The organism is Paenibacillus sp. J22FR5, from assembly GCF_059691975.1.
The window spans coordinates 1-56,117 of the sequence record NZ_JCAUAN010000040.1; the positions used below are offsets into that span (position 1 = coordinate 1).

At 43.7% G+C, this 56,117-nt stretch carries 72 protein-coding genes, 1 pseudogene and 1 other annotated feature (1 of these 74 running past the window's edge); of the genes and pseudogenes, 3 read left to right on the forward strand and 70 right to left on the reverse strand.

Annotated features, from left to right (window positions below; genetic code table 11):
* Positions 1-295 precede the first annotated feature (295 nt).
* Both AC58P7_RS29965 and AC58P7_RS29970 read right to left on the reverse strand, forming a co-directional pair.
* Entirely contained in the window at positions 296-526 is a 231-nt protein-coding gene (locus AC58P7_RS29965) for a hypothetical protein (RefSeq protein WP_056618222.1), read from the reverse strand.
* A gap of 150 nt (positions 527-676) precedes the next feature.
* On the reverse strand, positions 677-1,288 hold the full coding sequence (locus tag AC58P7_RS29970; protein ID WP_497349574.1) for a stage II sporulation protein M: 612 nt from the start codon (positions 1,286-1,288) through the stop codon (positions 677-679).
* A 112-nt stretch (positions 1,289-1,400) separates the two neighbouring features.
* Between AC58P7_RS29970 and pdaB the strand changes: the two genes are divergently transcribed.
* Entirely contained in the window at positions 1,401-2,183 is a 783-nt protein-coding gene (gene pdaB, locus AC58P7_RS29975) for a polysaccharide deacetylase family sporulation protein PdaB (protein WP_497349576.1), read from the forward strand.
* Positions 2,184-2,209: 26 nt separating this feature from the next.
* Here the strand turns inward: pdaB and AC58P7_RS29980 are convergent, their stop codons facing one another.
* Complete coding sequence (locus AC58P7_RS29980) at positions 2,210-2,806, reverse strand: KinB-signaling pathway activation protein (protein ID WP_497349578.1); 597 nt, start codon at positions 2,804-2,806, stop codon at positions 2,210-2,212.
* 139 nt (positions 2,807-2,945) lie between these two features.
* On the opposite strand from AC58P7_RS29980, the gene gerD reads away from it, so the two are divergent.
* Positions 2,946-3,731, forward strand: a complete 786-nt coding sequence (gerD, locus tag AC58P7_RS29985) for a spore germination lipoprotein GerD (RefSeq protein ID WP_497349580.1) — start codon at positions 2,946-2,948, stop codon at positions 3,729-3,731.
* A 48-nt stretch (positions 3,732-3,779) separates the two neighbouring features.
* Here gerD and salA read toward each other — a convergent pair whose 3' ends face one another.
* The 63 genes and pseudogenes from salA to AC58P7_RS30300 all read right to left on the reverse strand — a co-directional run bounded on the left by salA (position 3,780) and on the right by AC58P7_RS30300 (position 50,828).
* Positions 3,780-4,871: an iron-sulfur carrier protein/transcriptional regulator SalA gene (salA, locus tag AC58P7_RS29990; protein WP_497349582.1), complete on the reverse strand. Its 1,092-nt coding sequence runs from the start codon at positions 4,869-4,871 to the stop codon at positions 3,780-3,782.
* 54 nt (positions 4,872-4,925) lie between these two features.
* Positions 4,926-5,687, reverse strand: coding sequence for an N-acetylmuramoyl-L-alanine amidase CwlD (gene cwlD / locus AC58P7_RS29995; protein ID WP_497349584.1), 762 nt, complete (start codon positions 5,685-5,687; stop codon positions 4,926-4,928).
* Positions 5,688-5,759: 72 nt separating this feature from the next.
* Positions 5,760-6,598 (reverse strand): annotated as a pseudogene (gene sat, locus AC58P7_RS30000) (sulfate adenylyltransferase); the annotation flags it as partial.
* A gap of 23 nt (positions 6,599-6,621) precedes the next feature.
* Positions 6,622-7,314, reverse strand: coding sequence for a phosphoadenylyl-sulfate reductase (locus AC58P7_RS30005; RefSeq protein WP_497349586.1), 693 nt, complete (start codon positions 7,312-7,314; stop codon positions 6,622-6,624).
* 225 nt (positions 7,315-7,539) lie between these two features.
* A complete protein-coding gene (gene rpsI, locus AC58P7_RS30010) occupies positions 7,540-7,932 on the reverse strand; it encodes a 30S ribosomal protein S9 (RefSeq protein WP_028557465.1) in 393 nt (130 codons plus the stop codon).
* Positions 7,933-7,950: 18 nt separating this feature from the next.
* Complete coding sequence (gene rplM / locus AC58P7_RS30015) at positions 7,951-8,388, reverse strand: 50S ribosomal protein L13 (RefSeq protein WP_497349588.1); 438 nt, start codon at positions 8,386-8,388, stop codon at positions 7,951-7,953.
* A gap of 174 nt (positions 8,389-8,562) precedes the next feature.
* Positions 8,563-9,324, reverse strand: coding sequence for a tRNA pseudouridine(38-40) synthase TruA (gene truA, locus AC58P7_RS30020; RefSeq protein ID WP_497349590.1), 762 nt, complete (start codon positions 9,322-9,324; stop codon positions 8,563-8,565).
* A gap of 141 nt (positions 9,325-9,465) precedes the next feature.
* Positions 9,466-9,831 (reverse strand): 50S ribosomal protein L17, encoded by a 366-nt coding sequence (gene rplQ, locus AC58P7_RS30025; protein ID WP_028557468.1) that lies wholly within the window; start codon positions 9,829-9,831, stop codon positions 9,466-9,468.
* Between the two features lie 24 nt (positions 9,832-9,855).
* Entirely contained in the window at positions 9,856-10,800 is a 945-nt protein-coding gene (locus AC58P7_RS30030) for a DNA-directed RNA polymerase subunit alpha (RefSeq protein WP_056618255.1), read from the reverse strand.
* A 125-nt stretch (positions 10,801-10,925) separates the two neighbouring features.
* Positions 10,926-11,321 (reverse strand): 30S ribosomal protein S11, encoded by a 396-nt coding sequence (gene rpsK / locus AC58P7_RS30035; RefSeq protein ID WP_028557470.1) that lies wholly within the window; start codon positions 11,319-11,321, stop codon positions 10,926-10,928.
* An 18-nt stretch (positions 11,322-11,339) separates the two neighbouring features.
* Entirely contained in the window at positions 11,340-11,708 is a 369-nt protein-coding gene (rpsM, locus tag AC58P7_RS30040) for a 30S ribosomal protein S13 (protein ID WP_028557471.1), read from the reverse strand.
* Between the two features lie 19 nt (positions 11,709-11,727).
* On the reverse strand, positions 11,728-11,841 hold the full coding sequence (rpmJ, locus tag AC58P7_RS30045; protein WP_003333770.1) for a 50S ribosomal protein L36: 114 nt from the start codon (positions 11,839-11,841) through the stop codon (positions 11,728-11,730).
* 105 nt (positions 11,842-11,946) lie between these two features.
* Entirely contained in the window at positions 11,947-12,165 is a 219-nt protein-coding gene (gene infA, locus AC58P7_RS30050; protein WP_009676800.1) for a translation initiation factor IF-1, read from the reverse strand.
* A 2-nt stretch (positions 12,166-12,167) separates the two neighbouring features.
* On the reverse strand, positions 12,168-12,473 hold the full coding sequence (locus AC58P7_RS30055) for a hypothetical protein (protein WP_497349592.1): 306 nt from the start codon (positions 12,471-12,473) through the stop codon (positions 12,168-12,170).
* Between the two features lie 9 nt (positions 12,474-12,482).
* Complete coding sequence (gene map / locus AC58P7_RS30060; protein ID WP_497349594.1) at positions 12,483-13,235, reverse strand: type I methionyl aminopeptidase; 753 nt, start codon at positions 13,233-13,235, stop codon at positions 12,483-12,485.
* Complete coding sequence (locus tag AC58P7_RS30065; protein WP_497349596.1) at positions 13,235-13,885, reverse strand: adenylate kinase; 651 nt, start codon at positions 13,883-13,885, stop codon at positions 13,235-13,237. Before AC58P7_RS30065 ends, map begins: the two co-directional genes overlap by 1 nt.
* A gap of 86 nt (positions 13,886-13,971) precedes the next feature.
* Entirely contained in the window at positions 13,972-15,276 is a 1,305-nt protein-coding gene (gene secY / locus AC58P7_RS30070; protein ID WP_497349598.1) for a preprotein translocase subunit SecY, read from the reverse strand.
* The gene (rplO, locus tag AC58P7_RS30075; protein WP_047683177.1) at positions 15,276-15,716 is read right to left on the reverse strand and encodes a 50S ribosomal protein L15; all 441 of its coding nucleotides are present in this window, start codon (positions 15,714-15,716) and stop codon (positions 15,276-15,278) included. Before rplO ends, secY begins: the two co-directional genes overlap by 1 nt.
* A gap of 36 nt (positions 15,717-15,752) precedes the next feature.
* The gene (gene rpmD, locus AC58P7_RS30080) at positions 15,753-15,941 is read right to left on the reverse strand and encodes a 50S ribosomal protein L30 (protein ID WP_056618272.1); all 189 of its coding nucleotides are present in this window, start codon (positions 15,939-15,941) and stop codon (positions 15,753-15,755) included.
* Positions 15,942-15,952: 11 nt separating this feature from the next.
* Entirely contained in the window at positions 15,953-16,450 is a 498-nt protein-coding gene (gene rpsE / locus AC58P7_RS30085; protein WP_056618277.1) for a 30S ribosomal protein S5, read from the reverse strand.
* Between the two features lie 27 nt (positions 16,451-16,477).
* The gene (rplR, locus tag AC58P7_RS30090) at positions 16,478-16,846 is read right to left on the reverse strand and encodes a 50S ribosomal protein L18 (protein WP_056618280.1); all 369 of its coding nucleotides are present in this window, start codon (positions 16,844-16,846) and stop codon (positions 16,478-16,480) included.
* Positions 16,847-16,947: 101 nt separating this feature from the next.
* Positions 16,948-17,490, reverse strand: a complete 543-nt coding sequence (gene rplF / locus AC58P7_RS30095) for a 50S ribosomal protein L6 (RefSeq protein ID WP_436239091.1) — start codon at positions 17,488-17,490, stop codon at positions 16,948-16,950.
* Between the two features lie 29 nt (positions 17,491-17,519).
* A complete protein-coding gene (gene rpsH, locus AC58P7_RS30100; RefSeq protein WP_028557481.1) occupies positions 17,520-17,918 on the reverse strand; it encodes a 30S ribosomal protein S8 in 399 nt (132 codons plus the stop codon).
* Between the two features lie 33 nt (positions 17,919-17,951).
* Positions 17,952-18,137 (reverse strand): type Z 30S ribosomal protein S14, encoded by a 186-nt coding sequence (locus tag AC58P7_RS30105; protein ID WP_029196455.1) that lies wholly within the window; start codon positions 18,135-18,137, stop codon positions 17,952-17,954.
* Between the two features lie 36 nt (positions 18,138-18,173).
* On the reverse strand, positions 18,174-18,716 hold the full coding sequence (rplE, locus tag AC58P7_RS30110; RefSeq protein WP_065858860.1) for a 50S ribosomal protein L5: 543 nt from the start codon (positions 18,714-18,716) through the stop codon (positions 18,174-18,176).
* A 33-nt stretch (positions 18,717-18,749) separates the two neighbouring features.
* Positions 18,750-19,103 carry a 50S ribosomal protein L24 gene (gene rplX / locus AC58P7_RS30115; RefSeq protein ID WP_081787661.1) on the reverse strand — a complete coding sequence of 118 codons (354 nt, stop codon included), beginning with the start codon at positions 19,101-19,103 and terminating at the stop codon, positions 18,750-18,752.
* Between the two features lie 55 nt (positions 19,104-19,158).
* The gene (rplN, locus tag AC58P7_RS30120) at positions 19,159-19,527 is read right to left on the reverse strand and encodes a 50S ribosomal protein L14 (RefSeq protein WP_028557485.1); all 369 of its coding nucleotides are present in this window, start codon (positions 19,525-19,527) and stop codon (positions 19,159-19,161) included.
* A 35-nt stretch (positions 19,528-19,562) separates the two neighbouring features.
* On the reverse strand, positions 19,563-19,826 hold the full coding sequence (gene rpsQ / locus AC58P7_RS30125) for a 30S ribosomal protein S17 (RefSeq protein WP_028557486.1): 264 nt from the start codon (positions 19,824-19,826) through the stop codon (positions 19,563-19,565).
* 27 nt (positions 19,827-19,853) lie between these two features.
* Entirely contained in the window at positions 19,854-20,051 is a 198-nt protein-coding gene (rpmC, locus tag AC58P7_RS30130; protein ID WP_028557487.1) for a 50S ribosomal protein L29, read from the reverse strand.
* Positions 20,041-20,475, reverse strand: a complete 435-nt coding sequence (gene rplP, locus AC58P7_RS30135) for a 50S ribosomal protein L16 (RefSeq protein ID WP_028557488.1) — start codon at positions 20,473-20,475, stop codon at positions 20,041-20,043. The genes rpmC and rplP overlap by 11 nt, the downstream gene beginning before the upstream one ends.
* 3 nt (positions 20,476-20,478) lie before the next feature.
* The gene (gene rpsC / locus AC58P7_RS30140) at positions 20,479-21,141 is read right to left on the reverse strand and encodes a 30S ribosomal protein S3 (RefSeq protein ID WP_028557489.1); all 663 of its coding nucleotides are present in this window, start codon (positions 21,139-21,141) and stop codon (positions 20,479-20,481) included.
* Positions 21,142-21,154: 13 nt separating this feature from the next.
* Positions 21,155-21,487 (reverse strand): 50S ribosomal protein L22, encoded by a 333-nt coding sequence (gene rplV / locus AC58P7_RS30145; RefSeq protein WP_028557490.1) that lies wholly within the window; start codon positions 21,485-21,487, stop codon positions 21,155-21,157.
* A 29-nt stretch (positions 21,488-21,516) separates the two neighbouring features.
* Entirely contained in the window at positions 21,517-21,795 is a 279-nt protein-coding gene (gene rpsS, locus AC58P7_RS30150) for a 30S ribosomal protein S19 (protein ID WP_028557491.1), read from the reverse strand.
* 84 nt (positions 21,796-21,879) lie between these two features.
* Positions 21,880-22,710 (reverse strand): 50S ribosomal protein L2, encoded by an 831-nt coding sequence (gene rplB, locus AC58P7_RS30155; protein ID WP_497349601.1) that lies wholly within the window; start codon positions 22,708-22,710, stop codon positions 21,880-21,882.
* A gap of 29 nt (positions 22,711-22,739) precedes the next feature.
* Positions 22,740-23,030 (reverse strand): 50S ribosomal protein L23, encoded by a 291-nt coding sequence (gene rplW / locus AC58P7_RS30160; protein WP_056618288.1) that lies wholly within the window; start codon positions 23,028-23,030, stop codon positions 22,740-22,742.
* Positions 23,027-23,653, reverse strand: coding sequence for a 50S ribosomal protein L4 (rplD, locus tag AC58P7_RS30165; RefSeq protein WP_497260047.1), 627 nt, complete (start codon positions 23,651-23,653; stop codon positions 23,027-23,029). The genes rplW and rplD overlap by 4 nt, the downstream gene beginning before the upstream one ends.
* Before the next feature lie 16 nt (positions 23,654-23,669).
* Positions 23,670-24,293 carry a 50S ribosomal protein L3 gene (gene rplC, locus AC58P7_RS30170; protein WP_056618299.1) on the reverse strand — a complete coding sequence of 208 codons (624 nt, stop codon included), beginning with the start codon at positions 24,291-24,293 and terminating at the stop codon, positions 23,670-23,672.
* A gap of 43 nt (positions 24,294-24,336) precedes the next feature.
* Positions 24,337-24,645 carry a 30S ribosomal protein S10 gene (rpsJ, locus tag AC58P7_RS30175; protein ID WP_028557496.1) on the reverse strand — a complete coding sequence of 103 codons (309 nt, stop codon included), beginning with the start codon at positions 24,643-24,645 and terminating at the stop codon, positions 24,337-24,339.
* Positions 24,646-25,052: 407 nt separating this feature from the next.
* Entirely contained in the window at positions 25,053-26,243 is a 1,191-nt protein-coding gene (tuf, locus tag AC58P7_RS30180) for an elongation factor Tu (RefSeq protein ID WP_028557497.1), read from the reverse strand.
* Positions 26,244-26,282: 39 nt separating this feature from the next.
* Positions 26,283-28,358, reverse strand: a complete 2,076-nt coding sequence (fusA, locus tag AC58P7_RS30185) for an elongation factor G (protein WP_497349603.1) — start codon at positions 28,356-28,358, stop codon at positions 26,283-26,285.
* Between the two features lie 39 nt (positions 28,359-28,397).
* A complete protein-coding gene (gene rpsG / locus AC58P7_RS30190) occupies positions 28,398-28,868 on the reverse strand; it encodes a 30S ribosomal protein S7 (protein WP_028557499.1) in 471 nt (156 codons plus the stop codon).
* A gap of 44 nt (positions 28,869-28,912) precedes the next feature.
* On the reverse strand, positions 28,913-29,332 hold the full coding sequence (rpsL, locus tag AC58P7_RS30195) for a 30S ribosomal protein S12 (protein ID WP_028557500.1): 420 nt from the start codon (positions 29,330-29,332) through the stop codon (positions 28,913-28,915).
* 162 nt (positions 29,333-29,494) lie between these two features.
* Positions 29,495-29,746 carry a ribosomal L7Ae/L30e/S12e/Gadd45 family protein gene (locus AC58P7_RS30200; RefSeq protein WP_497349605.1) on the reverse strand — a complete coding sequence of 84 codons (252 nt, stop codon included), beginning with the start codon at positions 29,744-29,746 and terminating at the stop codon, positions 29,495-29,497.
* Positions 29,747-29,928: 182 nt separating this feature from the next.
* Positions 29,929-33,549, reverse strand: coding sequence for a DNA-directed RNA polymerase subunit beta' (rpoC, locus tag AC58P7_RS30205; protein WP_497349607.1), 3,621 nt, complete (start codon positions 33,547-33,549; stop codon positions 29,929-29,931).
* A gap of 68 nt (positions 33,550-33,617) precedes the next feature.
* Positions 33,618-37,157 (reverse strand): DNA-directed RNA polymerase subunit beta, encoded by a 3,540-nt coding sequence (rpoB, locus tag AC58P7_RS30210; RefSeq protein WP_497349609.1) that lies wholly within the window; start codon positions 37,155-37,157, stop codon positions 33,618-33,620.
* 351 nt (positions 37,158-37,508) lie between these two features.
* The gene (locus AC58P7_RS30215) at positions 37,509-38,105 is read right to left on the reverse strand and encodes a class I SAM-dependent methyltransferase (protein WP_497349611.1); all 597 of its coding nucleotides are present in this window, start codon (positions 38,103-38,105) and stop codon (positions 37,509-37,511) included.
* A gap of 189 nt (positions 38,106-38,294) precedes the next feature.
* Complete coding sequence (gene rplL / locus AC58P7_RS30220; RefSeq protein WP_079418035.1) at positions 38,295-38,660, reverse strand: 50S ribosomal protein L7/L12; 366 nt, start codon at positions 38,658-38,660, stop codon at positions 38,295-38,297.
* Between the two features lie 65 nt (positions 38,661-38,725).
* Positions 38,726-39,235 (reverse strand): 50S ribosomal protein L10, encoded by a 510-nt coding sequence (rplJ, locus tag AC58P7_RS30225; protein WP_436239096.1) that lies wholly within the window; start codon positions 39,233-39,235, stop codon positions 38,726-38,728.
* A gap of 68 nt (positions 39,236-39,303) precedes the next feature.
* Positions 39,304-39,455: a sequence feature (ribosomal protein L10 leader region), on the reverse strand.
* A 54-nt stretch (positions 39,456-39,509) separates the two neighbouring features.
* Positions 39,510-40,202 carry a 50S ribosomal protein L1 gene (rplA, locus tag AC58P7_RS30230; RefSeq protein WP_028557507.1) on the reverse strand — a complete coding sequence of 231 codons (693 nt, stop codon included), beginning with the start codon at positions 40,200-40,202 and terminating at the stop codon, positions 39,510-39,512.
* A gap of 116 nt (positions 40,203-40,318) precedes the next feature.
* A complete protein-coding gene (gene rplK, locus AC58P7_RS30235) occupies positions 40,319-40,744 on the reverse strand; it encodes a 50S ribosomal protein L11 (RefSeq protein WP_028557508.1) in 426 nt (141 codons plus the stop codon).
* Positions 40,745-40,877: 133 nt separating this feature from the next.
* The gene (gene nusG / locus AC58P7_RS30240) at positions 40,878-41,411 is read right to left on the reverse strand and encodes a transcription termination/antitermination protein NusG (protein WP_028557509.1); all 534 of its coding nucleotides are present in this window, start codon (positions 41,409-41,411) and stop codon (positions 40,878-40,880) included.
* 24 nt (positions 41,412-41,435) lie between these two features.
* On the reverse strand, positions 41,436-41,648 hold the full coding sequence (gene secE / locus AC58P7_RS30245; protein WP_028557510.1) for a preprotein translocase subunit SecE: 213 nt from the start codon (positions 41,646-41,648) through the stop codon (positions 41,436-41,438).
* Positions 41,649-41,667: 19 nt separating this feature from the next.
* Positions 41,668-41,817 (reverse strand): 50S ribosomal protein L33, encoded by a 150-nt coding sequence (rpmG, locus tag AC58P7_RS30250; RefSeq protein WP_079418041.1) that lies wholly within the window; start codon positions 41,815-41,817, stop codon positions 41,668-41,670.
* Positions 41,818-42,040: 223 nt separating this feature from the next.
* Positions 42,041-42,685, reverse strand: coding sequence for an RNA polymerase sporulation sigma factor SigH (gene sigH / locus AC58P7_RS30255; protein WP_028557511.1), 645 nt, complete (start codon positions 42,683-42,685; stop codon positions 42,041-42,043).
* A gap of 119 nt (positions 42,686-42,804) precedes the next feature.
* Positions 42,805-43,317, reverse strand: coding sequence for an NYN domain-containing protein (locus AC58P7_RS30260; RefSeq protein ID WP_497246587.1), 513 nt, complete (start codon positions 43,315-43,317; stop codon positions 42,805-42,807).
* Positions 43,318-43,322: 5 nt separating this feature from the next.
* Positions 43,323-44,063: a 23S rRNA (guanosine(2251)-2'-O)-methyltransferase RlmB gene (gene rlmB / locus AC58P7_RS30265; RefSeq protein WP_497349614.1), complete on the reverse strand. Its 741-nt coding sequence runs from the start codon at positions 44,061-44,063 to the stop codon at positions 43,323-43,325.
* Positions 44,064-44,105: 42 nt separating this feature from the next.
* Positions 44,106-44,534 (reverse strand): Mini-ribonuclease 3, encoded by a 429-nt coding sequence (locus tag AC58P7_RS30270; RefSeq protein ID WP_497349616.1) that lies wholly within the window; start codon positions 44,532-44,534, stop codon positions 44,106-44,108.
* On the reverse strand, positions 44,531-45,931 hold the full coding sequence (cysS, locus tag AC58P7_RS30275; protein WP_497349618.1) for a cysteine--tRNA ligase: 1,401 nt from the start codon (positions 45,929-45,931) through the stop codon (positions 44,531-44,533). The genes AC58P7_RS30270 and cysS overlap by 4 nt, the downstream gene beginning before the upstream one ends.
* The gene (gene cysE / locus AC58P7_RS30280) at positions 45,928-46,584 is read right to left on the reverse strand and encodes a serine O-acetyltransferase (protein ID WP_497349620.1); all 657 of its coding nucleotides are present in this window, start codon (positions 46,582-46,584) and stop codon (positions 45,928-45,930) included. Before cysE ends, cysS begins: the two co-directional genes overlap by 4 nt.
* Before the next feature lie 402 nt (positions 46,585-46,986).
* A complete protein-coding gene (gltX, locus tag AC58P7_RS30285; protein WP_497349622.1) occupies positions 46,987-48,441 on the reverse strand; it encodes a glutamate--tRNA ligase in 1,455 nt (484 codons plus the stop codon).
* Positions 48,442-48,478: 37 nt separating this feature from the next.
* A complete protein-coding gene (gene ispF, locus AC58P7_RS30290; protein WP_436239102.1) occupies positions 48,479-48,964 on the reverse strand; it encodes a 2-C-methyl-D-erythritol 2,4-cyclodiphosphate synthase in 486 nt (161 codons plus the stop codon).
* The gene (gene ispD, locus AC58P7_RS30295) at positions 48,961-49,668 is read right to left on the reverse strand and encodes a 2-C-methyl-D-erythritol 4-phosphate cytidylyltransferase (RefSeq protein ID WP_497349624.1); all 708 of its coding nucleotides are present in this window, start codon (positions 49,666-49,668) and stop codon (positions 48,961-48,963) included. Before ispD ends, ispF begins: the two co-directional genes overlap by 4 nt.
* 92 nt (positions 49,669-49,760) lie before the next feature.
* Positions 49,761-50,828, reverse strand: coding sequence for a PIN/TRAM domain-containing protein (locus tag AC58P7_RS30300; protein WP_497349626.1), 1,068 nt, complete (start codon positions 50,826-50,828; stop codon positions 49,761-49,763).
* 152 nt (positions 50,829-50,980) lie between these two features.
* Here AC58P7_RS30300 and AC58P7_RS30305 point away from each other — a divergent pair, with 152 nt between their 5' ends.
* Positions 50,981-51,376 carry a nucleoside triphosphate pyrophosphohydrolase family protein gene (locus AC58P7_RS30305; RefSeq protein WP_477593118.1) on the forward strand — a complete coding sequence of 132 codons (396 nt, stop codon included), beginning with the start codon at positions 50,981-50,983 and terminating at the stop codon, positions 51,374-51,376.
* An 80-nt stretch (positions 51,377-51,456) separates the two neighbouring features.
* Here the strand turns inward: AC58P7_RS30305 and pssA are convergent, their stop codons facing one another.
* From pssA to clpC, 4 genes are all read right to left on the reverse strand, one after another.
* Entirely contained in the window at positions 51,457-52,215 is a 759-nt protein-coding gene (pssA, locus tag AC58P7_RS30310; RefSeq protein ID WP_497349628.1) for a CDP-diacylglycerol--serine O-phosphatidyltransferase, read from the reverse strand.
* Between the two features lie 85 nt (positions 52,216-52,300).
* Positions 52,301-53,380 carry a DNA integrity scanning diadenylate cyclase DisA gene (gene disA, locus AC58P7_RS30315; protein ID WP_310502686.1) on the reverse strand — a complete coding sequence of 360 codons (1,080 nt, stop codon included), beginning with the start codon at positions 53,378-53,380 and terminating at the stop codon, positions 52,301-52,303.
* A 39-nt stretch (positions 53,381-53,419) separates the two neighbouring features.
* Positions 53,420-54,787, reverse strand: coding sequence for a DNA repair protein RadA (radA, locus tag AC58P7_RS30320; RefSeq protein ID WP_497349630.1), 1,368 nt, complete (start codon positions 54,785-54,787; stop codon positions 53,420-53,422).
* Between the two features lie 154 nt (positions 54,788-54,941).
* On the reverse strand, positions 54,942-56,117 hold the end of the coding sequence (clpC, locus tag AC58P7_RS30325; RefSeq protein WP_497349632.1) for an ATP-dependent protease ATP-binding subunit ClpC. Its footprint extends 1,269 nt past the window's final position; 1,176 of the gene's 2,445 nt are visible here — the last part of the coding sequence; the start codon falls outside the window, past its right edge — the gene reads right to left on this strand; it ends in the stop codon at positions 54,942-54,944.

The following is a 56,117-nucleotide window of genomic DNA, read 5'->3' on the forward strand; positions in this document are numbered from 1 at the left end:
AGCTTAATTGCTCATTTGCGTTGCTAGCGAGATTTTGCAATCTCTTTTTTGAACGATTTCTCGTTCGTGCTTACTCACTCGTTGTTCAGTTTTCAAAGATCAATTTCTTTCATTTTGTTCGTCGTCCGTTTAGCGGCGACTTTTTCAATATATCACAGTCTCAGCGAAGATTGCAAGTCTTTTTTTTCGAAAAGATTTTTGTGAACATCGCTTTCGAGATGACTCGCTCGCATTGTTTCGAAGTGACGAGTTATAAAATAACACAGGTAGAGAGGGTAAGTCAAGCACTTACCCCCTATTTTTTTTGAGCTTGGTAATTACGGTTTCTCGCGTACTTCGATATTTCCTTCGGTGTCGCCAGGCGAGCATACATCCTAAATATGACCTTGTACCTGGATTCTATAGCTCCCTTTATCTCTTGATCAATTCTCTTATCATTGAGATCGAATAACATTTCATCTAATTCTTTGCGCAGTACATAATCTAATTCTCTACATTCTCTCTCATTGAACAAAAATCCGAGCATACATCCATCCAAACCCCTCTCGACTGTAGAGATTCATGGCACTAACAGTTTGTTAGGCAGATAAGTAGGCCAATCATGTACCTTCTTCATTTCCGCCTTATTGTTATGCTCAGATTTTGCCAGTTTTATGACAGAGAGATTGAAAATATTTTACAAATGCACCAACCAGTAGGTAAGTGTACTTTCAATTATGGCTGCAATTAATAGAAGAACGACGATTCCAACGCTAAGCGGCTTGGTTAATTGGAGTATTCTCATGAATTCAATCCGAGCACTTCTTTTCTCGGCCGGTACTAGAAGCTGTACAGCCATTTTCCAAACTAGCATTCCTAACTTCAGTCCATATGCACAGGCAAGTAATATGACAGGGATCTCGATGATACCATGTGGTAATATCCCCTTCAGTACAATAGACCAGGTACTGCCATTCGTCTGCAGGGAGAGTACGTAACCAAGAATCATCCCATTGGCAATTAGCATAAAAAGAGGCAGTACACCTAAGAAAAGTCCAAAGAATACAATAATAACGGACTTAATTGCATTGTTCAAAAAGATAAAAATGAATAACCATACCTGCGGGTTCTCTTTGGTGCTTATCGATTTAATCATAGGCTGGAGTCCCGCTAACTGCTTTTCCAAAAAATGCGAAAACTGCTCAGAGTTTGCCCATCCCATATAAAAGCTGAAGCCAAATACAAGTACACCCACAATAAAGTAATGTTTCATTTCTTTAAAATGTCTAATTAATCCCTTAAAATTCATTTTAATTCCTCCAATTTCGGAAGCATAAGTACTATGTGTACGAGCATACATTATTTACTAAAGGGTAAACAAGCTTATCAACTGCCTGACATAAAGGAGGTACAAGCTATTCATGAACTACTTCTTCGTCATTAACGCACGAAAATTCAAACAATACTTATTCATTGCTCTCGCCATTATCTTCTCAGCAGCCATTGTATATTCCGAACAGAGTAACGTATCTGTCTTTATGAACTCTGAACCATCCGCTATTTACAGCGTACAAACCGAAAAAAAGGTTATAGCTCTAACTTTTGATATCTCCTGGGGAGATACTCGTGCAGAACCCATCCTGAAAATCCTAAAGGACAATGGCGTTAAGGATGCAACGTTCTTCTTATCTTCACCTTGGAGCAAGAGTCATCCTGACATTGTTGCGCACATCAAAAGCTATGGTTTCGAGATTGGCAGTCACGGCAATAAATTCGATAACTACAGCACACTTAGTGATGAGGAAATCCGAAGCCAAATTTCAACTGCTCATGGGATTTTGACAGAATTGATTGGAAAAGAGCCTAATCTCATCCGTCTACCTAATGGTGATTTCGACAAACGTGTGTTACGTATTGCAGATGATCTCGGATATTCAGTCATTCAATGGGATACAGACTCTCAGGATTGGTTGAATAAAGGTGTCGACACCCTTGTTAACCGCGTAGTAAGTAAGGCACATCCCGGGGACATCGTTCTACTTCATGCGAGCGATTCCTCTCAACAAACACATGAGGCTTTACCTGCTATCATTCAACAATTACGTGCAAAAGGTTATCAATTCGTGAGCGTAAGTGAGCTTATTAAACAAACCCAGGTTGAAACTACGCCTGTCGAGGATCAAGCAATGAAACAAATACAATGAATAGATTGAAAAAAGAGCTAATTGAATTAGCTCTTTTTGTTATCCAATATTTTATGTAGGGTCAGAATTTGCCATGAATTACATACGAATAACGGTGCCAACATAAATAGACTTGACGCTGAGTTATCCAACTTCAATGCAGGTACGGCCTCAAGTACAGTTACTGCAGACATAAAAAACAAGGTAGGAATGAACGCATTACGATTCGTCATTTTTACCTTCCAATAGCTTACGGCCAAGGAAATCACCAGAACAATTGCTGGTAAGACGAAGTAACCGATTAAAGATTCTGAACTTTCAAAATTAGTCTTCCTCAAGTAGACAAGGTCGAATAGGACAACAATGACAACGGCTAGCTGCAGTAAATCCCAAACTGTTTTGGAACGTATAATGCCAACAGCAATAAATCTAACGATTAAATAAGCAAAAAAGCCCATTTGACTCAAAACGCTTATGGTAGCTCCACCGAGAATCATATTTATCAGGTTAAATCCTACGGCCGATAAACCCATTACGGAAAATTCTTTGTCGGAAAATTGAAGGATAAGTCCAATCCCAGTGGATACAACCACTCCTAATAACATTGTTGTCCAAAATAAGTGAAACCATTTACGCAAAGTCACGTCCAATTACCTCCACACATCAACTCTAATTGTTAATTGTACCAACCTTTGCGATAAAAAGCCAATTATGACCCCTTATATTCTGTCCCTAACCACACATACTAAGACCATTAAAGTTAAGGGAAGGGAGCATGTAGTTATGCTAAAAACAAGACTTAGAAAGCTTCACGTCCTACCGGTTATTTCAATGGCTTTACTTCTCGCTGCTTGCGGAACCGATAACTCCTCTCAAGGTCAATCACAAGCGAATACGTATAAAGAACAAAAAACAATGATCCTTGATATCCTTAAATCCGATGATGGTAAAAAAGCGATCAGCGCGGCAAATCGAAGTATTATGAATGGCGACGTTGGCACAAATAGTATTGCTGGACAGTCTCAAATTAAGCTGCTGTCCGCAAATGAATCCCTTCAACTTCAGATGGCTGTTAAGGATGTTCTGACTGCTAAAGAAAATAATATGTTCTTGACCGATATGATGAAGGACCCTAAGTTCGCAGGGGACTTTGCTCTTGCCATTCAAAAAGAAACTAAACAAATGTTCAAAGAATTATTGAAAGATCCTACGTACCAAAAATCACTTATTGATGTGATGAAAAACCCGGACTACGAGAAAATGGTACTTGATGTCATGAAAACAGCACCCTACCGCCAGCAAATGATGACAGTCATGGAAGAATCGATACAAAGTCCACTTTTTCGTGCTCAAATGGTTGAATTACTTAAGTCCGCTATCGCGCAACAAAGTAAGCCTGATCAAATGCCTTCTGCGAAAAGCGCAGAGAAAGGCGGCGATTCAGGAAAAGAAGGCGATAAGAAAGGCGACAGCGGAGGTGGAGATGAGAAGAAGAAGGATGATTCTTCCGGTGACTCCGAAAAACAAGGAGAAGAGAAAAAGGATAGCGGTTCGGATTCTGGTTCTTAAGCAAAAAAGGAAGAGGTTGCAGACTTTCTCTGCTCCCTCTTCCTTTTGTTATGCGTCAAGCTTCGTAATAATTCTATCTGCTATTTCCAAATAAATTCGCCCAGCTTTGGATTCTGCCTTATACACGGATGGCGAGTAATCCTTTTCGGATATATGGTTGTCAGGAGCGCCCAATGGAATCTGCGCTAAAAGCTCGCTATGCAAGTCTTCCGCAAGCTTAGCCCCGCCACCTCTACCAAAAATGTAGTCTATACTGCCATCCTTACTTTCATAATAGGACATATTCTCAACGATACCCAGTATTTCGTGATTCGTCTGAATGGCCATTGCACCTGCTCTTGCTGCTACAAAAGCAGCGGTTGCATGCGGAGTGGTGACAATGACTTCTTTACTTTGAGGAATGAGCTGATGCACATCAAGTGCAACATCCCCTGTACCTGGAGGAAGATCTAACAAGATATACTCCACATCCCCCCAATCGACTTCATTGAAGAAGTTACGAAGCATTTTGCCGAGCATCGGTCCACGCCAAACAACAGGTGCATTGTCTTGGACAAAGAAGCCCATCGAAATTACTTTCACTCCGAATTTCTCAACAGGAATAATCACATTCTCAACGAGTTGCGGCTGTTCTTCAATCCCCATCATATCCGGGATACTGAAGCCATATATATCCGCATCGATGATCCCAACCTTTTTCCCCTTACGAGCTAAGGCGACTGCTAGATTAACCGTAACAGTTGATTTACCCACTCCACCCTTACCACTCGCGACAGCAATGAACTCAACCGTAGAGGATTGTCCAAGAATCGGTTGCTGAATGGGAGGTTGCACCGGTTTTGGCGGATTTGTTTGATCCGACTGCTGCGCAGGACCTTCCAAACGACTCCGTTCATGATCTGTCATCAATCTAAAACGGATATGAACCTGAGGTACTCCTATATTGGCTAAAGATTGTTGAATGAATGCTTTGGCTTGCTCTTTGTATCCCTCATCCTCTGTTACGACGATTAAACTTAAGGATACGGCATCTTCCTTCACCATTACATCACGAATCAAATTTAATTCTACTACGCTTTTATTGAACTGAGGTTCTATTAGCGTGTTCAACGCTTCTAGTATTTGATCTTTATGTACCATAGCCACATCACACCTTTATTGGGACATTGTCTTCGCGGCTTTAATTATAACACATTATGAAGCAGATCCCACTTTTTCCCCAGCAAAATATCTCAAAATCCCTTGATAGACGGATGCAGCCAGCATCTTCTGATAGTTCTCATCTGCAAGTAATTTAGCTTCTTCCGGATTTGAGAGAAAGCCTACCTCGACAAGTGCGCTCGGGATTTTCAACGTTTTTAACAAATACACCGACTTATCCGCTACTTTCGCAACACGATCAGTATTCTCTAGGTTTCGCCTTAATTCAGCCTGTATGAGTGCAGCTAGGTTTGGATTGGCTGGATTATTCAAATAATAGAACGTTTGTGCGCCTCTCCATTTTACCGAAGGTATGCTGTTCAAATGGATACTCAAAAACATATCGGCATTATTGTTTTGGATCAAGTCGGCGCGGTTATGTAGATCTTGTGTCTTCCGTTTGCTATAGCCCTTGGTGCCAGACTCCGCCAAATCAGTATCGGTTTCTCTTGTTAACACAACGACCGCCCCGGCTTGTTGTAAATAATCACGCAACCGCAGGGTGATCGCCAAATTGATATCCTTTTCAATGACACCATCCTTACTCTCTGCCCCACCGTCTGGGCCACCATGGCCTGCATCTAGCGCAATTGTCTTACCCGATAGAGGCAGCGTCCAATCTGACCATGTCTTCGTTGTAGGGAGCTCGTACGCATAAATAAAGACAACCAACGCAATCAAAAGGGCAGAAAGCATTAGTTTCAGACTACTGTGAAAGGTTAGCCATACCACTAACCTTTTCTTCCTTTTACGCATAAAAAATCCACCTCTGTTCCCCTATAGACTCTGTAACATCTATATGGGACAGGGTGGACAAATATACCAGACTTACACTTGATATTCAGGGACTCTTAAACCTTCAATAAGTACTTCTGCTACTTCAGGACGTGTGAACTCAGGAGGTGGAAATTGGTCGTCTCTTAATAAGCCACGAACTTTCGTTCCTGAAAGCGTCATATGGTGAGACTTGTCATGTGGACATGTTTTGCTTGAAGCCATGTTACCACACTTCGTGCAGAAGAAGCTGTGCTCAAAGAATAATGGTGTTATCCCCATTTCTTCAGCCGTGAAATTACTGGAATTCTTTTGCGTTTCATATGTGCCGTAATAGTCACCCACACCCGCGTGGTCGCGTCCTACGATGAAATGAGTGCAACCGTAGTTTCTACGTACAATCGCATGCAGAATCGCCTCACGAGGGACTGCATAGCGCATAGCAGCCGGATAACGATTTCCATCGCTGATTTTTGAATATATTCATGTGCGCGGTGCACAGGATTACGTGTTTGGAAGCCTACTACAGTTTTCCAACCTTTTTCAGCGAAAATGCGGCGAGTCTCCGCTGAATCATGATAGAATTCTTCGAATTTCTTGGGCTTAGGACGATTCAGCAGCTGAATTGGTCCACCTACATTAGTTGAAGAGCGTGAGAAAAGCTTATCCACACCGGGGTGAGCCATGTCGTCTGTCTTGAAAACCTTAACAGCTTCATTTTGTTGGTTCACTTTATAGATACTTGTTAGATCCATAATCGCATACACAACATCATCTTCTACACCAACTGAAAGTGTAGCCGCGAGTTCAGGCAATACCGAAAGTGTTAAGGGGATGCTCCACACCGTTCCATCTGTCAAACGCATTGTTTCTATAACAGATGTGTAGTTCTGACAGTACCTGAATCTTTCCTAACTTACTTATGAAGTCCGCACTCTGTTTTCTCAATACTTGCCCAGCGGCCAGCACGCGGATCTTCACCTTCAGCTACAGGACGTGTGCAATGTGTGCAACCGATGCTAGGGTAGTTACGATCATGAAGTGGGTTGTAAATCACATCGTTATCACGGATATATTTCCATACATCTTCTGATGTCCAGCCAGCAAGCGGATTGAATTTGATCAAACCAAATTTCACATCATACTCAACTTTTTTGGCATTTGCACGAGTAGGCGCTTGATCACGGCGAATGCCTGTAATCCAAGCATCATAGTTTTTAAGAATGTCAGTCAATGGATCAACTTTACGAATGTTACAGCATTGGTTCGCGTCGCTTTTCCAAAGTTCATCGCCAAATTTCTCCGCTTGCTCTTCGAGCGTTAATTTAGGCAACACTTGAACGAATTTCGTTCCGTAATGTTTCTCAAGACGTTCTTTCGTTTCATACGTTTCGTCAAAATGTACATTTGTATCCAGGTAGAAAATATCTACATTCGGGTTAATCTTTTGAAGCATGTCAACCAAGACCACATCTTCTGCCCCAAAGCTACAAGCAAGTGTCAAGCTTTGGAAAGTATCTACAGCTAATTTTAATATGGCTTCAGGCGATTGATTTTCGAATTCTTCCGCAGCTTTCGTTACAAATGCTTCTTTTTCAAATAGATTCATCGTACGATTCCTCCATTAGTCGATAATCCCGACTGTTATTGTATGATTTATAATTTTATTATATCCGACTTCTACAAGGTGTCAATGACTTTTTATCATTTTGGTATTAACTTCTCTTATATGCTTCAAATTGGGATCTTTGCGAAGATAACTCAAATAAAAAAGGAAAACCTTCGCAGCCATGTAGCCGAAAAGGTTTTCCTTGCGTGCCTGAGGCACAAAATCTTAACGTTTGGAGAATTGAGGAGCACGACGTGCTGCTTTCAATCCGTATTTTTTACGCTCTTTCATCCGGGAATCACGTGTTAGGAATCCAGCTTTTTTCAAGGATCCACGGTATTCCGGATCAGCTTTCAACAACGCACGGGAGATACCGTGACGAATTGCTCCAGCTTGTCCGCTGATTCCGCCGCCATTTGCAAGTACTAGAACATCGTATTGACCGATAGTTTCAGTTAGAGCAAGTGGTTGTTTAACGATTAGCTTCAATGTTTCTAGACCGAAATACTCATCTAGATCACGTTTATTGATGATGATGCGTCCTTCACCCGGTATTAAGCGAACACGCGCTACCGAATGTTTACGACGACCCGTTCCATAATATTGAACTTGTGCCACGAAACGTTCCTCCTTATATTAACCGCGAAGATTCCAGACTTCTGGTAGTTGTGCTTGGTGCGGATGCTCTGCTCCACCGTAGACTTTAAGCTTAGTTTTCAAGCTGTCGCCTAAACGGTTCTTAGGAAGCATACCATGAACTGCGAATTCGATCATACGATCAGGCTTAGTGTTAAGTAGGTCCTGAGCGGAAGTCACTTTCAAACCACCTTGGTACAAAGAGTGACGGTAGTACATTTTGTTATGCATTTTCTTACCAGTAAGCTTAATTTGGGAAGCATTGATAACAACAACGAAATCACCAGTATCTACGTGTGGAGTGAACTCCGGTTTGTGCTTACCGCGGATAATGCTAGCAACTTCACTTGCAAGACGGCCAAGTGTTTGGCCTGCAGCGTCAACAATGTACCATTTACGCTCTACTTCATTTGGCTTAGCCATATATGTGGTGCGCATGCTTAATCCTCCTAAAAATATATCTGAAATACATAAGTTATAGTTGTTAATTTAACATAAGCGATGGATAGTTATGGTCATTTGTGATCAGGGGCTGTGGGGTAGCCGATCACGAAACGCCAAGTTATATTTTACACGATAATGTCTAAAGAATCAAGTAGCGAGATGAACTTTTTAATAGTCAACTTTCCACAAGGTTAATCCCATGGCTTCAGCTGTAGGACCCGCTTGAGACCGATCTCTGGCATCGAGAACACGCTGCATATCGCTGGATGGTCTCTTACCTTCACCTATCTGAATCAACGTCCCTACGATGATCCTCACCATGTTATAAAGAAAACCATTTCCCGTAATAATCAACCGGATCCGATCTACTTTACCCGTCGCCATTATCGCGTCAGTTTCTGTTTCCATACGTACCTCATACAAGGTTCTCACTTTGATTTCCTTATCCGTTCTCACCGTGCAAAACGAAGTAAAATCATGCTCACCTAGCAAACAAGGGAGCGCCTCTCTCATGGCTTCCACATTCAGAAGCGTGGGGTGATGATACTCGTAGTTGCGGTGAAAGACATCAGGGAAGCGCGCCGAACGAATCGTATAACAGTAAGTCTTACGTTTCGCGGCTTTGCGAGAGTGAAAAGTAGGAAGGACTTCTTCCGCGGTATGTGCGACGATATCCTTGGGTAGTCTAGCATTTAGAGCTAAACACCAACGTTCCACGGGAATCTTAGAACTCGTTGTAAAATTAATAACCTGCGCTTTCGCATGAACACCGGCATCAGTACGCCCTGATGAAATGACTTTCACTTTCTCACCTGTCAACAAAAACACAGCCTGCTCTAACCGATATTGCACTGTGTCTGATTTAGGCTGTACCTGGAAGCCAGAGTAAGATGTGCCATCATAACTTATGGTAAAACGTAGATTTCTCAAGGCTTGTTCCTCCATGAGTCATCCTTCCTACCTAGTCTGAGTAGCTATAAACAGCTCTCGTCAGTAGAATGCGATCCAAGACTGCAAAAAAAGGGCTTCACCAGAATCTAGTGATTCCGTCCACCCTTTCCCATCCGTCTTCTATGCGCGATCTACTAGCTCTAGGTAAACCATTGGTGCTGCGTCACCGCGGCGTGGTCCCAGTTTAAGAATACGTGTGTATCCACCTGGACGCTCGGAATAACGTGGTGCCAATTCAGAGAATAGTTTTTGAATCGCATCTTGATTTTCGTTAGCAACTTCTCTACGAACAAAAGCAGCAACCTGACGGCGTGCATGAAGATCTCCGCGTTTCGCAAGAGTAATTAACTTCTCAGCGATTGAACGAATTTCTTTTGCTTTTGCTTCTGTAGTTTGAATGCGCTCATGTATGAACAGATCCGTTACCAGATCACGAAATAATGCTTTACGATTACTGGAATCGCGGTTCAATTTTCTGTAGTTCATTGAGTTAACCTCCTTCTGACAAGATTATTCCTCGGTACGTAGACCCAGACCCAGCTCTTCGAGCTTCTCTTGAACTTCTTCAAGGGATTTGCGACCTAAGTTCCGAACTTTCATCATGTCTTCTTCTGTTTTGGTAATCAGCTCTTGTACGGTATTAATCCCTGCACGTTTGAGACAGTTGTAAGAACGAACGGAAAGGTCTAGTTCTTCGATCGTCATCTCAAGAACTTTCTCTTTCTTATCTTCTTCTTTTTCAACCATAATCTCAGCGTCTTTCGCTTCATCCGTCAAACCGACGAACAAGAGCAAATGTTCAGTTAAGATTTTCGCGCCCAAGCTAACTGCTTCTTCTGGTCGAATACTTCCATCAGTCCACACTTCGAGGGTCAACTTATCATAGTTAGTCACTTGGCCGACGCGAGTATTCTCAATAGCGTAGTTTACCCGAGTAATAGGCGTGTAGATCGAATCAATTGGAATTACACCAATTGGTTGCTCTTCATGCTTATTTTTGTCTGATTGGACGTAACCGCGCCCTCTGCCCGCATGAATCCTCATATGAAGACGTGCATCTGGAGACAAGGTAGCGATGTGCAAATCCGGGTTAAGGATCTCAACATCACTATCACCACGGATATCAGCCGCAGTAATGTTACCTTCTCCTTCTGCATCAATTTCTAGCACTTTCTCCTCATCGGAGTGAATCTTCAACGATAGACCTTTAAGATTGAGGATAATTTCCGTTACATCCTCAAGCACGCCAGGAATCGTTGAAAATTCGTGCAAAACGCCATCGATTTGGACAGAGGTTACAGCTGCCCCCGGTAAGGAGGACAGTAAGATACGACGTAGTGAGTTTCCTAAGGTTGTACCGTAGCCACGCTCCAACGGCTCGATGATAAATCTACCATAAGCGCCATCTTCACTTAATGCTACAGTTTCTATTTTTGGCTTTTCGATTTCGATCATGAAATGTACCCTCCATTCAATACGTCGGTTCCCTCTGGATACTTCGTTGAAAATTTCATAGTATACCTATCCTTCAAACCATTATTCACGATTTTGGAATAATTATACTACAAAGTGATCCTGAATTATACGCGACGACGTTTTGGAGGACGGCAGCCATTATGAGGAACCGGCGTCACGTCTTTAATCAGGTTTACTTCAAGACCTGCTGCTTGCAAAGAGCGGATTGCTGCTTCACGGCCAGCGCCTGGACCTTTAACCATAACTTCAACTGTTTTCAAGCCATGCTCCATTGCTGCTTTAGCTGCTTTTTCAGCTGCCATTTGTGCTGCGAAAGGAGTACTTTTACGGGAACCTTTGAATCCAAGGTTTCCTGAACTTGCCCAAGAAATTGCGTTACCATGCGGATCCGTGATCGTTACGATCGTGTTGTTAAATGTTGAACGGATGTGTGCTACACCGCTCTCAATATTTTTCCGGTCACGACGTTTCGTACGGACGACTTTTTTAGGTTTTGCCATTAGCTCTAACCCCCTTTATTATTTCTTCTTATTAGCTACTGTACGACGAGGACCTTTACGTGTACGAGCATTCGTTTTAGTACGTTGACCACGAACAGGAAGACCACGGCGGTGACGAAGACCACGGTAGGATCCGATTTCGATCAGACGTTTGATGTTTAGGGAAATTTCACGGCGAAGATCGCCTTCTACTTTTAGGGTTTTGTCAATTACATCACGGATTTTGCTCACTTCATCTTCAGTCAAGTCACGAACGCGAGTACTCGCATCGATACCTGTGGAAGCAATGATTTTCTGAGCAGTTGTAGTGCCGATACCGAAAATGTAAGTCAACGCGATTACAACTCGTTTGTCACGAGGTAAGTCAACTCCAGCTAAACGTGCCATCTACAGAATGCACCTCCTTTTAACCTTGTTTTTGTTTGTGCTTAGGGTTTTCACAGATAACCATAACATTGCCTTTACGACGAATGACTTTACATTTCTCACAAATCGGTTTTACTGACGGTCTTACTTTCATTTTAAGCCCTCCTTTTCATCGTAAGCAACCATGTTGCGTTTTCGTTAGAAAACTTGCTTCGTAAGCATACGCCTTGAGAGAGTAACTTACTTCCAAGCCGAACATTTATTTAAAACGGTAGGTTATACGGCCTCTCGTCAAATCATAAGGCGATAATTCTACGGTAACCTTATCTCCAGGCAAAATGCGGATAAAATGCATTCTGATTTTTCCTGAAACATGGGCTAGGATTTTATGACCATTTTCCAATTCAACTTTAAACATTGCATTAGGAAGAGGTTCAATCACTGTACCTTCTACTTCAATTACATCTTCTTTGGCCACAGTCATTCTCCTTTCTCTTGTGCTTCAACTTGCATAAGTTCAACGAATTTGGCGATTGCAAAGCGCAATTTCCCATTAGTTACACGACCTGTTTCCCTAATGCTTGACGCTACTTCACTGCTAATCGTTTCTTGTAACTGAAGATGATTCAGGTTCTTCTTCTTCGGTTGATCGAATTTGCGATGATCGCCGTCGGCAAGCCAGACAAAACGATGATCCACAATGCCAATCACGACCGCATATTCTCCGGGATCTCTACCGCGAAGCACCTTTACGATTTGACCCACTTGCGGAATCTTACTATCCACTCAATTCACCTACGATCTAGGCAAAGTTAATATTTCATAACCAATTGCCGTTATAGCAACCGTATGTTCGAAATGAGCACATAGGGTACGATCCGTAGTGACTACAGTCCAATCGTCTTCGAGTGTTTGGACAAATCTTTCGCCAACAACCACCATGGGTTCAATGGCTAGGACCATGCCTGGTTTGAGTCGAGGACCTTTGTCAGGAATACCATAGTTCGGAATTTGAGGTTCTTCGTGAAGATCCGTTCCAATACCATGACCGACATACTCTATAACCACGGAGAAGCCTGCGTCTTCAATACAAGTTTGGATTGCATGCGACAACGTGTAGAGTCTAGCATCCGGTTTAGCTTCTGCAATGCCTCGATAGAGTGAATCTTCTGTAACTTTCAACAATCGTTGAGCAGTTTCAGAAATTTCACCGACAGGATATGTCCAAGCAGAATCTCCATGATAACCTTTATACTGAGCACCAATATCAATACTGATGATATCGCCCTCAATCAGCTTTCTTGGACCAGGAATACCATGAACTAATTCTTCGTTGACTGAAGCACAAATGCTCCCAGGAAAACCATTGTAACCTTTGAAAGATGGAATCGCTCCCTGACTGCGAATGAATTCCTCTGCGATCTGATCAAGTTCTTTCGTTGTAATGTTCGGACGAATCGCCCTTGCCAATAAGCGGTGCGTTTCGGCTACGATACGACCAGCTTCTCGCATTAGGTCTAGTTCAACCTCGGACTTACAAATGATCATTACGCTAGACCTCGTAGCAGTGAGCTAATTTGTTCGGTTACCGCATGAATGTCTTGTTCCCCGTTAACCTCACGCAATAATTCCCTCTTTTGGTAGTAATCCAGAAGCGGAGCCGTTTTGTTGATGTATTCATCCAAACGTGTTCCGACTTTCTCTTCCGTATCATCAGATCGTTGGTACAACTCACCGGAACATTTATCGCATACGCCTTCTTGCTGAGGTGGGTTGAAGATGACATGATACGTAGAACCACAGGATTTACAAATTCTTCGGCCAGTTAGTCGTGCCAACAGATAACTGCGATCAACAGCTAGATTGATTACGATCTCAATCTTCTTACCAAGTGAATCAACGATGTCAGACAATGCATCTGCTTGAGCTACCGTACGTGGAAACCCATCAAGCAAAAATCCTTTATCGCAATCCGGTTGGGCAAGACGCTCTCTCACAATACCGTTCGTTATTTCATCAGGAACTAGAAGTCCTTTATCTACATATCCTTTAGCTTCGATACCCATTGGAGTACCTTGACTCATGGCTGCGCGAAAAGCGTCGCCCGTAGAGATATGAGGAATTTGAAATTCAGAAACGATTTTCTCTGCTTGCGTACCTTTGCCTGCACCAGGAGGCCCCATAAATATTACGTTCACAATTAAAACCTCCCCATCGCACTCGGCATTACGAACAGCACAATAGGTGCCGATGTCGCAGAACTTGCCCCATCAGAACCTATTAGCTATTTATTGATAAATCCTTTGTAATGACGCTTAATCAATTGGCTCTCGATTTGCTTCATAGTCTCAAGACCAACGCCTACTACGATAAGTAAAGATGTACCACCTATCTTAACCGAACTAGGCAACCCGGCAAGTCCTCCAAACAACATTGGAAGAATAGAGATTGCTGAGAGAAACAAAGCTCCAGAAAGAGTAATACGAGTCATTACGCGAGTCAGATAAGTCGATGTGGTTTTACCCGGTCTAATCCCAGGTATGTATCCACCATTTTTCTTCATCTGGTCGGCCATTTGAACTGGATTAATTTGTACGAACGTATAAAAGTATGTGAACCCAATAATCAGCAGTACATAAAGTACAATCGCTAATGGTGCAGTTTGGTTAATACTCAAGTTATTGATGATCCATTCTGCAACTACATTCCCTCTCCAGTAACTTGCAATGGTTGGAGGAAACATCAAAAGTGATAATGCGAAGATTACAGGGATAACACCAGCAGCATTCACTTTAAGTGGAATGTGTGTTGTTTGCCCACCATACATTTTACGTCCAACTACACGCTTAGCATATTGTACAGGTATTTTACGAACACCTTGTTGTACGAATATAACACCGGCAATAATCAGAACAATAACCACAGCAATAATGATCAACTTCACGATATTCAGGAACAACGCTCCATCCGCCGCAAAGATTGATTTGTATATTTGCTGAATACTTGTTGGAATCGCTGAAACGATCCCAGCAAAGATGATAATAGAAATACCGTTACCAATCCCGTACTCCGTGATTTGCTCACCTAGCCACATCAAGAAAGCTGTACCAGCGGTCAATACGATAGCGATTAAGGCGAAGGTTGTAAAGCCGGCATCAATTACCAAACCGCTGTAAAGGCGGTTAAAGCCGATGGATAAACCGAAAGCTTGAATCAACCCTAGAACAATCGTACCGTATCGAGTCACCTGCGTCATTTTCTTTCTTCCGACATCTCCTTCTTTCGCCCATTGCGCGAAGCGCGGGATAACATCCATGGACAAAAGCTGAACAATGATCGAAGCCGTGATATAAGGCATAATTCCCATCGCGAAGATGGAGAATTGGAAGAGCGCACCGCCGGAGAACGTGTTAAGCAAACCAAAGACATCGCTCTGATTCGCTTGATCTTGAAGTTTCAGAACATCTGTATTAATGTTGGGCACTGGAATGAAAGCACCCACACGGTAGACGATTAGCAAGATAAGCGTGAAGAGAATCCTTCTGCGTAAATCTTCTACTTTGAAGATGTTGGCTATGGTATTGAACATTAAATCACCTCGGTTTGACCGCCGGCAGCTTGGATTTTCTCAATCGCTGATTGAGAGAACTTATTCGCTTTAACGGTTAATTTTACTGTGATTTCACCGTTTCCTAAAATCTTAATGCCATCTTTAGGAGCTTTAACAATACCTGTCTCCATTAATACTTCTGGAGTAACTTCAGTACCAGCTGCGAAATTGTTCAAATCTTCAAGATTCACGATCGCGTACTCCGTACGGAAACGGTTCGTGAAACCACGTTTAGGTAAACGACGGTACAATGGGTTTTGTCCTCCTTCAAATCCAGGACGAACGCCTCCACCGGAACGTGCGTTTTGACCTTTATGTCCGCGAGTTGATGTTTTACCCATGCCGCTACTTGTACCACGGCCAACACGTTTACGAGTGTGACGAGAACCAGTAGCAGAACTTAGCTCATGTAACTTCATCGTTGCACACCTCCTCTAGATCTTAAATTCGTATTTCTATGCTTCGATTTCTTTAACTTCTACCAAATGGCTCACTTGATTAACCATGCCTCTGATTGCTGCATTGTCTTGGTGAAGAACAGTTTGGTTGATCTTGCGAAGACCAAGCGTTTTCACAGTAATGCGTTGCGTTTCAGGACGGCCAATCAGGCTGCGTTTTAGGGTAACCTGTAATTGTTTAGCCATGTTTACCCCTCCTAACCTAATAGCTCTTGAACAGTTTTACCGCGAAGCTTTGCAACTTCTTCCGCTTTTTTCAAGCGGCTCAAGCCTTCAAGCGTTGCGTTAACCATGTTCATGGAGTTCGATGAACCCAGGGATTTTGTCAAGATATCGCCTACTCCAGCAAGTTCAAGAACTGCACGAACTGGACCGCCTGCGATAACTCCAGTACCTTGGGATGCTGGTTTCAATAGAACGCGTCCTGCGCCAAATTTACCAGTAACAAGGTGAGGAATCGAAGTGCCTACGATAGGAACATGAATCAAGTTCTTTTTCGCATCTTCAATGCCTTTACGGATTGCATCTGGAACTTCGGAAGCTTTACCGATTCCTGCACCAACCCAGCCATTGCCATCGCCAACGACAACAAGTGCGCTGAAGCTGAAACGACGTCCGCCTTTTACTACTTTAGCTACGCGATTAATATTTACGACTTTTTCTGTTAGCTCTAAAGTATTAGGATCTACACGCAAGTCTTTTACCTCCTTATTAATGTATTTCTAGAATTCAAGACCAGCTTCACGAGCTGCGTCAGCCAATGCTTGAACACGTCCATGATAAAGGTATCCACCGCGGTCAAAAACCACTTTGTCTAAACCTTTTTCTTTCGCACGAGCCGCGATTAATGCGCCAACTTTACGAGCAGCTTCAACGTTACCACCGTTACCAATTTCACTTTTCAGCTCTTTATCTTGAGTCGAAGCTGCAACGATTGTTACACCAGTTGTATCATCGATTAGTTGAGCATACATATGTTTGGATGAACGGAAGATGTTCAAACGTGGGCGAAGAGTTGTACCTTCAATTTTCTTACGAACACGAAGGTGTCTTTTCAGACGAGCTTTATTTTTATCGCTTTTAGTAATCATCTATACTTACACTCCTTTCATCATCTTATGATGCGAGGCTTATGCTTACGTAGCAAGTTTTCATTCGAAAACTCTTAGCTATTACCCGCGATCTTTCGATCTTATTTCTTCTTACCAGCTTTACCTTCTTTACGAAGAATGCGTTCGCCTTCATACTTGATACCTTTACCTTTATACGGCTCTGGTTCACGTACGGAACGAACTTTCGCTGCCATTGCGCCAACTAGTTCTTTATCAATACCTTTAACGATGATTTTCGTGTTCGTTGGAACATCGAACTCAATTCCGTTTTCAGGGTTGATTTCAACTGGATGGGAGTACCCAACGTTGAGAACCAATTTGTCACCGCTTTTGTTTGCACGGTAACCTACGCCTACTAGATCCAACGATTTCGTGAACCCTTCCGTAACACCACTTACCATGTTGGCAACAACACTACGTGTTGTACCATGCAGGGAACGGTGGAGCTTGTTATCGGAAGGACGCTCAACAGAAATCTCGTTTTCTAGAACACTGATTTTCATATCTTTATGAAGTTCACGGGACAAGGATCCTTTAGGACCATTAACCGTGATTTGAGTATTGTCTAGTGTTACATTTACACCACTTGGAATGGTGATTGGCTTACGACCAATACGAGACATGTTTGCACCTCCATTCAATTACAATTGTATTACCAAACGTAGCAGATAACCTCTCCGCCAGCTTTGGATTGACGAGCATCTTTATCCGTCATAACTCCTTGAGACGTGGAGATGATGGCAATCCCTAATCCGCCCAGAACACGAGGGACTTCTTGTGATTTAGTGTATACGCGTAGACCTGGTTTCGAAATTCTTTTCAAACCAGAGATAACACGCTCATTGTTTGAACCGTATTTCAGGAACAAACGAATGATACCTTGTTTGCTATCTTGAACGTACTCAGCATCACGGATAAACCCTTCTTTTTTAAGGATTTCAGCGATTTCCCTCTTCACTTTTGACGCAGGGATTTCAACTGTCTCATGACGTACGATGTTCGCATTACGAATGCGTGTTAGCATATCTGCAATTGGATCTGACATGACCATTTTGTGTAAACCTCCTTCCCGAAAATAGGGTGATTACCAGCTTGCTTTTTTCACGCCTGGAATCTGACCTTTGTGTGCTAATTCGCGGAAACAAATCCGACAAATTTTGAACTTGCGAAGCACTGAATGCGGACGTCCGCAGCGCTCACAACGTGTGTATGCTTGCACTTTAAACTTCGGGGTACGTTGCTGTTTGACTTTCATCGAAGTTTTTGCCACTTAATATAACACCTCCTGATAGGTACAACTGGTAACCTATTTTACGAAAGGCGCTCCGAGTTGTGTTAAAAGCTCGCGAGCTTCCTCGTCGGACTTAGCCGTCGTTACGATAACAATATCCATACCACGAACTTTATCGATTTTATCATACTCAATTTCAGGGAAAATGAGTTGTTCTTTCAAACCAAGTGTGTAGTTACCGCGACCATCAAATGCTTTGTTTGAAATACCGCGGAAGTCACGTACACGTGGAAGTGATACGTTAAACAATTTATCCAAGAAGTGGTACATGCGCTCACCACGAAGAGTTACTTTCGCGCCGATCGGCATGTTTTCACGAAGTTTGAAACCCGCGATCGCTTTTTTGGATTTTGTTACAACTGGCTTTTGACCAGAGATCTTTTGAAGATCTTCTACTGCAGTGTCAAGTACTTTGGAGTTCGATACAGCCTCACCAACACCCATGTTGATAACGATTTTCTCGATTTTCGGCACTTGCATAACTGTTGTGTAGTTGAACTTTTGAATTAATGCAGGCGTAATTTCGTTCAAATAACGATCTTTCAATCTTACTGCCATGACTCAATTGCCTCCTTTCCATACATGTGTGTATTAGTCGATAACTTCGCCGGATTTTTTCGCAATGCGAACTTTCGTTCCGTTATCCAATACTTTGTATCCTACGCGAGTAGGTTTGCCGCTCTTAGGATCAATCAGCATCACGTTTGAAACGTGGATAGCAGCTTCTTGATTCAAGATACCGCCTTGTGGGTTAAGTTGGGATGGTTTCGCATGTTTCTTAACCATGTTTACACCTTCAACAAGAACACGATTTTGACGAGGGTAAGCAGCGATAACGCGGCCTTTCTTACCTTTGTCTTTGCCCGTGATTACAAAAACAGTATCGTCTTTTTTCACGTGCAATTTATTGTTATGAGATTCTAGTCTCTTTTTAAGTCTTGGCATTAGCTTCTACACCTCCTGGGGTTCTCCGCTTTGGAAAACAACATCGTAACACGTCTTAGATAACTTCTGGAGCCAAGGATACGATCTTCATGAAGTCTCTATCGCGAAGTTCGCGAGCAACTGGTCCGAAGATACGAGTACCACGTGGGCTCTTATCTTCTTTCACGATAACAGCTGCATTCTCATCAAATGAGATATATGAACCGTCTTTACGGCGAGCACCGCTCTTCGTACGAACGATAACTGCTTTAACAACGTCACCTTTTTTGACAACGCCACCTGGTGTTGCTTCTTTTACTGAACATACGATCAAATCACCAATGTGACCAACGCGACGACCAGTACCACCCAAAACGCGGATACACATCAATTGTTTCGCACCTGAGTTGTCAGCGACAGCCAAACGAGTAAATGGTTGAATCATCGTATTCCCTCCTTTCGGGGTTCATATCTAGAATATTAGATAACAACTGCCACTTCAAGAATTTCAACCAGTCTCCAACTTTTATCTTTGGACAACGGTCTTGTTTCACTGATTTTCACAGTGTCACCAATCTTAGCTTGGTTGTTTTCATCATGTGCTTTAAATTTTTTCGTAGATTTAATTCTTTTATGATAGAGTTCATGTTTTTTGTAAGTTTCAACAGCAACAACAATGGTTTTATCCATTTTATCGCTGACAACCTTACCGATCAGAACTTTACGATCGTTACGTTCAGTCATCTAAGGAACACTCCCTTCTAGATTTGGTTACCCAATACCCAGTTCTCTTTCACGCAAAATAGTCTTGGCACGAGCGATCTCTTTACGCAAATCACGAATCTGAGTCGGGTTGTCCAATTGACCAGTAGCTAGTTGAAAACGGAGGTTAAAGAGTTCTTCTTTAAAACCATTAACTTTTTGCTCGATTTCAGCAGTGGTTAAGTTCCGGAATTCACTACCCTTCATTTGCTTCACCGCCTACTTCTTCTCTTTTCACGAACTTCGTTTTGATTGGAAGCTTGTGAGCTGCAAGACGCATTGCTTCGCGAGCAACCTCTTCGCTTACACCAGCTAGTTCAAACAAAATTTTGCCCGGTTTTACTACGGCAACCCATTTTTCCACGCTACCTTTACCACTACCCATACGAACTTCAAGCGGCTTTTGTGTAACTGGTTTAGCTGGGAAAATTTTAATCCATACTTTACCGCCACGTTTGATGTAACGTGTCATGGCAATACGAGCTGCTTCGATTTGACGGTTGGAAACCCAAGCCGGTTCAACTGCTTGCAGACCATATTCGCCAAAAGCAACTTCCGTTCCGCCTTTAGCGCGACCTTTCATGTTACCGCGGTGTTCTTTACGGTGTTTTACACGTTTAGGTACTAACATGATTTAATTTCCTCCTTCCGGCTGAGCCTTTTTCTTAGCTGTCGGAAGCACTTCTCCACGGTAGATCCATACTTTAACACCAATACGTCCATAAGTAGTGGCTGCTTCAGCCGTACCATAGTCGATATCCGCACGAAGTGTATGAAGTGGAACAGTTCCTTCGCTATATCCTTCCGTACGAGCAATCTCAGCACCGCCAAGACGTCCGCTAGTTGCAACTTTGATACCTTTTGCACCGGATCTCATTGTTCTTTGCATAGCTTGTTTCATAGCACGACGGAATGAAACACGACGTTCCAATTGAAGTGCAACAGCTTCAGCTACTAGGATAGCATCGAGATCTGGGTGTTTGATTTCAGAAATGTTGATATGAACTTTTTTGTTCGACATAGCTGCGATGTAGTTACGAATAACTTCAACTTCAGCTCCGCCTTTACCAATAACCATTCCTGGTTTAGCAGTATGAATCGTTACGTTAACACGGTTAGCCGCGCGCTCGATATCGATATGGGAAACTGCAGAATCTTTAAGTTTATTCTTTAAGTATTCGCGGATTTTGACGTCTTCAAGCAGCAGAGTTCCGAAATCTTTTTCTGCGAACCATTTGGACTCCCAATCACGAATGACACCAATTCTAAAACCTATCGGGTGTACTTTCTGACCCACACGTTACCCCTCCTTATTTTTCAGATACCACGATTGTGATGTGGCTGGTACGTTTTTTGATCGCGCTAGCGCGGCCCATTGCACGTTGTTGGAATCTTTTCATTGTTGGCCCTTGATTTACGAAAGTCTCGGAAACAACAAGTTTGTTTGGATCAAGTGAATAGTTATGCTCTGCATTGGCAATTGCGGAATTCAATAGTTTCTCCAGAATTGGAGAAGCCGCTTTTGGTGTATGACGCAAAATTGCGATCGCTTCACCTACCGCTTTTCCCCGAATCAAGTCAACAACTAGCTTTGCTTTACGAGGAGCAATCCGAGCGTGGTTCAATATTGCTTTAGCTTGCATGGTAGTACCTCCTCTCGGTTAAAAATGAATTAACGTTTTCCAGTTTTCTTATCGTCATCGTGACCTTTATACGTACGTGTTGGAGCAAATTCACCAAGCTTATGCCCAACCATATCTTCCGTTACATATACTGGCACGTGTTTTCTTCCGTCATATACTCCGAAAGTGTGACCAACGAATTGCGGGTAAATTGTAGAACGACGGGACCACGTTTTGACAACTAGTTTCTTGCCAGAAGTATTCAAGTCTTCTACTTTTTTCAGTAAGTGTCCATCGATAAATGGACCCTTCTTTAAGCTGCGACCCATGGGTGTTCCTCCCTTCCTTGAACCTCAAGAAAATTCATATATCCGTGATAAATTGAAACATTTATTCGGTTCATTTTATCGTGATTACTTCGTACGGCGACGTACAATGTATTTATCGGATGCTTTACCTTTTTTACGAGTTTTGAAACCAAGCGTCGGTTTACCCCATGGAGACATAGGTGATTTACGTCCGATTGGTGCGCGTCCTTCACCACCACCGTGTGGGTGATCATTCGGGTTCATAACAACCCCACGAACTTGAGGACGATTGCCTTTCCAACGATTACGTCCTGCTTTACCGATTTTCACTAGTTCGTGATCTTCGTTACCAACAGAACCGACTGTTGCGCGGCAAACTTTTAGAACTTTACGAACTTCACCGGATGAAAGGCGAATTGTTACGTATGATTCTTCTTTACCAAGCAATTGAGCTTCAGTACCAGCTGCGCGCACTAGTTGTGCACCTTTACCAGGTTTCAACTCAATGTTGTGGATAACTGTACCAACTGGAATGTTTTCCAATGGAAGAGCGTTACCTACTTTGATATCTGCTTGTGGTCCAGATACGATACGATCGTCCACTTTAAGACCTTTAGGAGCGATGATGTATTTTTTCTCGCCATCAGCATAATGAATCAATGCGATGTTCGCGGAACGGTTAGGATCGTACTCAACTGTAGCAACGCGTCCTGGTATTCCATCTTTAGTACGTTTGAAATCGATAATACGGTATTTACGCTTGTGTCCACCACCATGGTGACGAACCGTAATTTTACCTTGGTTGTTACGACCAGCATGCTTGAACAAAGGAGCAAGCAATGATTTCTCGGGTGTTGACGTTGTGATTTCTTCAAAAGTAGAAACCGACATCGCACGACGAGCTGGTGAGGTTGGTTTGTATTTTTTAATTGGCACTCTGTTTCCTCCTTACTTCAAGAAATGGGTTATACCGTTTCGAAGAATTCCAATTCTTTGCTCTCAGCGCTTAGGGACACGATAGCTTTCTTCCAGATGGAAGTGTAACCAGAGTGTTTGCCATAACGTTTAGGCTTAGCTGGCATTCTGAGTGTGTTTACATTTGTAACTTTTACTTTGAAGATTGCTTCGATAGCTTGTTTAATTTCTGTTTTGTTAGCGCGAAGATCCACTTCGAAAACATACTTTTTGTTAGCCATTAGGTCGCTTGTACGCTCAGTGATGATCGGGCGCTTGATAATGTCGCGTGGATTTTTCATTGTGCAAGCACCTCCTCAACTTTCTGTACAGCCTCTTGTGTTAAGATCAATTTGTCATATAGCATGACATCAAGAACGTTAACTCCATCAGCAGCAACAAATTTCACACCTGGGATGTTACGAGCAGACAAAGCAACATTGGAGTCGTTAGCAACGCCCACAACTAGTACTTTGCGATCTACTTTCAGGTTGTTCAAAATAGCAACGAAATCTTTCGTTTTCGGAGCATTCAATTGAAGTTGATCCAGAACGATCAAGTTGTTATCGATAAGTTTCGAGGACAAAGCGGATTTGATCGCTAAGCGACGAACTTTTCTTGGCAATTTGAAACCATAGCTACGAGGAGTTGGTCCGAATACGGTACCGCCGCCTTTCCACTGTGGAGCACGAATACTACCTTGACGCGCACGACCTGTACCTTTTTGTTTCCAAGGTTTACGACCACCGCCGCGAACTTCTGAACGACCTTTTGTTTTGTGAGTTCCTTGACGCACAGCTGCTTGTTGTAAAAGAACAGCTTCGTGAATCGCATGAACGTGAGGCTCAATTCCGAAAACAACGTCAGACAGTTCAATTTCTCCTACCTGAGCACCTGTTACATTATATAAAGCTACTTTTGGCATCTGTCTTCCTCCTTTCTTACTTTTTCACAGCAGACTTCACGCTAACGTAGCTGTTTTTAGGGCCCGGAATGGAACCTTTAACTAGCAATACATTACGCTCAGCATCTACTTTGATGATTTGAAGATTTTGCAATGTTACCGTTTCGTTACCCATATGTCCTGGCAATTTCTTGCCTTTAGGAACACGGTTTGCTTGAATGGAACCCATCGAACCTGGTCCGCGGTGATAACGTGATCCGTGTGCCATTGGCCCAGTGGATTGGTTATGTCTTTTGATATTACCTTGGAAACCTTTACCTTTGGAAGTACCCGTTACATCAACGAATTCGCCCTCTGCGAACAGATCTGCTTTCAGTTCTTGACCTACTTCATAGTCACCCAACTGAATGCCACGAATTTCTTTAACGTAGCGCTTAGGCGTTGCCCCTGCTTTTTTCGCATGGCCAAGCTCTGGTTTAATGATTCGGCTAGCTTTAACATCATCAAAACCGATTTGGATCGACTCATAACCATCGTTATCCACATCTTTCTTTTGCAGTACCACACATGGTCCCGCTTGAATGACAGTTACCGGAACTACGTTACCCTCCGGAGTAAACAATTGTGTCATCCCAAGTTTTTTTCCTAAGATACCTTTCATCGTTGACACCTCTTTTCCTTCCAGTATTAACTCTATAGTTGTTTTACAGTTTGATCTCGATGTCAACGCCAGACGGTAAGTCCAGACGCATCAAAGCATCAACTGTTTGTGGTGTTGGATTCACAATATCGATTAGACGCTTATGCGTACGCATCTCGAATTGCTCACGCGAATCCTTGTACTTGTGCACCGCACGAAGAATCGTGATGATTTGCTTCTCTGTCGGAAGCGGAATCGGACCGGATACACCTGCACCGGAACGCTTGGCAGTTTCCACGATTTTCTCAGCTGATTGATCAATAATTCTGTGATCATACGCCTTCAAACGGATACGAATTTTTTGCTTTGCCATTTAAAACCCCTCCTTCTATCGCCCAATTTAGTATCGGACATACTCCGCGAAAATTCTCCAACAGCCATCCCCATGGCAAAGGGGCCTGGTGTGTCGGCAACCTTTCGCATCATCGCAACGTCACAGACCAACGTTTAATATTATATAAAATTATAAAACGAAAAGCAAGTGAAATATTAGGCAGATGCACAAAATTATTTATTCGCTAATTTCGCATCATTTCTAACGCTCGTGTGTCGTTCCTCAATCCGTTTCTACATTATAATAAAAGCATTTAATTATAACCACTGCATTCTGTTTCCAATCCACATGTTTGCGTAATAGTAATTGATTCCCGCGGCAGCTCTATTAACATAAAAAACCATCCATCGAAAATTCGATGGATGGTTCTATCTCTCAAAGAGAGATTATTTTTGAATTGTAGCAACCGCGCCCGCACCAACTGTACGTCCGCCTTCACGAATCGCGAAGCGTGTTCCTTCTTCGATTGCGATTGGGTTGATTAGTTCTACAGTAACTGTGATGTTATCACCTGGCATAACCATCTCAGTACCTTCTGGAAGGGAGATGATACCCGTTACGTCAGTTGTACGGAAGTAGAACTGTGGACGGTAACCAGTGAAGAAAGGCTTATGACGGCCACCCTCTTCTTTAGTTAGAACGTAGATTTGTGCAGTAAAGTTCGTGTGTGGTTTAACTGAACCTGGTTTCGCAAGAACTTGTCCACGCTCGATATCTTTACGATCAACACCACGAAGCAAAGCTCCGATGTTGTCACCAGCTTGAGCGGAATCAAGCAATTTACGGAACATCTCTACACCAGTTACGATGCATTTGCGAGTTTCTTCAGCGATACCAACGATTTCAACTTCTTCTTGTACTTTAACAGTACCACGCTCAACACGACCAGTTGCAACTGTTCCACGACCAGTGATTGAGAATACATCCTCAACTGGCATAAGGAAAGGTTTGTCTGTTTGACGCTCAGGAGTTGGGATGTAAGTATCAACTTGTTCGAACAACTCGATGATTTTGTCAGCCCAAGGACCATCTGGGTTTTGAAGAGCTTCACGAGCTGCACCGCGGATGATTGGAGTATCATCGCCTGGGAACTCATATTCGTTAAGAAGGTCGCGAACTTCCATCTCAACCAATTCAAGCAACTCTTCGTCTTCAACCATGTCACATTTGTTAAGGAATACCACGATGTAAGGTACGCCTACTTGACGGGAAAGAAGAATGTGCTCACGCGTTTGTGGCATAGGGCCATCAGCTGCGGATACTACTAGGATAGCGCCGTCCATTTGAGCAGCACCTGTGATCATGTTTTTAACATAGTCAGCATGTCCTGGGCAATCTACGTGTGCGTAGTGACGGTTTGGAGTTTCGTACTCAACGTGAGCTGTGGAGATTGTGATACCGCGCTCGCGCTCTTCTGGTGCTTTATCGATTTGGTCGAATGCTACTGCAGCTCCACCGTATCTTTTGGACAGTACAGTTGTGATTGCAGCTGTCAAAGTTGTTTTACCATGATCGACGTGACCAATAGTCCCGATGTTAACATGCGGTTTGTTACGTTCAAATTTAGCCTTTGCCATTTTAAACGATTCCTCCTTAGAGTGACTAATATTTTTATATTAAGCGCCTTTGCCTTTTGCAATAATTTCTTCTGCAATTGACTTAGGAACTTCTTCATAATGTGAAAGTTCCATGGAGTAAACACCACGGCCTTGTGTTCTTGAACGAAGTGTAGTGGAATATCCAAACATTTCGGACAAAGGCACCTTAGCACGGATGATTTGCGCGCCATGACGGTTATCCATACCTTCGATACGTCCACGACGGGAGTTAAGGTCACCCATAACATCACCCATGTACTCTTCTGGTACAGTAACTTCAACCTTCATGATTGGCTCAAGAAGAACCGGTTTACATTTTTCTTTTGCAGCTTTAAGTGCCATGGAACCCGCGATTTTGAACGCCATTTCATTGGAGTCAACATCATGGTACGATCCATCAACAACAGTAGCTTTGATATCCACAAGCGGGAATCCTGCGATTACACCGTTCTTCATGGATTCTTCGATACCAGCTTGAATAGGTGCGATATATTCTCTTGGAATGGAACCGCCCACTACTTTGCTTTCGAAAATGAAACCTGTGCCAGCTTCTTGAGGTTCGAACTCAACCCAACAATGTCCGTATTGACCACGACCACCGGATTGACGAACGAATTTACCTTCAACTTTAGCTGCCGCGCGGAATGTTTCACGATAAGCAACTTGTGGTTTACCTACATTGGTTTCTACTTTGAACTCGCGAAGCATACGGTCAACGAGGATCTCAAGGTGAAGCTCACCCATACCTGCGATGATCGTTTGTCCTGTTTCTTCGTCTGTGGAAGCACGGAAAGTAGGATCCTCTTCAGCAAGCTTTTGCAATGCGATACCCATTTTATCTTGGTCGGCTTTCGTCTTCGGCTCAACAGCAAGCTGGATAACCGGTTCAGGGAAGACCATTTTCTCAAGAATAACTGGGTTTTTCTCATCACAAAGTGTATCACCAGTCGTTGTATCTTTCAATCCAACAGCTGCGGCGATGTCACCAGCGTATACAATGCTGATCTCTTGACGGCTGTTCGCATGCATTTGCAGGATACGACCAACACGCTCACGTTTTCCTTTTGTCGCGTTAGAGACATAGGAACCGGAGTTCAAGGTACCAGAGTATACACGGAAGAACGTAAGACGACCAACGAAAGGATCAGTCATGATTTTAAATGCAAGCGCTGAGAAAGGTTGATCATCAGCAGACTTACGAACCACTTCAGTACCATCGTCAAGTACACCTTTAATATCAGGCACATCAAGAGGTGATGGCAGGTAATTAATTACTGCATCCAACATCAATTGAACACCTTTATTTCTGTAAGAAGACCCTACGATAACTGGGAAGATTTTCACTTCGCAGACACCTTTACGTAGAGCTGCTTTGATCTCGTCAACAGTGATTTCTTCGCCCTCGAGATATTTCATTGTAAGCTCTTCATCAAGCTCAGCAACTTTCTCGATTAGTTCCAAACGAAGTTCTGCAACTTGATCTGTGAACTCAGCAGGAATTTCGATTTTCTCGATATCCTTACCAAGATCGTCTTTGTACATATACGCAACTTCATCAACCAAATCGATGATACCTTTGAATTCATTCTCAGCACCGATTGGAAGTTGAATAGCTACTGCATTTGCACCAAGTTTTTGACGCATGGACTCAACAACTTGCAGGAAGTCTGCACCGATGATATCCATTTTATTTACGTAAGCAATACGTGGAACGTTGTATTTATCAGCTTGTCTCCAAACTGTTTCCGATTGAGGTTCAACGCCCTCTTTCGCACTAAATACACCAACTGCTCCATCTAACACACGAAGGGAACGCTCTACCTCAACGGTAAAGTCAACGTGCCCTGGGGTATCAATAATATTGATGCGGTGACCTTCCCATTGCGCAGTTGTAGCGGCGGAAGTAATCGTAATTCCGCGCTCTTGCTCCTGCTCCATCCAGTCCATCGTAGCTGCACCTTCGTGCACTTCTCCGATTTTGTGAACTTTACCAGTGTAGTACAAGATACGCTCTGTTGTTGTCGTTTTACCAGCATCGATATGAGCCATGATCCCGATATTACGTGTGTTTTTTAAGGAGAACTCTCTAGCCATAAGTCGTTATGTCTCCTTTCTGTTAATTGTATTAGAATTCTACCAACGGTAGTGAGCGAAAGCTTTGTTAGCTTCAGCCATCTTGTGTGTATCTTCACGTTTCTTAACGGAAGAACCAGTGCTATTGCTAGCATCGATAATTTCATAAGCCAATCTTTCTTCCATCGTCTTCTCACCACGAAGACGGGAATAGTTAACCAACCAACGCAAACCTAAAGTCGAACGACGGTCAGGTCTAACTTCGATAGGTACTTGATAGTTTGCTCCACCAACACGGCGAGCTTTTACTTCTAGTACTGGCATAATGTTTTTGATAGCAGCCTCAAACACTTCCATTGGCTCTTTACCTGTACGATCTTTCACGAGGTTAAAAGCGTTGTATAGAATGGTTTGTGCTACCCCTCTTTTTCCATCAACCATAATGCGATTGATAAGACGAGTAACTAGTTTGCTATTATAAATTGGATCTGGCAATACGTCTCTGCGAGTAACTGGACCTTTACGAGGCATAGTTATCCCCCTTTCTTATAAGAATCATTCCTGATTATTATCTCTTATTTTTTAACTTTCGGACGTTTTGTACCGTATTTGGAACGGGATTGCTTACGGTTGTTAACACCGGAAGTATCCAATGCTCCACGTACGATGTGATAACGTACCCCTGGAAGATCTTTAATTCTACCTCCACGGATCAATACAACGCTGTGTTCTTGCAGGTTGTGACCGATACCTGGAATGTAAGCTGTCACCTCTACGCGGTTCGTTAAACGAACACGTGCATATTTACGAAGTGCGGAGTTAGGCTTCTTAGGAGTCATAGTACCTACACGCGTGCAGACACCACGTTTTTGAGGAGCGCTCAAATCCGTTGCTTCTCTTTTCAAAGCGTTAAAACCTTTTTGCAAAGCTGGTGATTTGGACTTATCCACCTTCGCTTGACGACCTTTACGTACTAGTTGGTTAATTGTTGGCATATCGCCACCTCCTCCCTACATTCATAACATGATGTGTTTCTTGCAAGCCCACAGATCCAGGCGAGTCATAAATGAGCAAAGAGAAAGTCTTTGTTATGGATAGCTGTCAAAGTCACTAGTACTTACGCTAGCTTGTTCCACCAACAAAAACGTCTTTAGCAATTATTCATTTACAACAGCTGCTACCGCAGCTCCAACTTCAATTCCACATGCTTTACCTAGCATCTTCATAGAATCTACGTAGGTTACAGGCACACCCTTCTGCGTACAGAGGGCTACCAGATTTATCGTCAATCGCGGATCTGCATCTTTAGAAACAAAAACTTCTATCGCCTTGCCTTGCTCGACTGTTTTTGTAACTTTCTTCGTGCCTACACATCTACTCTTCGCCTGTTTGACTATTTCATAAGACATTAGGCACCCCCTTCAAAGAAAGGAAAGAATATCGACTTAGGCACACTACGATATATTAGCATTTTGATTTACGAGTGTCAAGGGTTAGTTTCATGATTTCTATTAATGTAACGAGACTTTTTTCAACAAAAAAGAGATAGCCCACCCCAAAACAAGTGGCTACCTCTTTTCTCTATCTATAGTTACTCAACAGCAACTGTTTCTTTTTCCAAATCTTCATCTAGAACAACAACCTCGTTAGGGTTCGTGATTCGAATGTTACGATATCTTGGCATTCCTGTTCCTGCGGGGATCAGTTTACCGATGATAACATTCTCTTTTAGACCTAACAATTGGTCAACTTTCCCCTTAATCGCTGCATCCGTCAAGACACGAGTTGTCTCTTGGAAAGAAGCTGCGGATAAGAAGGAATCCGTTTCAAGGGAAGCTTTTGTGATACCCAATAGGATTGGACGAGCAACTGCAGGCTCATTACCAGCGAATAGAGCAACCTTGTTAGCTGCTTCATACTCGTGGATATCAACAAACGAACCAGGAAGAAGCGTTGTATCCCCCGCGTCTACGATGCGGATTTTACGAAGCATTTGACGAACCATAACTTCAATGTGCTTATCGTTAATTTCTACCCCTTGGTTTCGATAAACGCGTTGCACTTCTTGAAGAATATAATTCTGAACGCCGCGAATACCTTTGATGCGAAGCATTTCTTTCGGATCGATAGATCCGTCCGTCAACTCGTCACCAGCTTCAACTTGTTGATTCAACGATACACGTACACGAGATCCGTAAGGAACTGCATACACTTTGGACTCCGCTTCACCTTGAACTTCGATTTCACGGCGATCCTTAGCTTCACGAATTTCCTTAACGACACCGTCGATTTCGGAAATGATCGCTTGACCTTTCGGATTACGTGCTTCAAAGAGCTCTTGAATACGCGGCAAACCTTGTGTAATATCGTCTCCGGCAACACCACCGGTATGGAACGTACGCATCGTCAATTGTGTACCTGGCTCACCAATGGATTGCGCGGCAATAATACCAACTGCCTCACCAACCTCAACGAATTGACCAGTAGCCAAGTTACGACCATAACATTTCTTACAAACACCATGATTGGTGCGGCAGCTAAGTACAGAACGAATTTGAAGTTTCTCGATACCTGCTTCAATAATTTTATCTGCAATACCTGATTCTATAAGCTCGTTACGTTGAACAATAACTTCGCCTGTTTGTGGATGGCGAAGAGTTTCATAGGCATAGCGTCCTTCAATACGATCGTAGAGATCTTCAATAACCTCTTTACCGTCTTGAATTTTGCTAACCATAAAGCCTTTATCAGTTCCACAATCGTCTTCACGAACGATAACATCCTGTGCTACGTCTACGAGACGACGAGTCAAGTATCCTGAATCCGCTGTACGAAGTGCTGTATCGGCAAGACCTTTACGCGCTCCGTGCGTGGAAATAAAGTATTCCAAGATTGTCAGACCTTCACGGAAGTTCGATTTAATCGGCAACTCCATAATTTTACCGGATGGATTCGCCATCAAACCACGCATACCGCCAAGCTGTGTAATCTGAGATTTGTTCCCCCGTGCTTTGGATTCAACCATCATGGAAATGGAGTTGTATTTATCTAGGGATTTCATCAGAATTTCTGTGATTTCATCCTTTGCTTTACTCCAGATCGCAATAACGCGGTCATAACGCTCTTCATCCGTAATCAAACCACGACGGTATTGGTTCGTAACTACGCGTACCTTCTCTTCACATTCCTTAAGGATTGCTACTTTTTCAGTTGGAACAACAACATCAGAGACAGCTACGGTAATACCCGCTTTGGTGGAATACGTAAATCCAAGTTCTTTAATTTTATCAAGAATCATTGACGTTTGCGTCGTGTGATACTTACGGAAACACTCAGCAATAATCGATCCAAGGTACTCTTTACCTACCGCTTTGTTCTCATCACGTTCCAGCATGATAGCTCTTAGATCTGCACCTTTTTCAAATACAAAATGCGCATCAGGAATGCCGTTCAAGAGGTTCGTTTTGGTCGGCTCATTAATGAATGGGAAATCAGCAGGATAGATTTCGTTCATAATGATTTTACCGATCGTTGTAATCAACATAGCGTTTTGTTGTTTCTCTGTGAAACTTGTTTTGTTCAACGCTCTAGCAGGGATCGCTACACGTGCATGCAGTGCCATTTTGCCGGATTGGTATGAAGAAACCGCTTCGTGAACGGTTCTAATGATAGAACCTGCACCTTTAGCAAATTTGTTATCCGTTGTTAAATAGAAGCTTCCCAGAACCATATCCTGTGAAGGTGTAACAACCGGCTTACCGTCTTTCGGATTCAAAATGTTGCCTGATGCCAACATCAGCAAACGAGCTTCAGCTTGTGCTTCTGAGGACAATGGTACGTGAACGGCCATTTGGTCACCGTCGAAGTCAGCGTTGTATGCTGTACATACGAGCGGATGAAGTTTAATGGCGCGGCCTTCAACCAGAATCGGTTCAAAAGCTTGAATACCTAATCTATGCAATGTCGGTGCACGGTTCAGAAGAACCGGGTGCTCCTTAATTACTTCTTCTAGAACATCCCAAACATCTGGACTTACGCGCTCAACTTTACGTTTCGCACTCTTGATGTTATGAGCCAACCCTTTATTCACAAGCTCTTTCATAACGAAAGGCTTGAACAATTCAAGTGCCATTTCCTTCGGAAGACCACATTGGTACATCTTCAGGTTAGGTCCTACTACGATAACGGAACGACCAGAGTAGTCAACACGTTTACCGAGCAAGTTCTGACGGAAACGACCTTGTTTACCTTTCAGCATATGGCTGAGGGATTTCAAAGGACGGTTACCTGGACCTGTTACTGGACGGCCGCGACGACCGTTATCGATCAATGCATCAACCGCTTCTTGAAGCATCCGTTTTTCATTTTGAACAATGATATCAGGTGCTCCTAGGTCGAGCAATCTCTTAAGTCGGTTGTTACGGTTGATAACACGGCGATAGAGGTCATTCAAATCGGATGTCGCAAAACGACCACCATCAAGTTGTACCATCGGGCGAAGCTCAGGAGGAATAACTGGAAGTACATCCAATACCATCCAACCAGGCAAGTTCTTGGAGTTACGGAATGCTTCCATAACTTCAAGACGCTTAATCGCGCGGTTACGACGTTGACCTTGTGCTGTTTTGAGTTCTTCTTTGAGTGTTTCTACTTCGCGTTCGATATCAATATCGATTAGAAGCTTCTTAACAGCTTCCGCACCCATACCCGCTTGGAAAGCATAGCCGTACTTCTCGCGATAGCTACGGTATTCTTTCTCAGACAATAGTTGCTTTTTCTCAAGTGGTGTATCACCTGGATCCGTTACTACGTAGGATGCGAAGTAGATAATTTCTTCCAAAGATCTTGGAGACATATCTAATGCAAGACCCATACGGCTAGGAATCCCTTTGAAGTACCAAATGTGTGAAACAGGAGCAGCAAGTTCAATGTGCCCCATGCGTTCACGACGTACTTTTTGACGGGTTACTTCAACGCCACAACGGTCACAAACGACGCCTTTATAGCGAACGCGTTTGTATTTACCGCAATGACATTCCCAATCTTTGGTAGGTCCGAAGATCTTTTCACAGAAAAGACCTTCTTTCTCAGGTTTTAAGGTTCTGTAGTTAATCGTTTCCGGCTTCTTTACTTCCCCACGGGACCAAGAGCGAATTTTATCGGGTGATGCCAAGCCGATTTTCATAAACTCGAAGTTGTTAACGTCCATCAAGGAGCAACCCTCCTTTAAGAATTTAAACCCACTATACAGTGAATCGTTCTCGTTCTATTGTGGTGTTACTATTCGTTGACTCCAAGCTCAGAGCCCTCAATGTTTAGGTTTAATTTATCGCTCGTCACTTCGTCGTCATCGTCAGCTTCGCGCATTTCGATCTCTTCTTCATCGCCAGACAGGATTTTAACATCCATGCCTAAGCTTTGAAGCTCTTTGATCAAAACTTTAAAGGATTCCGGAACACCAGGTTCTGGAACGTTCTCGCCTTTGACAATGGATTCGTACGTTTTCACACGACCCACAACGTCATCTGACTTAACGGTAAGAATCTCTTGCAATGTATAAGCAGCTCCATAAGCCTCGAGTGCCCATACCTCCATCTCCCCGAAACGTTGTCCACCGAACTGCGCTTTACCACCCAGCGGCTGCTGAGTAACAAGAGAGTAAGGTCCTGTGGAACGGGCATGGATTTTATCGTCAACCATGTGTGCCAGTTTGATCATGTACATAACGCCAACGGTTACTTCACGTTCGAAGGACTCTCCTGTACGACCATCGTACAGAATCGTTTTACCGCTACGTTGCATACCTGCTTCTTCCATGGCATCAAATACGTCATACTCACGCGCTCCATCGAATACCGGTGTAGCAGCATGAATACCAAGATACTTGGAAGCCATACCTAAGTGAACCTCAAGTACTTGACCGATGTTCATCCGTGAAGGAACCCCTAGTGGATTCAGAACGACTTCTACCGGCGTACCATCTGGAAGGAAAGGCATATCTTCTTCAGGGAGAATACGTGCTACTACCCCTTTGTTACCATGACGTCCCGCCATTTTGTCGCCTTCGGAAATTTTCCGCTTTTGAGCGATGTAGACACGAACGAGTTGGTTCACACCAGGAGGCAGCTCATCGCCGTTCTCACGTGTAAATACTTTCACATCGACAACGATACCATCAGTACCATGCGGCACGCGTAGGGACGTGTCACGAACCTCACGAGCCTTCTCACCAAAGATCGCGTGTAGCAATCTTTCTTCCGCTGTCAGCTCCGTTACACCCTTCGGTGTTACTTTACCAACAAGGATATCGCCAGCGCCGATTTCGGCACCAACACGGATGATTCCGCGCTCATCAAGATTCTTAAGTGCGTCTTCCCCAACGTTCGGGATGTCGCGAGTAATTTCTTCAGGTCCAAGCTTCGTATCACGAGCTTCAGACTCGTATTCCTCGATATGAATGGAGGTGTACACATCTTCTTTAACAAGCTTTTGGCTTAGCAAGATCGCATCCTCATAGTTGTAACCTTCCCAAGTCATGAAAGCTACGACTACGTTACGGCCTAGTGCCAATTCGCCTTGTTCTGTTGATGGTCCATCAGCAAGAATATCGCCCGCTTTAATCAATTGACCTTTTTTAACAATTGGACGTTGATTAATGCACGTACCTTGGTTAGAACGCATAAATTTATGAAGCTTATATTTGACGATGTTACCACTGACTAGCTTGCCATCAACCATTTCCTGGCGACGCAGCCAAATTTCATTCGCAGCAGCCTTCTCAATAATTCCATCAAATTTGGAGACAATACATACTCCTGAGTCTTTAGCAACTTTGTGCTCCATTCCTGTCCCTACAAGTGGTGCTTTAGGAATAAGAAGTGGAACAGCTTGACGCTGCATGTTGGAACCCATTAACGCACGGTTGGAGTCATCGTTTTCAAGGAACGGAATTAGCGCTGTTGCAACAGATACAACCTGTTTCGGAGAAACGTCCATGTAATCGACACGTTCAACCGGAAGTGTTAAGTTATCATCTTTGTAACGAACGATAATCGCGTCTTCGACGAATTTATTGTCTTCCGTCAATTTCGCATTCGCCTGTGCGATAACATAGTTATCTTCTTCATCCGCTGTCAGGTAAGCGATTTGATCTGTTACCAAACCAGTCTTCGGATCCACCCAACGGTACGGAGCTTCAATGAAGCCATACTCGTTAATACGAGCAAACGTAGACAAGGAGTTGATTAGACCAATGTTCGGTCCCTCAGGCGTCTCAATTGGACACATACGACCATAGTGAGAGTGATGCACGTCACGAACTTCCATCCCTGCGCGCTCTCTCGTCAAACCGCCGGGTCCGAGTGCAGATAGACGTCTTTTGTGCGTCAATTCAGCGAGCGGATTCGTTTGGTCCATAAACTGAGAAAGTTGGGAGCTACCAAAGAACTCTTTGATCGACGCGATAACAGGACGAATGTTGATCAACGCTTGCGGCGTGATCACGTTAGCATCTTGAATCGACATACGTTCACGAACAACACGCTCCATACGGGATAGACCGATACGGAATTGATTTTGAAGCAATTCACCTACAGAACGAAGTCTACGGTTACCAAGATGGTCAATATCATCTGTATTTCCAATACCATGCAGTAAGTTAATGAAGTAGTTAATGGATGAAATGATATCGGCAGGCGTGATGTTTTTGACAGCTTTATCAATAACACCGTTAGAAATAACCTTAACAACCTTGCCTTCTTCCGTTGGTGAATATACATTAATGCACTGAACAGGGATTGTATCCGCGCCAGTTACACCTTTAGGAATCGTAAACTCTTTATATCCCGCACCTTTTTCGATAAAAGGAAGGATTTCATCCAGCACACGACGATCCAACAATTGTCCAGCTTCAGCAATGATTTCCCCAGTTTCAGAATCCACCAAAGTCTCAGCCAAACGTTGATTGAATAATCTGTTTTTGATGTGTAATTTTTTATTGATTTTGTAGCGGCCTACATTTGCCAAATCGTAACGCTTCGGATCAAAGAAACGAGCAACGATCAAGCTTCTGGCATTATCAAGTGTAGGCGGCTCACCTGGACGAAGACGCTCATAGATTTCGATCAACGCTTTTTCCGTAGAATCCGTGTTATCTTTATCGAGCGTGTTACGAATATATTCGTTATCACCAAGCAAATCTAGAATCTCAGCATCCGTACCGAATCCTAATGAACGAAGCAATACAGTTACCGGAATTTTGCGCGTACGATCGATACGAACGTAGATGATATCTTTCGCATCTGTCTCAAGTTCCAGCCATGCTCCACGGTTCGGAATCACTGTTGCTGTGTAAGTTTTTTTGCCGTTTTTATCCACTTTCGTGCTATAATAAACACTGGGAGAACGAACGAGCTGGGAGACGATTACACGCTCCGCACCGTTAATAATGAACGTTCCCGTATCAGTCATAATAGGGAAATCCCCCATGAACACTTCTTGTTCCTTGACCTCACCGGTTTCCTTATTAATCAAACGGACTTTGACTCTTAACGGCGCCGCATAAGTTACGTCGCGTTCTTTGGATTCATCAACTGAATACTTAGGATCGCCTAAGCTATAGTCAATAAACTCCAGTACTAGGTTCCCTGTAAAATCCTGAATCGGGGAGATATCCTGAAACATCTCACGAAGTCCCTCTTCCAAAAACCACTCATACGATTTTTGCTGGATTTCAATCAGGTTTGGAATGCCCAGAACCTCATTAATTCGTGCATAAGTCCTGCGTTTACGTCGTCCAAATTGAACAAGATGTCCCGCCAACTTTCATTCACCCCTCAACTCTACTCAATAAATAAAAAGAAAGAAGAAAAACTTCGACCGACGTACACTCAGGACGCCTCCGTTAGTGGAGCCCGTCCGAATAAGCGACTGTATGGATGAAGGTTTTTCTCTGTATTCAACAAGGCTTTTTCAAGATTCTCTTCTCATCCTGTTAGAATTTCCCAAAATTCAAACATTATACGTTACAGGTTCAAATTTTATTCATACTGGAAGAAAAAAAGACTTGACATTTTTACTAACTAAAGACATGTGTCCCATCTTAATACTGACATTTTTTAATAATATCACATTTGAAATGTCAAGTCAAACAAATTCCCACGAATTGGCGAATTACTTTGTCGCCTTCAAAATCCGATAGCCCTTATCCTTCGAAACTTCCACCACGTCACTGTACAGGGTTTCAAGCTTCTTCACTGCAGACGGAGCTCCTTGTTTCTTCTGAATAACGACCCATAGCGAACCGCCATCACTTAAACAATCATAAGCGTCCACGAAGATCCGATGAACCGTTTCTTTCCCCGCGCGAATTGGCGGGTTCGTCAACACAACATCAAACTTCTGATCTTTCACTTGCTCTAAAAGATCACTTTGTAGAATCGTGACATTCGCAATCCCATTGCGTCGTGCATTCTCTAGTGAAAGTTCAACTGCTCTCTCATTAATATCGACCATAGTCACATGCCCTTTCGGGCACATAACCGCAGCACTCAACCCCATCGGCCCATATCCGCAGCCCACATCAAGAACACGAGCATTCTCCGGCAAATCCATCGTCTCTATTAAATGCTTACTTCCGTAATCGACACCTTTTTTCGAAAATACACCTGCATCCGTTAGGAAAGTAAATGTCCTACCACGAAGCATTTCTTGTGTGGTGTGAACATCACTCTTCACCGAAGGTCGCTGTGTGTAATAATGCTCTGACACGTTTGAATTCCCTCCTTTTCTACCTATAGGAAAATCAAATAACCACGTGTGTTCCTAAGGCTTTCCTAAGGGTAAAAACTTAGGTACAATAAACGGCTACACCGTCTATATCCTGTGAAACAATCCATTCTCAAATGTTGAAAAAAACCTCTTGAAGTCAAGCTTCAAGAGGTTTCCTAAGAAAAAGAATTACTTAACTTCTACGGAAGCGCCAGCTTCAGTAAGCTTAGCTTTAACAGCCTCTGCTTCTTCTTGGCTAACTTTTTCTTTAACTGCTTTTGGAGCTCCGTCAACAAGGTCTTTCGCTTCTTTCAGGCCAAGACCTGTGATTTCGCGAACTACTTTGATTACGTTGATTTTGGATGCGCCAGCGCTTGTCAAGATAACGTCAAACTCAGTTTGAGCTTCTTCAACTGCTACTGCTGCGCCGCCGCCAGCTGCTACTGGAGCTGCTGCTGTTACGCCAAACTCTTCTTCAATTGCTTTAACCAGGTCGTTCAATTCCAAGATTGTCATGCCTTTGATTGCTTCTAGGATCGTTGCATTTGTGCTCATGGTTAAACCTCCATTATCATTAATAAATTAGTTTTTTTGTTTGTAAAACAGGTAGTGCGTAAAAATTAAGCTTGACCTTCAGCTTCTTTTTTCTCTGCAACTGCTTTAACAGCAAGTGCAAAGTTACGAACTGGAGCTTGAAGAACGCTAAGCAACATGGAGAGAAGACCATCTCTGGATGGAAGTTCTGCAAGTGCTTTGATTTCAGCGGATCCAACTACGCGGCCTTCGACCACGCCAGCTTTCACGCTAAGTTTATCGTTCTTTTTCGCAAATTCAGTCAAGATTTTAGCTGGAGAGATTACATCGTCTTTGCTGAAAGCAATAGCTGTTGGTCCCGTAAGGAACTCATCCAAACCAGTCAGTTCAGCGTTAGCCGTTGCGCGTCTCGCTAGGGAGTTCTTGAGAACTGTAAATTCGATACCAGCTTCACGTAAGCTTTTGCGCAGCTGAGTTACTTGAGCTACGTTCAAACCACGGTAATCTGCTACGATTGTACAAGTGCTAGCTTTAAACTTCTCAGTTACTTCAGCTACAGCTTGTTCTTTCTCTGCAAGAATTTTCGCGTTTGCCATAGTACACCTCACTTCTTATGCATTTATCTTTCAAGATCGCAAACAGTAGGAGCATTAGCATTTCTTATCTATGAATAAGAAATGCCTTCGTAGACGCTACGAAGGCATGATGTGTTCACTTTTTCCCTGATGTACAAAGAAATCGTTATATATCATAACACCTCGGTAGGAAATTAAGCTGTTCAGCACCTACTGTCTACGGTTTGCATATTCATTTTTAGGACCTTTGATAGAGTATCACGCCCAGTAACCGAAGTCAACTGGAAGCTTTTACTTATCTGAAGGATGACAGGTTCACACGTACGCTTGGACCCATTGTCGAGGATACAGCAATGTTCTTCAGGTAAACACCTTTAGCCGCTGCTGGTTTCGCTCTAACAAGTGCATCAACCAATGCTTTGAAGTTTTCGTTCAACTTGTCTGCATCGAAAGATACTTTACCAAGTGGAGCATGAATTTGGCCTGCTTTGTCAAGACGGTACTCGATTTTACCTGCTTTGATCTCCTGAACAGCTTTGGTAACGTCGAAAGTAACTGTTCCTGCTTTAGGGTTTGGCATTAAACCTTTACCCCCGAGGATACGACCCAGTTTACCAACTTCGCTCATCATGTCTGGAGTAGCTACGCAAACGTCGAATTCAAACCAGCCTTGTTGAATTTTGTTGATCATGTCTGCATCACCAACAAAATCTGCACCAGCCGCTTCAGCTTCTTTCGCTTTCTCGCCTTTAGCAAATACAAGTACACGTTTCGTTTTACCAGTACCGTGTGGAAGTACAACTACACCACGAACAGCCTGATCTTGTTTTCTTGGGTCTACACCCAGACGAACTGCAACATCTACAGTTTCATCGAATTTAGCAGGAGCTGTTTTCTTAACAAGCTCGATTGCTTCTGACGGATCGTACAAAGTTTCAGCATTTACAAGCTGAGCTACTTCGCGGTATTTCTTACCGTGTTTAGGCATAATATTTATCCTCCTTAGTGGTATTAGCGGATAATCCTCCCACCGAGCGACCTCCATATTTTCGTAGAAAACATTTCTGTAAGCTTCGAGCTTACACAGTCGCATTCCTTGCGGAATTAATCTTCGATGACGATTCCCATGCTACGAGCAGTACCTTCAACCATACGCATTGCAGCCTCAACGGATGCAGCATTTAGGTCAGGCATTTTTTGTTCAGCGATTTCGCGAACTTTAGCGCGTTTCACAGTTGCAACTTTCTTTTTGTTTGGTTCACCGGATCCTTTTTCGATACCAGCAACGACGCGAAGAAGAACTGCAGCCGGAGGCGTTTTAGTGATGAATGTAAAGGAACGGTCTTCGAAAACTGTGATTTCAACTGGAATGATTAGACCAACTTGATCAGCAGTACGAGCGTTAAATTCTTTACAGAAAGCCATAATGTTCACACCTGCTTGACCCAATGCTGGACCGATCGGTGGTGCTGGATTTGCTTTCGCAGCTTGAACTTGAAGCTTCACGATTTTAATAACCTTTTTTGCCATGATAGACACCTCCTTGCATTAATATAGGAGTCTTTGACGAATCAAAGCCTCACTACTCAGGAATCTGATACGATCCCACTAACGTAGGTCTATCCCAAGGAATAGACCTGGTAGAACCTTTTGGTTGTCATGTTTAGAGTTTTTCCACTTGGTCGAAGTCGAGCTCAAGCGGTGTTTCTCTACCAAACATGTTGACATGTACCTTCAGTTTACCCTTATCGGCAATAATCTCTTCGACAGAGCCAACAAAGTTTGCAAATGGACCCACCTTGACGCGTACGGTCTCTTTGAGTTCGAAGTCAATTACTTCCTTCGGCTCTTCCATTCCCATATGCTTCAGAATCGATTCAACTTCCTCAGGTAATAATGCAGTTGGTTTAGAGCCAGATCCTGTAGAACCTACGAATCCAGTTACTCCTGGCGTATTACGTACTACGTACCAAGAGTCGTCGGTTTGAATCATTTCCACGAGGACATACCCTGGATAAACTTTACGCATAACGACTTTTTTCTTGCCGTCTTTGTTTACCAGTTCTTCTTCCATAGGCACAAGCACACGGAAGATCTTGTCCGTCATTTCCATAGACTCAACGCGCTTCTCTAAGTTGGCTTTCACTTTGTTCTCATACCCTGAATAGGTATGTACGACGTACCATCTTTTTTCCATGAATAAATTCACCTATAGTCCTGTTTATTTAAAAACAAGGCGCAGCAACTCAGAAATTCCTAGATCCAGCACAAAAAAATAAATAGCAACAAAAGCTACTGTACCTATTACGACTAGCGTATAAGTAGTCATCTCTTTGCGACTTGGCCACTTGACCTTTTTGAGTTCTGTCCAACTGTCGGTGAAGAAGGAAAAAGTGGATCCGAAGCTTTGTCTCATTCTAGCCAAGAACGCCACAAACTACACCTCCAAAGAACTACCTAGTCTCGCGATGAGCAGTATGTTCATTGCAAAATTTGCAATATTTCTTCAACTCAATACGGTCGGGATTGTTGCGCTTATTTTTAGTGGATGCATAGTTTCTTTGTTTGCAATTTGTGCACGCTAATGTGATGATGACCCGCATGATGTACACCTCCTACAGACACTTTCTAATTAAAGCCCTTCTAAGCGCATCAAAAAGAAAGCGACTTTTAGGGCTACCTGAAACACTTTATCACAACTGTCCCCCGAGTGTCAAGGTAGAAGTCTTACAAATGCAAGAGTATCATCAGTATAGGCTCCCCCGAGGGTTACTAAACATACAAACAAAGAAAAACGCCCGTACAGCTCAAGCGGCACGGGCATTTCTACAAATCTCTGACTTCTAAATACCGCTCAAGCTTCCGCTTGACACGTTGGAGAGCATTGTCAATTGACTTCACATGGCGATCGAGATCCACCGCAATTTCTTGATAGGATCTGCCATCGAGATAGAGCATCAGTACTCTACGCTCTAAGTCACTTAAAATTTCTCCCATTTTATCTTCAAGTCCCGTAAACTCTTCTTGATTAATTACAAGCTCCTCAGGGTCTGTCACCCTGGAACCGCTAATGACATCAAGCAGCGTACGATCAGAATCTTCATCATAGATGGGCTTATCCAGTGACACGTAGGAATTAAGAGGTATGTGCTTTTGACGCGTTGCTGTCTTAATCGCCGTGATGATCTGTCGTGTAATGCACAGTTCAGCAAAGGCTTTGAATGAAGCAAGCTTGTCTCCTCGGAAGTCACGGATAGATTTATATAAACCTATCATTCCTTCCTGCACAATATCTTCTCGGTCTGCACCTATCAAAAAATAAGAACGTGCTTTGGCACGTACAAAATTCTTATACTTATTGATAAGATATTCCAAAGCTTCGCTACTGCCTTCACGGACTGCTTCGACAATGTCTTCATCTGGCTTGAGGTCATAATCATACATTCTCAGTTCTTTGAGGTCGACACTCACCAACAATCCCTCCGGCCTGCAAGACTACCCAGATTTCACTATAAAAGTTAGGTTAAGTATACATGATGAAATCTCACACCGTCAACGGGGAACCCCACCATTTCTAGCATTTGGAGGATTTACTCTCCTCTTCGCCATCGTTCAAACTTCGCTTTCATCTCATCACTCAGCTTGCCTTCGAAAGGATTTCGTTTGGTTGTTGTCTCCGGAACAATACGTTCGCGAACCTCTTTACGATTCTGTTTGATTTTCACTAGCAATTCTTTCGCAGGCATGCGAAGCGCCCCTTTGCCAAATATGACATGCTGCTCGATCATATCCGACGTCGCTACGAAAATTTCTTTGCGTCTGCCCATCAGATTCGTGACCAATCGTTCGATACGCTCATCTGCGGTTTCCTTCTCTTTGGTATAAAGCACGGCCAACTTGTTTTGCACATATTTCTTACCGAGCCCTGGCACCATGTACGCATCAAATACAAGATATACTTTCATGCCCGAAAAGGATTGGAATTCAGCAAGCATGTGGATCAGCCCGTCACGCGCACCTTCGAGGTCGGTATCCTTTAATTTGCTCAATTCAGGCCAGGCGCCAATAATGTTGTAGCCATCTACAATTAGGATCTGTTCCATCCCATTTAACTCTTATTACGTTGTCTTACCACTTCATACATCAATACACCCGCGGCAACAGAGGCATTCAACGAATTAACATGTCCGGCCATTGGCAGCTTAACTAAGAAGTCGCATCTTTCTTTAATAAGTCGACCAACGCCTTTTCCCTCATTCCCAATAACTAGAGCAATCGGAATCGTAAAGTTAGCTTTGTAGACATCCTGTGCAGCCGATACATCCGTACCTGCAACCCATACGCCTTGCTCCTTCAATTGTTCAATCGTTTGAGCAATGTTCGTTACACGTGCAACTGGCACATACTCAACAGCGCCAGCGGAGGTTTTGGAAACCGTTGCGGTTAATCCAACCGAACGGCGCTTCGGTATAATTACACCGTGAACACCGGTACAATCAGCTGTACGTAAGATAGAGCCCAGATTATGCGGATCTTCAATTTCATCTAATATTAAAATAAACGGTTCCTGCCCGAGCGCTTTCGCTTTGGCTAAGATATCGTCAACTTCTACATATTCATAGGCAGCTACTTGCGCTACAACGCCTTGATGTTGAAGGCCTTCTGCCATTTGATCCAGCTTACGCTTGTCCGTAAATTGGACAATAATCCCTACATTTTTGGCTTCTGCCACAATCGGGCCTGCGAATTGCTTCTGAGCGCTCTCCGCAATCCATATTTTATTAATTGTCCGTCCTGCGCGAAGCGCCTCCAATACGGAATGCTTCCCGCCGATAATGTCTTCATCCATCCTAATTCCTCCTAATGGTACTTGAGAACTTCTGTCTAACTTCTACTTCTGACTATGCGTGATGGCGAAGTCTAATATCTCTTTCAATCGCTCAAAGGATTGTTTGTAATATAAATATCCGATTAAGCACTCAAACGCGGTACTGTGCCGGTATTCCAGCACATCCGCGTTTTTGGCTGTCGTTCCTGACTTGGCATTTCGTCCCCGCTTCACGATGTCCACTTCTTCTTCTGTTAACGTTGGCATCAACGCCGTCAACAATTTGGACTGTGCTTTGGCAGAGACATACCCCGTTGATGCTTTATGCAAATGATTGGGGCGGTGATTGGCGCCTGAGATGACATATTGTCGGATATAAACCTCATAGACAGCATCTCCAATATACGCCAATACCAATGGATTCAATAAATTCGGACTTTTAGATGGCGGGAACGCAAACAGATTAGCAGCATCAAGATTCATTTCACTCATTTGCGACGCCAGCGTATGCCTTGTGGTGTATCCTCAAGGAATATCCCTTTCTCCGTCAGCAAATCACGGATTTCATCCGCGCGTGCCCAGTTCTTCGATTTTCGCGACTCCGTACGTTCAATGATCAACTGCTCGATCTCTTCATCCAGCAATTCATTCCCTTCTTGGGAGAGAATGCCGAGCGTCACATCAAACGCCTCTAGTTGTTCCAAGTAAAGTTTCACTGCATCCGCATTCACCCGCTCCTGTTGCAAGTACAAGTTAGCTTCGGCAACAAGATCGAATACCGCGGTAATCGCATCTGGTGTATTGAAATCATCATTCATTTTATCCACAAATTGTTTCGAGATCGCCTGTAACTTATCTACTATTCCCGCTTCAACTTCTCCTGTTGCAGATGCTGTAGCCAGACGGTGCTTCATATTATCATACGCATTTTGAATACGTTCCAACGCATTCGCAGCTTGCTTCAAACTCTCATCACTGAAATTCAGCGGATTACGATAGTGAGCAGATAGCATGAAGAAACGGAATACTTGCGGTTTAATCTGTTTAATGAGATCGCGGATTAGAATACCATTTCCGAGTGATTTCGACATTTTCTCGTTATCAATATTAAGGAAAGCATTGTGCAACCAATAATTGGCCATAGGATGACCTGTTATCGCCTCGGTTTGAGCAATCTCACATTCATGGTGAGGGAACGTTAAATCTTGCCCGCCTCCGTGAATATCAATGGTTTCACCCAGATACTTGCGTACCATGGCAGAGCACTCAATATGCCAGCCTGGTCGACCTTGACCCCAAGGACTATCCCAATAAATTTCACCTGGCTTCGCGGCTTTCCAGAGGACAAAATCCTGTGGATTTTCTTTGCGATCATCGACTTCAACACGGATTCCGTACTGGAGTTCTTCCAAATTTTGATTAGAAAGCTTGCCGTATTCCGTGAATTTAGAAGTTCGATAGTACACATCACCGCGAGCTTCGTATGCAAAATCCTTCTCCACTAGCGCAGCAATGAAATCGATAATTTCTTGAATGTTCTCAGTTACACGCGGATTTAGTGTCGCCTCATGAACACCCAAGGACTGGATATCTTCTATGAAAGCTGCGATGAACGTTTCAGCAAGTTCTGGTACGGAAACCGCCATCTCCTCGGCTTTACGAATCATTTTATCATCCACATCGGTAAAGTTTGTTATATAGGTTACTTCATACTGCTGCGATTCCAAATAACGACGAACAACGTCGAAAAATATAACAGGCCGGCCATTTCCAATATGAATGTAGTTATATACCGTTGGGCCACATACATACATCTTCACTTTACCGGGCTCAATCGGAACAAATTCTTCCTTCTTGCGAGTTAATGTATTATATACTTTGAGTGTCATGTTCTCCTCAGTTCTCCATTCTTCTTCCGTTCTTCTTCAAGTTGGTATTTCAAATCATTGATTTGACTTTGTAATTCTTGGAAAATATCAACAATCGGATCCGGCAAATTGCCATGATCCAGCCGATTCACACGGACGCCGTCTCGTTTCACAAGCTTTGCAGGTATCGTGACGACTGTGCTATTAGAAGGAACCTCCTGAATCACAACGGCATTGGACCCTATGCGTGAGTTTTCTCCCACGAGGAAGGAGCCGAGAATTTTGGCACCAGAACCAACAACTACATTATTTCCAATTGTTGGGTGTCTCTTACCTTTCTCTTTCCCCGTTCCACCTAAAGTTACGCCTTGATACAAGATCACATCGTCCCCGATTTCACAGGTTTCCCCGATAACAACCCCCATCCCATGGTCAATAAACAATCGTTTACCGATCGTCGCACCAGGATGGATCTCGATTCCCGTCATGAAACGACTAATTTGGGAAACGATACGTGCCAGGGTATACATCCTTCTTGCATATAACCAATGCCCGATACGATGTGACCAAATCGCATGAAGTCCGGAATACGTAAAAACAACCTCAAACCAGCTGCGTGCTGCAGGGTCATTATCGAATACAGCTGATATATCAGATTTGATCGTTGACCACATATGCTCACCTTCTTCATAGAGAGTACCTAGGTTAACAACTCCTTCGCGTAAAAAAAGAAACGAGTGTGTCATTATCCCGGATGATGTCGTGTACAAATAAAAAAAGCCCCTGCAGCCTATAGGCTACAGAGGCGTGGTTATCGCGGTTCCACTCTGCTTGGTGACTCGGAAGTCTCCCAACTCAAAACCCGTAACGTGGGTATTCCGGCTGCGCCTACCCTACTCGGTGAGTATTCGGCGCGGCTGCTCCCAGGTGCATTTCTGATTACAAGGATTGGATAACTCACAGCCGAAGCCTCTCGGCCCCGATTATCCTCTCTGACAAATCCTCACTTAACCATACTCTCCTGATCATGGCATTTCGTATTTCATTGAGTTAAGTATAGCGAAAAGAGTCTCGCTTTACAATAAGCTCCGTAGACGTGAAACGACTTTTTCTTTCCCTAATAGGTAAAGAGACACATTCAGGTCCGGTCCATGGACTTGACCTGTCAACGCGGAGCGAACAGACATGAATAACTGCTTTCCTTTGAAGCCTGTTTCCTTCTGCACAGCTTTCAGCAGTGGCGGTATCGCTTCAACGGCGAAAACTTCCGCTTGCTCCACTTGTGTTAGGAAGCTCGTCAACACCACAGGCACATGCTCCTCTTTCAATACGGCTGCCGCTTCATCGTCGATGACTAGCTCTTCCTTGAAGAAGAGAGCCGATAATTCCACGATTTCAGCCGCGTAGCGCATTCTTTCTTGATTGAGGCTGACAAGCGCCTCTACCCATTCCTGTGCAGCTGCATCCAAGTCGCCTTGGATATACCCAGCTTTGCGCAAATGTGGCAAGCAGAGATCCACAACGCGGGAGAGCGGAGCCTTTTTCAGATAGGCATTGTTCATCCAATTCAATTTATCCATATCAAACACAGCTGGACTCTTGGATACACGATCCAAATCAAACTGCGCGATCAATTCTTCTTTCGTGAACATCTCTTCTTCTCCACCAGGTGACCAACCTAGCAGTGCGATGAAGTTCACAACTGCTTCTGGCAAATAGCCGAGCTCCCGATACTGTTCGATAAACTGGATGATGGACTCATCCCGTTTGCTCATCTTCTTGCGGTCTGGATTCAAAATCAATGCCAAATGGGCAAAATCCGGAATCGGCATATCCAATGCTTCGTACATCAGGATTTGTCTTGGCGTATTGGAAAGATGTTCCTCCCCACGAATAACCAAGTTGATTTTCATCAAATGATCATCCACAATAACGGCAAAGTTGTAAGTCGGGATCCCGTCTGGACGCGCAATAATGAAATCGCCAATCCCATTGGAATCGAATTCCACATGTTCGCGAACTTTATCTTCGATGGCAATGATGCGATCGGCAGGCACACGGAAACGCGTAGCAGGCACGCGGCCTTCTGCTTGATGAGCAGCTATCTGCTCTGGCGTCAAGTTACGGCATTTGCCTGAGTAACCGCCCATTTCCCCGCTAGCCTCTTGCTCAGCACGCTCTTGCTCTAGATCCGCTTCTGAGCAATAGCACCCGTAGGCGTGACCGCTCTGTAACAGCTTGTCTAGATAGGTCTTGTAAATATCGAGTCTCTCCATCTGACGGTAAGGACCATATGGACCTCCGATATCCACGCTCTCATCCCACTCTAAACCAAGCCATCTCAATCCATTCAATTGGTCCTCGATACCTGATTCCTTATGACGGGTCTGATCGGTATCCTCAAAACGCACAACGAACGCTCCACCATTGCGGCGGGCTAGTAAATAATCAAACAGTGCCGTACGGGCACCGCCAATATGTAAATGTCCAGTCGGACTAGGTGCATAACGCACGCGTAATGGCTGATTCATCGATGTATCCCCTTTTCTACCCACTCATGAATACCTGCTATTTTATCACATCTCGAATTAAACAAACAACCGATTGCGCCGCGATTCCCTCGCCTCGTCCCGTAAATCCAAGCTGTTCCGTCGTTGTCGCTTTCACGTTCACTTGATCTGGCTCTGCTTCCAACGCGGCAGCGATAATTTCAACCATTTGTGAGATGTATGGCAGCATCTTCGGCTTCTGAGCGATGATCGTGGAATCCGCGTTCCCCAATTTGTAGCCCTTCTCTTTCGCTAATTGCCATACCCGCTTCAAGAGGACTAAGCTATCCGCATCTTTGTACTCAGCAGCCGTATCCGGGAAATGCTTCCCGATATCGCCAAGACCTAGTGCTCCTAAGATCGCGTCACTAATTGCATGCAACAGCACATCCGCATCGGAGTGCCCTAGCAATCCTTTCTCATAAGGAATCGTAACGCCACCAATAATGCACTTACGTCCTTCTACCAATTGATGAACATCAAATCCATTGCCTACACGAATCATTTACGTTCCTCTCCCCTAACGTTATGTAATATCCAATCTGCCCATGGTAAATCTTCTGGGGTCGTTATTTTAATATTATAATAGTCCCCTTCTACAACATGCACCGCAGCGCCTAAACGCTCCACTAGCATCGCATCATCCGTACCCATGAACTCCTCATATTGCGCCTTCTCGTGCGCTTCCAATAAGAGAGAAAGACGAAAAGCTTGCGGCGTTTGGATCGCCCACAAGCTTCGTCTATCTGGCGTGGATTGAATGCGCTTATCTGCTGCATCAACAATCTTAATGGTATCTTTGACTGGAACGGCTAATACCGCTGCCCCTACTTCTTGTGCCTTTATCAGGCAATCGAACATATGTTCTTTTTTGACAAAAGGCCGAACACCGTCATGCACAAGCACCCATTCCGTTCCCTCTTGCAAGGCATGGAGACCTTGTCTAACGGAATCCTGACGCTCCGCGCCCCCGGCTAGTACACAGGTTACCTTCGTAAGTACATAGCTCGTGACATAGCCGTTACAGCGATTCACATCATCTGCACCAACAACGAGAATAATTTCATCCACTTCATGTATGTTTTGAAATAATTGCAAGGTATGTACCAGAATTGGCTTCTGTCCCAGTTGCAGGTATTGTTTGCTTTCTGCTGTACCCATGCGCGAACCCTTGCCCGCTGCCACGATGATAACTCCTAGCTTCCCCATAAGTCCTCCAACTTGCCGCTTTCCAAACGAAAGCTTTCTGCGTAAGCATAGGCCATAAGAGAACTATGTTACATCTCCTTATCATACTGGTTTTACTGTGCTTTTTCCAATAGTTTTGGTTTCGCAAAAATCATGCGGCCTGCGGATGTCTGTAGCACACTCGTTACCATCACTTCGAGCGTCATACCGATGAAATCACGTCCACCTTCCACCACGATCATGGTACCATCATCAAGATAAGCGACCCCTTGTCCATGTTCCTTGCCGTCCTTAATGACTTGAACGATAATTTCTTCACCTGGCAGGACGACGGGCTTCACGGCGTTTGCAAGATCATTGATATTCAGAACCGATACCCCTTGCAATTCGCATACCTTGTTAAGGTTAAAATCGTTCGTAATTACTTTCCCTTGAAGCACTTTAGCTAAGCGGACTAGCTTACTATCAACTTCAGCAATTTCTTCGAAATCCCCTTCATAAATGAGGACTTTCACTTCAAGCTCTTTTTGGATTTTGTTCAAAATGTCTAGTCCGCGACGTCCGCGATTTCGCTTGAGTAAATCTGACGAGTCTGCAATATGCTGTAGTTCTTCCAATACGAACTCCGGAATAACTAAGGTTCCCTCGATAAAGCCTGTCTTGCAAATGTCTGCGATACGGCCATCGATGATGACACTCGTATCCAAAATCTTATGCTCTTCATACGGACGATGCGTCTGCTTCTCCGGGCCTCCAGAGCGGCTCTTGGCTATGACCTGAACGAGTTCTTCCCGCTTGCTGTAACCGATACGGAAGCCCATAACTCCGAGTACAGCCGACGCAATGAAGGGTAGAAATGGCCCCGCCCATTTGGCTTGCTCCAACACAGGGAACAACATGACTGATACCAATAATCCAATCACCAGACCCAGTGTACCAGAAAGCAAGTCCGACACGGGAATATCCGTGACATTGCGTTCGCCTTTGATCAACAGCTTCATACCAACGCTTGCTACCCATGCTGAAACCAAAAACATTCCTACCGCACATAAACTATTAATCCAAAATACTTGTCCTGCTTGACTTGTTACATCCGTTGTTCGAAGGAACGAATCGCTCCACCTATAACCTAAACTGCCACCCATGATGGCTAAAATGATTTGCACCCATTTCTTCATCACAGATTCACCTCCTGCATCAACTTTTTTGAACCTTATTACAATTATGTTCCAATTTATGCAACGTTAATCACTTCTTTAGTCGGAAAATTGAAATATTAGAAGGCATCCATTATAATGAAATGGAAGTTACCAACCTACCCGAGGTGGATGGAATGAGCTCCTTGACTTTAAAGCAGTTTCAGGATCAAGTGTCTGAATTGTTACTCCGTCACCGCAGTCTGCTTGACGTGTTATCGAAATTTCAGCAGTCAGGCGCAGCAACCAATCGTTCCGTCGTGAAATCCATTACTGAATGTGGATGTATTCAAGTCCATGCAGCCAAGCAAGAGTATCATCCAGAGATGACCTTGGATGAGGCTAAGGATGTTCTTCGCACCCATGTATCTGGTCACTTATGTGAACAATGCATTGAGGTCGTTAGTAGCGAGCTAGGCAGAAATCTTTTCTATATGTCTGCGCTAAGCAACATTCTTGATATTAATTTGGAGCAAGTCGTTGAGAACGAATCAAAGAAATGTACAACATTGGGCCTATTCAACATGTCATGATGATGAAAACAAAAAAAAGCATTTATTTTCTACCTGAGAATCAGGAGAAAATAAATGCTTTTTATTTTCGAACAATGTGCTTAAACGTCAGATTTCACTGAATTGCTGTCGTCCATGCCACGTCTTTTGTTCTTTCTGCGAAGATTGCGGAGACGGATGAAATATCCATCAACGTTTTTTTTTAGGCCGTACAGCGCGTACATCAGTAGCGGTACGAAAATCATTTTGGAAATGGACTCTGGCCATTTGATGGCAATCAAAATAGCTGCTGCAACGATGATTGGTGTAATCCAAATTGCTGCTTTAGGAATACCCGCTTTTTTGAAGTTCGGATATTTCACTGTGCTCACCATTAAGTATGACAATAGAACTGTACTTACGAGAAGTACATAAACGTTAATATCGTTCACGAACAGAGCTAATGTACAAAGAACACCGCCTGCTGCTGGAATCGGTAAACCGATGAAATAGCCAGGCGTACCGGCAACAACATTGAATCGAGCTAAACGCAGCGCTCCACAAATCGGGAAGATCGCCGTAACAATCCAAGCAAACGCTGGGCTAATGACGGTTGGGTCGTTGAATGCAACTACATACATGATAAAAGCAGGAGCGACACCGAAAGAAATCACATCGGATAAGGAGTCTAATTCTTTGCCGAACTCACTTTGAGCGTTCAACGCTCTTGCTACCCGTCCATCGAGTCCGTCCAATAGCATGGCGACAATGACAAGAACGGCAGCGATACCGTGTTCTCCACTGAAGGCTAGGATAATCGATAAAACGCCTAGGAATAAGTTCCCTACTGTAAAGAGACTGGGAATTGATTTTGTTAACATATGTTTTTGTCCACCTCTGGATTTACTATACCCTAAACTTGACTTCATGAAACCTCAACAATGATACTTTATGATTGTATCCACTTTAAATATGTCTGTCAATGAAGACTTGTTCCTGAATTCTTTTGAGACCTTCCTTAATGGCGCGGGCTCTCACTTCTCCGATTCCGTCAACTTCATCCAATTCCTCGATCGTCGCCATCATCATGTGCGGCAAGTAGCCAAACTTCTCCACAAGATTACCAATAATGATCGATGGTAACCGCGGGATTTTGCCTAAAATGCGGAAGCCGCGTGGGGAGACAGGCTCTTCAGCAATCGAATTGGTATGAGAATACCCAAGAAGGCGAATGATTTGCTGGGGTTCTAACAGTTCATCAGATGACAGCCGCTTCAAACCAGCCTGCATCTCTTTGACTCTTTCCTCAGATAATTCTCTTACATAATCTTTTACGAGCAAACGCGCTTCAAGTTCCGCATTCCCAACAAGTTCTTCTAACTGCATGCTGATTAAGCGTCCCTCATTGCCAAGTTCGTTAATATAGCGATTAATCTCGGCTTTGATACGTAAAACCATTTCAAACCTAGCAATAACGTTGGTAATATCGTGCAGGGTAACTAACTCTTCAAATTCTGATGCGCTAAGGTTCGTTAATGACTGGTCCAACACAACTTTGTAACGTTCCAATGTCTGGATCGCTTGATTCGCTTTAGTAAGGATGACCCCGATATCTTTCAGCGCATACCTTAAATTACCTTGATAGAGGGTTATCACATTCCGCCGCTGTGAAATGGAAACGACTAATTTATTCGTCTGCTTCGCTACGCGTTCAGCAGTCCGGTGCCTAATTCCCGTTTCAGACGATGAAATCGAAGAGTCCGGAATCAGCTGCGTATTCGCATAGAGGATACGCTTGATATCCTCACTGAGGATGATTGCGCCATCCATTTTGGCGAGCTCATACAAATAGTTGGGCGAAAAGTCACAATTTATAGAAAACCCACCATCCACGATTTCAGTTACCTCTGAACTGAAACCTACAACGATCAGGCCACCTGTTTTGGCGCGTAAGACATTCTCCAAACCATCACGAAATGGTGTTCCAGGCGCTACCAATTGGAGCAATTGGCTCATCACATCGCGTTTCGTCTCTTCTTTACTCATCATTTTCCTCCTGAAGGCTTGTAGCTTGCAGAACCCGCATTAACCGAGCGCTGCTTTCAATGCCTCTGCCACCGTGTTAACGCCAATAATCTCCATTCCTTTGGGATGTGTCCACCCCTTCAAACTTTTCTCTGGCATAATAACTCTTCTGAATCCCAGCTTCTCCGCTTCTTTCACACGTTGATCAATTCGGGATACGCCGCGAACTTCCCCAGTTAAGCCGATCTCTCCGAACACGACATCGAAGGGTTGTGTTGGTTGATCCCGAAAACTGGATGCGATACTAATGGCGATCGCCAAATCCACGGCTGGTTCATCCAGCTTGATTCCACCTGCCACGTTGAGGTAGGCATCTTGATTTTGCAAAAACATGCCCATCCGTTTCTCCAGCACCGCAATAATTAAAGAAAGGCGATTATGATCAACACCCGTTGCCATCCTTCTTGGAGATGGAAAGTTCGTCGAAGACACTAATGCTTGAATCTCCACCAAGACGGGCCGCGTCCCCTCCATGCTTGCAACCACTGCAGAACCAGCCACGCCAAGCGGTCTCTCCGATAGAAACAGCTCAGATGGATTGTTAACTTCGACGAGACCAACCTCTTGCATTTCAAAAATACCGATTTCATTTGTAGAGCCAAAACGATTCTTCACAGCCCTTAACACACGGTAGGAGTGATGCCGCTCCCCTTCAAAGTAGAGCACACAATCTACCATATGCTCCAGCATTCTAGGCCCCGCTATTGCCCCTTCCTTCGTCACATGCCCGACTAGGACCGTCGCAATTCCCTTACCCTTAGCTATTCTCATAAAATGCCCTGTGCATTCTCGTACCTGTGAGACGGTTCCAGGCGCGGAAGTAATCGCTGGATGAAATACCGTTTGGATCGAGTCAATGACGAGAAAATCAGGGTTGGTTTCTTGGATGGCTTCCTCAATAAGCTCGAGGTTCGTCTCACATAATACATATAGCAATGGAGAGGAAGCATTCAAACGATCTGCTCGAAGCTTCGTTTGCTTGATCGATTCTTCTCCTGATATATAAAGCACCTTTTGCTGAGCTTGTGTGAGTTCGAAGGAAGTTTGAAGGAGCAAGGTTGATTTCCCGATACCTGGATCTCCACCTACGAGGATTAGTGATCCTGGGACAATACCTCCGCCTAGGACCCGATTTAATTCTTTGTTGCTTGTGACAACCCTTGGTTCAGAGCTGCTTTCTATATGTATGATGGGGATCGCTTTTTCTTTCGTTTTGAGGATAGAAGAAGTCATACCCTGCGTACGAACAACCGTTTCAATTTCTTCCACCATCGTATTCCAAGACTGACAACCTGGACATTTACCCATCCATTTCGGTGAATCATAGCCGCATTCTTGGCAGCTAAATTTTGTTTTTTGTTTACTCATAGAAGAAGCTACTCCTTAACATGGGGATATCCTTTTTGGCTATCCTTACCAATAAAGTTTACCATTTTTATGTTTTTCATGAAAGTGCCGAAAGAAATAAAAAGCATTTTACTCCATCCTCATCGGATGAAGCAAAATGCTTCTTTGCTTTCCCTTACTTCGTCAATGTGACGCCTTCGCCTTTCAGGACGACTAGTTCGCCTTCATTCTCATCGATTGTTAGTGAATCACCTTTGGAAATATTACCTCTTAGCAATTCTTCCGATAAGCGATCTTCGATATGCTTTTGAATCGCTCTGCGCAATGGACGTGCACCATAGGTTGGATCGAAGCCTTCTTTGGCAAGGAACATTTTGGCCTTATCGGTTAGCAAGAAATCAACTTCTTGCTCCTTCAGACGTTTGCGAAGATCATCAGCCATCAAGCTGACAATTTGCGCAATGTGCGCTTGGTCCAGAGAGTGGAACACGATGATTTCATCAATCCGGTTAAGGAACTCAGGACGGAAGCTTTTCTTCAACTCGCCCATAACCTTATCTTTCATATTCGTATAGTCTCTTCCAGCATCCAGTGCTGCCGTGAAGCCAAGCGAGGAGTTTTTCTTAATCATGTCAGCGCCGACGTTGGAAGTCATAATGATTAATGTGTTGCGGAAATCAACCGTACGGCCTTTGGAATCCGTTAAGCGACCATCCTCTAACACTTGCAAAAGAATATTGAACACTTCCGGATGCGCCTTCTCGATTTCATCGAGGAGGACAACGGAATATGGCTTACGGCGAACTTTCTCGGTTAGTTGACCGCCTTCTTCATAACCCACATACCCTGGAGGCGCCCCGACTAAACGGGAAGTCGAATGTTTTTCCATATATTCCGACATATCGATACGAACTACGGCGTTATCATCTCCGAAGAGAGATTCCGCTAGAGCACGTGCAAGCTCGGTTTTACCAACCCCTGTTGGTCCAAGGAAAATAAAGGAGCCCATCGGACGCTTAGGATCTTTCAAGCCAGCTCTTGCGCGGCGGATCGCACGACTTACGGCTTTAACCGCTTCTTCTTGTCCAATGACACGCTCATGAAGGATATCTTCCATTTTGAGCAAGCGATCTGTCTCTTCTTCAGCAAGCTTGCTAACAGGGATTCCTGTCCAGCTCGCTACAATTTGAGCGATATCATCTGGTGTAACTTCTGTATCCAGACGACCTTGTTTCTCTTTCCACTCGTTCTTCGTCGAGTCTAGCTCTTCACGAAGCTTTTGCTCCGTATCACGAAGTCCTGCTGCTTTCTCGAACTCTTGGCTTTGAACCGCAGCATCTTTCTCTTTACG

Excerpts from the sequence above, each read along its gene's own strand:
- rplA (WP_028557507.1), bottom strand. The coding sequence starts at position 40,202 with ATGCCTAAACACGGTAAGAAATACCGCGAAGTAGCTCAGCTTGTAAAT.
- rplD (WP_497260047.1), bottom strand. The coding sequence starts at position 23,653 with ATGCCAAAAGTAGCTTTATATAATGTAACAGGTGCTCAGGTAGGAGAA.
- rplW (WP_056618288.1), bottom strand. The coding sequence starts at position 23,030 with ATGAAAAATCCACGCGACATTATCAAGCGCCCGATCATCACTGAGCGT.
- pdaB (WP_497349576.1), top strand. The coding sequence starts at position 1,401 with ATGAACTACTTCTTCGTCATTAACGCACGAAAATTCAAACAATACTTA.
- rpsL (WP_028557500.1), bottom strand. The coding sequence starts at position 29,332 with ATGCCAACAATTAACCAACTAGTACGTAAAGGTCGTCAAGCGAAGGTG.
- AC58P7_RS30305 (WP_477593118.1), top strand. The coding sequence starts at position 50,981 with ATGAGCTCCTTGACTTTAAAGCAGTTTCAGGATCAAGTGTCTGAATTG.
- rpmJ (WP_003333770.1), bottom strand. The coding sequence starts at position 11,841 with ATGAAAGTAAGACCGTCAGTAAAACCGATTTGTGAGAAATGTAAAGTC.
- tuf (WP_028557497.1), bottom strand. The coding sequence starts at position 26,243 with ATGGCAAAGGCTAAATTTGAACGTAACAAACCGCATGTTAACATCGGG.
- rpsQ (WP_028557486.1), bottom strand. The coding sequence starts at position 19,826 with ATGACTGAACGTAACGATCGTAAAGTTCTGATCGGTAAGGTTGTCAGC.
- rpsM (WP_028557471.1), bottom strand. The coding sequence starts at position 11,708 with ATGGCACGTTTAGCTGGAGTTGACTTACCTCGTGACAAACGAGTTGTA.
- radA (WP_497349630.1), bottom strand. The coding sequence starts at position 54,787 with ATGAGTAAACAAAAAACAAAATTTAGCTGCCAAGAATGCGGCTATGAT.
- gltX (WP_497349622.1), bottom strand. The coding sequence starts at position 48,441 with ATGAATCAGCCATTACGCGTGCGTTATGCACCTAGTCCGACTGGACAT.
- AC58P7_RS29965 (WP_056618222.1), bottom strand. The coding sequence starts at position 526 with ATGCTCGGATTTTTGTTCAATGAGAGAGAATGTAGAGAATTAGATTAT.
- secY (WP_497349598.1), bottom strand. The coding sequence starts at position 15,276 with ATGTTCAATACCATAGCCAACATCTTCAAAGTAGAAGATTTACGCAGA.
- rpmG (WP_079418041.1), bottom strand. The coding sequence starts at position 41,817 with ATGCGGGTCATCATCACATTAGCGTGCACAAATTGCAAACAAAGAAAC.
- rplL (WP_079418035.1), bottom strand. The coding sequence starts at position 38,660 with ATGAGCACAAATGCAACGATCCTAGAAGCAATCAAAGGCATGACAATC.
- rpsG (WP_028557499.1), bottom strand. The coding sequence starts at position 28,868 with ATGCCTCGTAAAGGTCCAGTTACTCGCAGAGACGTATTGCCAGATCCA.
- rplR (WP_056618280.1), bottom strand. The coding sequence starts at position 16,846 with ATGATTACTAAAAGCGATAAAAATAAAGCTCGTCTGAAAAGACACCTT.
- nusG (WP_028557509.1), bottom strand. The coding sequence starts at position 41,411 with ATGGAAAAAAGATGGTACGTCGTACATACCTATTCAGGGTATGAGAAC.
- rplX (WP_081787661.1), bottom strand. The coding sequence starts at position 19,103 with ATGCCAAGACTTAAAAAGAGACTAGAATCTCATAACAATAAATTGCAC.
- AC58P7_RS29970 (WP_497349574.1), bottom strand. The coding sequence starts at position 1,288 with ATGAATTTTAAGGGATTAATTAGACATTTTAAAGAAATGAAACATTAC.
- disA (WP_310502686.1), bottom strand. The coding sequence starts at position 53,380 with ATGAGTAAAGAAGAGACGAAACGCGATGTGATGAGCCAATTGCTCCAA.
- rplM (WP_497349588.1), bottom strand. The coding sequence starts at position 8,388 with ATGCGCACCACATATATGGCTAAGCCAAATGAAGTAGAGCGTAAATGG.
- cwlD (WP_497349584.1), bottom strand. The coding sequence starts at position 5,687 with ATGCGTAAAAGGAAGAAAAGGTTAGTGGTATGGCTAACCTTTCACAGT.
- cysE (WP_497349620.1), bottom strand. The coding sequence starts at position 46,584 with ATGTGGTCAACGATCAAATCTGATATATCAGCTGTATTCGATAATGAC.
- fusA (WP_497349603.1), bottom strand. The coding sequence starts at position 28,358 with ATGGCTAGAGAGTTCTCCTTAAAAAACACACGTAATATCGGGATCATG.
- rplP (WP_028557488.1), bottom strand. The coding sequence starts at position 20,475 with ATGTTAGTACCTAAACGTGTAAAACACCGTAAAGAACACCGCGGTAAC.
- AC58P7_RS30030 (WP_056618255.1), bottom strand. The coding sequence starts at position 10,800 with ATGATCGAAATCGAAAAGCCAAAAATAGAAACTGTAGCATTAAGTGAA.
- rplF (WP_436239091.1), bottom strand. The coding sequence starts at position 17,490 with ATGTCTCGTATTGGTCGTAAGCCAATCACCATTCCAAGTGGTGTAAAT.
- rplK (WP_028557508.1), bottom strand. The coding sequence starts at position 40,744 with ATGGCAAAAAAGGTTATTAAAATCGTGAAGCTTCAAGTTCAAGCTGCG.
- rplN (WP_028557485.1), bottom strand. The coding sequence starts at position 19,527 with ATGATTCAACCATTTACTCGTTTGGCTGTCGCTGACAACTCAGGTGCG.
- pssA (WP_497349628.1), bottom strand. The coding sequence starts at position 52,215 with ATGTTAACAAAATCAATTCCCAGTCTCTTTACAGTAGGGAACTTATTC.
- salA (WP_497349582.1), bottom strand. The coding sequence starts at position 4,871 with ATGGTACATAAAGATCAAATACTAGAAGCGTTGAACACGCTAATAGAA.
- rplO (WP_047683177.1), bottom strand. The coding sequence starts at position 15,716 with ATGAAGTTACATGAGCTAAGTTCTGCTACTGGTTCTCGTCACACTCGT.
- map (WP_497349594.1), bottom strand. The coding sequence starts at position 13,235 with ATGATCATTTGTAAGTCCGAGGTTGAACTAGACCTAATGCGAGAAGCT.
- gerD (WP_497349580.1), top strand. The coding sequence starts at position 2,946 with ATGCTAAAAACAAGACTTAGAAAGCTTCACGTCCTACCGGTTATTTCA.
- AC58P7_RS30200 (WP_497349605.1), bottom strand. The coding sequence starts at position 29,746 with ATGTCTTATGAAATAGTCAAACAGGCGAAGAGTAGATGTGTAGGCACG.
- ispF (WP_436239102.1), bottom strand. The coding sequence starts at position 48,964 with ATGATTCGTGTAGGCAATGGATTTGATGTTCATCAATTGGTAGAAGGA.
- rlmB (WP_497349614.1), bottom strand. The coding sequence starts at position 44,063 with ATGGATGAAGACATTATCGGCGGGAAGCATTCCGTATTGGAGGCGCTT.
- rpsS (WP_028557491.1), bottom strand. The coding sequence starts at position 21,795 with ATGGGTCGCAGCTTAAAGAAGGGTCCATTTATCGATGGACACTTACTG.
- rplE (WP_065858860.1), bottom strand. The coding sequence starts at position 18,716 with ATGGCAGTAAGATTGAAAGATCGTTATTTGAACGAAATTACGCCTGCA.
- rpmC (WP_028557487.1), bottom strand. The coding sequence starts at position 20,051 with ATGAAGGGTAGTGAATTCCGGAACTTAACCACTGCTGAAATCGAGCAA.
- cysS (WP_497349618.1), bottom strand. The coding sequence starts at position 45,931 with ATGACACTCAAAGTATATAATACATTAACTCGCAAGAAGGAAGAATTT.
- rpsK (WP_028557470.1), bottom strand. The coding sequence starts at position 11,321 with ATGGCAAAACCTAAAAAAGTCGTCCGTACGAAACGTCGTGACCGGAAA.
- rplJ (WP_436239096.1), bottom strand. The coding sequence starts at position 39,235 with ATGGCAAACGCGAAAATTCTTGCAGAGAAAGAACAAGCTGTAGCTGAA.
- rpsH (WP_028557481.1), bottom strand. The coding sequence starts at position 17,918 with ATGGTCATGTCAGATCCAATTGCAGATATGCTAACACGCATTCGTAAT.
- rpmD (WP_056618272.1), bottom strand. The coding sequence starts at position 15,941 with ATGGCTAAACAATTACAGGTTACCCTAAAACGCAGCCTGATTGGCCGT.
- rplV (WP_028557490.1), bottom strand. The coding sequence starts at position 21,487 with ATGCAAGCTAAAGCAATATTGAACCACGCTCGGATTGCTCCTCGTAAA.
- AC58P7_RS30260 (WP_497246587.1), bottom strand. The coding sequence starts at position 43,317 with ATGGAACAGATCCTAATTGTAGATGGCTACAACATTATTGGCGCCTGG.
- AC58P7_RS30005 (WP_497349586.1), bottom strand. The coding sequence starts at position 7,314 with ATGAATCTATTTGAAAAAGAAGCATTTGTAACGAAAGCTGCGGAAGAA.
- rpsJ (WP_028557496.1), bottom strand. The coding sequence starts at position 24,645 with ATGGCAAAGCAAAAAATTCGTATCCGTTTGAAGGCGTATGATCACAGA.
- rplC (WP_056618299.1), bottom strand. The coding sequence starts at position 24,293 with ATGAAAGGTATCTTAGGAAAAAAACTTGGGATGACACAATTGTTTACT.
- rplQ (WP_028557468.1), bottom strand. The coding sequence starts at position 9,831 with ATGAACTACAGAAAATTGAACCGCGATTCCAGTAATCGTAAAGCATTA.
- ispD (WP_497349624.1), bottom strand. The coding sequence starts at position 49,668 with ATGGGGAAGCTAGGAGTTATCATCGTGGCAGCGGGCAAGGGTTCGCGC.
- AC58P7_RS30270 (WP_497349616.1), bottom strand. The coding sequence starts at position 44,534 with ATGAGTGAAATGAATCTTGATGCTGCTAATCTGTTTGCGTTCCCGCCA.